General features: G+C 56.6%; 46 protein-coding genes, 1 tRNA gene and 1 riboswitch (2 of these 48 cut by a window edge). Of the genes, 19 read left to right on the top strand and 28 right to left on the bottom strand.

The window, feature by feature from the left end; translation table 11 throughout:
• Positions 1-1,253: the 3' end of a cellulose synthase complex outer membrane protein BcsC gene (gene bcsC, locus AC6I8N_RS00795; RefSeq protein WP_497829840.1), read on the top strand. The gene continues 2,239 nt to the left of window position 1, outside the view; the window shows 1,253 of its 3,492 coding nt (coding positions 2,240-3,492); its start codon lies beyond the left edge, outside the window; it ends in the stop codon at positions 1,251-1,253.
• A gap of 200 nt (positions 1,254-1,453) precedes the next feature.
• Here bcsC and AC6I8N_RS00790 read toward each other — a convergent pair whose 3' ends face one another.
• From AC6I8N_RS00790 to AC6I8N_RS00710, 17 genes are all read right to left on the bottom strand, one after another.
• Complete coding sequence (locus AC6I8N_RS00790; protein WP_036625810.1) at positions 1,454-2,461, bottom strand: family 8 glycosyl hydrolase; 1,008 nt, start codon at positions 2,459-2,461, stop codon at positions 1,454-1,456.
• 9 nt (positions 2,462-2,470) lie between these two features.
• On the bottom strand, positions 2,471-2,917 hold the full coding sequence (bcsD, locus tag AC6I8N_RS00785; protein ID WP_021183755.1) for a cellulose biosynthesis protein BcsD: 447 nt from the start codon (positions 2,915-2,917) through the stop codon (positions 2,471-2,473).
• Entirely contained in the window at positions 2,917-6,720 is a 3,804-nt protein-coding gene (locus AC6I8N_RS00780; protein ID WP_497829839.1) for a cellulose biosynthesis protein BcsC, read from the bottom strand. Before AC6I8N_RS00780 ends, bcsD begins: the two co-directional genes overlap by 1 nt.
• Positions 6,721-6,731: 11 nt before the next feature.
• Positions 6,732-9,248 (bottom strand): cellulose biosynthesis cyclic di-GMP-binding regulatory protein BcsB, encoded by a 2,517-nt coding sequence (gene bcsB, locus AC6I8N_RS00775; protein ID WP_497829838.1) that lies wholly within the window; start codon positions 9,246-9,248, stop codon positions 6,732-6,734.
• Positions 9,245-11,350: a UDP-forming cellulose synthase catalytic subunit gene (gene bcsA / locus AC6I8N_RS00770; RefSeq protein ID WP_021183752.1), complete on the bottom strand. Its 2,106-nt coding sequence runs from the start codon at positions 11,348-11,350 to the stop codon at positions 9,245-9,247. The genes bcsB and bcsA overlap by 4 nt, the downstream gene beginning before the upstream one ends.
• A 51-nt stretch (positions 11,351-11,401) precedes the next feature.
• Positions 11,402-12,202, bottom strand: a complete 801-nt coding sequence (gene bcsQ / locus AC6I8N_RS00765; RefSeq protein ID WP_497829837.1) for a cellulose biosynthesis protein BcsQ — start codon at positions 12,200-12,202, stop codon at positions 11,402-11,404.
• Positions 12,193-12,864 (bottom strand): cellulose biosynthesis protein BcsO, encoded by a 672-nt coding sequence (gene bcsO, locus AC6I8N_RS00760; RefSeq protein ID WP_497829836.1) that lies wholly within the window; start codon positions 12,862-12,864, stop codon positions 12,193-12,195. Before bcsO ends, bcsQ begins: the two co-directional genes overlap by 10 nt.
• A 475-nt stretch (positions 12,865-13,339) precedes the next feature.
• Entirely contained in the window at positions 13,340-14,659 is a 1,320-nt protein-coding gene (locus tag AC6I8N_RS00755; protein WP_497830652.1) for an MFS transporter, read from the bottom strand.
• Between the two features lie 370 nt (positions 14,660-15,029).
• Positions 15,030-16,040, bottom strand: coding sequence for a dipeptide ABC transporter ATP-binding subunit DppF (gene dppF, locus AC6I8N_RS00750; protein ID WP_021183748.1), 1,011 nt, complete (start codon positions 16,038-16,040; stop codon positions 15,030-15,032).
• A complete protein-coding gene (dppD, locus tag AC6I8N_RS00745) occupies positions 16,030-17,016 on the bottom strand; it encodes a dipeptide ABC transporter ATP-binding protein (protein ID WP_021183747.1) in 987 nt (328 codons plus the stop codon). Before dppD ends, dppF begins: the two co-directional genes overlap by 11 nt.
• Before the next feature lie 12 nt (positions 17,017-17,028).
• Entirely contained in the window at positions 17,029-17,931 is a 903-nt protein-coding gene (gene dppC / locus AC6I8N_RS00740) for a dipeptide ABC transporter permease DppC (protein WP_036625803.1), read from the bottom strand.
• A 9-nt stretch (positions 17,932-17,940) separates the two neighbouring features.
• Positions 17,941-18,960: a dipeptide ABC transporter permease DppB gene (gene dppB / locus AC6I8N_RS00735; RefSeq protein WP_021183745.1), complete on the bottom strand. Its 1,020-nt coding sequence runs from the start codon at positions 18,958-18,960 to the stop codon at positions 17,941-17,943.
• Positions 18,961-19,161: 201 nt separating this feature from the next.
• The gene (gene dppA / locus AC6I8N_RS00730; protein WP_021183744.1) at positions 19,162-20,772 is read right to left on the bottom strand and encodes a dipeptide ABC transporter periplasmic-binding protein DppA; all 1,611 of its coding nucleotides are present in this window, start codon (positions 20,770-20,772) and stop codon (positions 19,162-19,164) included.
• Between the two features lie 752 nt (positions 20,773-21,524).
• Positions 21,525-21,601 (bottom strand) — tRNA-Pro (locus tag AC6I8N_RS00725).
• Between the two features lie 123 nt (positions 21,602-21,724).
• Positions 21,725-23,419: a kdo(2)-lipid A phosphoethanolamine 7''-transferase gene (gene eptB, locus AC6I8N_RS00720; RefSeq protein WP_497829835.1), complete on the bottom strand. Its 1,695-nt coding sequence runs from the start codon at positions 23,417-23,419 to the stop codon at positions 21,725-21,727.
• A gap of 309 nt (positions 23,420-23,728) precedes the next feature.
• Positions 23,729-24,157 (bottom strand): organic hydroperoxide resistance protein, encoded by a 429-nt coding sequence (locus AC6I8N_RS00715; protein ID WP_013507301.1) that lies wholly within the window; start codon positions 24,155-24,157, stop codon positions 23,729-23,731.
• Between the two features lie 86 nt (positions 24,158-24,243).
• Complete coding sequence (locus AC6I8N_RS00710; RefSeq protein ID WP_013507300.1) at positions 24,244-24,708, bottom strand: MarR family winged helix-turn-helix transcriptional regulator; 465 nt, start codon at positions 24,706-24,708, stop codon at positions 24,244-24,246.
• A 61-nt stretch (positions 24,709-24,769) separates the two neighbouring features.
• Here AC6I8N_RS00710 and AC6I8N_RS00705 point away from each other — a divergent pair, with 61 nt between their 5' ends.
• Positions 24,770-25,378 (top strand): HD domain-containing protein, encoded by a 609-nt coding sequence (locus tag AC6I8N_RS00705; protein ID WP_497830651.1) that lies wholly within the window; start codon positions 24,770-24,772, stop codon positions 25,376-25,378.
• 68 nt (positions 25,379-25,446) lie between these two features.
• Here the strand turns inward: AC6I8N_RS00705 and AC6I8N_RS00700 are convergent, their stop codons facing one another.
• The 7 genes from AC6I8N_RS00700 to AC6I8N_RS00670 form a co-directional block, all read right to left on the bottom strand.
• Entirely contained in the window at positions 25,447-25,743 is a 297-nt protein-coding gene (locus AC6I8N_RS00700) for an HTH-type transcriptional regulator (protein WP_021183741.1), read from the bottom strand.
• A gap of 256 nt (positions 25,744-25,999) precedes the next feature.
• Complete coding sequence (uca, locus tag AC6I8N_RS00695) at positions 26,000-29,593, bottom strand: urea carboxylase (protein ID WP_497829834.1); 3,594 nt, start codon at positions 29,591-29,593, stop codon at positions 26,000-26,002.
• A gap of 79 nt (positions 29,594-29,672) precedes the next feature.
• Complete coding sequence (locus AC6I8N_RS00690) at positions 29,673-30,308, bottom strand: urea amidolyase associated protein UAAP2 (RefSeq protein WP_497829833.1); 636 nt, start codon at positions 30,306-30,308, stop codon at positions 29,673-29,675.
• Positions 30,308-31,018, bottom strand: a complete 711-nt coding sequence (locus tag AC6I8N_RS00685) for an urea amidolyase associated protein UAAP1 (RefSeq protein WP_021183738.1) — start codon at positions 31,016-31,018, stop codon at positions 30,308-30,310. Before AC6I8N_RS00685 ends, AC6I8N_RS00690 begins: the two co-directional genes overlap by 1 nt.
• A gap of 11 nt (positions 31,019-31,029) precedes the next feature.
• Entirely contained in the window at positions 31,030-31,791 is a 762-nt protein-coding gene (locus AC6I8N_RS00680) for an ABC transporter ATP-binding protein (RefSeq protein ID WP_497829832.1), read from the bottom strand.
• Positions 31,792-31,913: 122 nt separating this feature from the next.
• The gene (locus tag AC6I8N_RS00675) at positions 31,914-32,726 is read right to left on the bottom strand and encodes an ABC transporter permease (RefSeq protein WP_021183736.1); all 813 of its coding nucleotides are present in this window, start codon (positions 32,724-32,726) and stop codon (positions 31,914-31,916) included.
• Positions 32,727-32,741: 15 nt separating this feature from the next.
• On the bottom strand, positions 32,742-33,800 hold the full coding sequence (locus tag AC6I8N_RS00670; protein ID WP_208724510.1) for a putative urea ABC transporter substrate-binding protein: 1,059 nt from the start codon (positions 33,798-33,800) through the stop codon (positions 32,742-32,744).
• Positions 33,801-33,861: 61 nt separating this feature from the next.
• A riboswitch (guanidine-I (ykkC/yxkD leader) is annotated at positions 33,862-33,956 on the bottom strand.
• 459 nt (positions 33,957-34,415) lie between these two features.
• Between AC6I8N_RS00670 and AC6I8N_RS00665 the strand changes: the two genes are divergently transcribed.
• From AC6I8N_RS00665 to AC6I8N_RS00610, 12 genes are all read left to right on the top strand, one after another.
• Positions 34,416-35,138, top strand: coding sequence for a FadR/GntR family transcriptional regulator (locus tag AC6I8N_RS00665; RefSeq protein WP_021183733.1), 723 nt, complete (start codon positions 34,416-34,418; stop codon positions 35,136-35,138).
• Positions 35,135-36,130, top strand: coding sequence for an ABC transporter ATP-binding protein (locus AC6I8N_RS00660; RefSeq protein ID WP_497829831.1), 996 nt, complete (start codon positions 35,135-35,137; stop codon positions 36,128-36,130). The genes AC6I8N_RS00665 and AC6I8N_RS00660 overlap by 4 nt, the downstream gene beginning before the upstream one ends.
• Positions 36,127-37,188 (top strand): ABC transporter ATP-binding protein, encoded by a 1,062-nt coding sequence (locus AC6I8N_RS00655; RefSeq protein ID WP_208724509.1) that lies wholly within the window; start codon positions 36,127-36,129, stop codon positions 37,186-37,188. The genes AC6I8N_RS00660 and AC6I8N_RS00655 overlap by 4 nt, the downstream gene beginning before the upstream one ends.
• Before the next feature lie 53 nt (positions 37,189-37,241).
• Complete coding sequence (locus AC6I8N_RS00650; RefSeq protein ID WP_497830720.1) at positions 37,242-38,714, top strand: ABC transporter substrate-binding protein; 1,473 nt, start codon at positions 37,242-37,244, stop codon at positions 38,712-38,714.
• A gap of 17 nt (positions 38,715-38,731) precedes the next feature.
• Complete coding sequence (locus tag AC6I8N_RS00645; protein WP_208725478.1) at positions 38,732-39,673, top strand: ABC transporter permease; 942 nt, start codon at positions 38,732-38,734, stop codon at positions 39,671-39,673.
• A gap of 2 nt (positions 39,674-39,675) precedes the next feature.
• On the top strand, positions 39,676-40,557 hold the full coding sequence (locus AC6I8N_RS00640; protein ID WP_021183728.1) for an ABC transporter permease: 882 nt from the start codon (positions 39,676-39,678) through the stop codon (positions 40,555-40,557).
• Positions 40,558-40,566: 9 nt separating this feature from the next.
• Positions 40,567-42,165 carry a gamma-glutamyltransferase family protein gene (locus tag AC6I8N_RS00635; protein WP_497829830.1) on the top strand — a complete coding sequence of 533 codons (1,599 nt, stop codon included), beginning with the start codon at positions 40,567-40,569 and terminating at the stop codon, positions 42,163-42,165.
• Positions 42,166-42,347: 182 nt separating this feature from the next.
• On the top strand, positions 42,348-43,064 hold the full coding sequence (locus tag AC6I8N_RS00630; protein WP_497829829.1) for a DUF3053 domain-containing protein: 717 nt from the start codon (positions 42,348-42,350) through the stop codon (positions 43,062-43,064).
• A 442-nt stretch (positions 43,065-43,506) separates the two neighbouring features.
• Entirely contained in the window at positions 43,507-45,441 is a 1,935-nt protein-coding gene (locus AC6I8N_RS00625) for a PTS mannitol transporter subunit IICBA (protein WP_497829828.1), read from the top strand.
• Positions 45,442-45,532: 91 nt separating this feature from the next.
• Positions 45,533-46,681: a mannitol-1-phosphate 5-dehydrogenase gene (gene mtlD, locus AC6I8N_RS00620; protein WP_497829827.1), complete on the top strand. Its 1,149-nt coding sequence runs from the start codon at positions 45,533-45,535 to the stop codon at positions 46,679-46,681.
• A 45-nt stretch (positions 46,682-46,726) separates the two neighbouring features.
• A complete protein-coding gene (gene mtlR / locus AC6I8N_RS00615) occupies positions 46,727-47,272 on the top strand; it encodes a mannitol operon repressor MtlR (protein ID WP_497829826.1) in 546 nt (181 codons plus the stop codon).
• A 98-nt stretch (positions 47,273-47,370) separates the two neighbouring features.
• Positions 47,371-47,733, top strand: coding sequence for a YibL family ribosome-associated protein (locus AC6I8N_RS00610; protein ID WP_021183722.1), 363 nt, complete (start codon positions 47,371-47,373; stop codon positions 47,731-47,733).
• Positions 47,734-47,737: 4 nt separating this feature from the next.
• Here the strand turns inward: AC6I8N_RS00610 and AC6I8N_RS00605 are convergent, their stop codons facing one another.
• From AC6I8N_RS00605 to AC6I8N_RS00595, 3 genes are all read right to left on the bottom strand, one after another.
• The gene (locus AC6I8N_RS00605; RefSeq protein WP_021183721.1) at positions 47,738-48,706 is read right to left on the bottom strand and encodes a VirK/YbjX family protein; all 969 of its coding nucleotides are present in this window, start codon (positions 48,704-48,706) and stop codon (positions 47,738-47,740) included.
• Between the two features lie 176 nt (positions 48,707-48,882).
• Entirely contained in the window at positions 48,883-49,509 is a 627-nt protein-coding gene (gene sodA, locus AC6I8N_RS00600; protein WP_021183720.1) for a superoxide dismutase [Mn], read from the bottom strand.
• 181 nt (positions 49,510-49,690) lie between these two features.
• Positions 49,691-51,031 (bottom strand): aspartate aminotransferase family protein, encoded by a 1,341-nt coding sequence (locus AC6I8N_RS00595; RefSeq protein ID WP_021183719.1) that lies wholly within the window; start codon positions 51,029-51,031, stop codon positions 49,691-49,693.
• A gap of 173 nt (positions 51,032-51,204) precedes the next feature.
• Here AC6I8N_RS00595 and AC6I8N_RS00590 point away from each other — a divergent pair, with 173 nt between their 5' ends.
• Positions 51,205-51,981, top strand: coding sequence for a DeoR/GlpR family DNA-binding transcription regulator (locus AC6I8N_RS00590; protein ID WP_021183718.1), 777 nt, complete (start codon positions 51,205-51,207; stop codon positions 51,979-51,981).
• On the opposite strand, the gene fdhD is transcribed toward AC6I8N_RS00590, so the two are convergent.
• The gene (gene fdhD / locus AC6I8N_RS00585; protein WP_208724504.1) at positions 51,978-52,793 is read right to left on the bottom strand and encodes a formate dehydrogenase accessory sulfurtransferase FdhD; all 816 of its coding nucleotides are present in this window, start codon (positions 52,791-52,793) and stop codon (positions 51,978-51,980) included. The genes AC6I8N_RS00590 and fdhD overlap by 4 nt on opposite strands.
• 147 nt (positions 52,794-52,940) lie before the next feature.
• Here fdhD and fdnG point away from each other — a divergent pair, with 147 nt between their 5' ends.
• The 4 genes in view from fdnG to fdhE are tightly spaced (at most 11 nt apart) and all read left to right on the top strand, a layout consistent with a single transcriptional unit that may run on beyond the window.
• Positions 52,941-55,988 (top strand): formate dehydrogenase-N subunit alpha, encoded by a 3,048-nt coding sequence (fdnG, locus tag AC6I8N_RS00580; RefSeq protein WP_497829825.1) that lies wholly within the window; start codon positions 52,941-52,943, stop codon positions 55,986-55,988.
• 11 nt (positions 55,989-55,999) lie between these two features.
• A complete protein-coding gene (gene fdxH / locus AC6I8N_RS00575; RefSeq protein WP_021183716.1) occupies positions 56,000-56,875 on the top strand; it encodes a formate dehydrogenase subunit beta in 876 nt (291 codons plus the stop codon).
• Positions 56,875-57,516, top strand: coding sequence for a formate dehydrogenase cytochrome b556 subunit (gene fdoI, locus AC6I8N_RS00570; RefSeq protein WP_036625907.1), 642 nt, complete (start codon positions 56,875-56,877; stop codon positions 57,514-57,516). Before fdxH ends, fdoI begins: the two co-directional genes overlap by 1 nt.
• Positions 57,516-57,671 carry the start of a formate dehydrogenase accessory protein FdhE gene (fdhE, locus tag AC6I8N_RS00565; RefSeq protein WP_021183714.1) on the top strand. The gene runs 774 nt beyond the window's last position, so the window shows 156 of its 930 coding nt (coding positions 1-156); the start codon lies at positions 57,516-57,518; its stop codon lies beyond the right edge, outside the window. Before fdoI ends, fdhE begins: the two co-directional genes overlap by 1 nt.

Here is a 57,671-nt window from a genome sequence, read left to right as displayed (position 1 = left end):
CTGCCAGCGGCATCAGCGCAACCGTGCCAGAGGATAACGACAGCTACACCTGGCTGACCCGTAATCAACCACAGGATGACTGGCTGAAGCGCGGTATTCGCAGCGATGCCGCCGATCTTTATCGCCAGCAGGACACCACCGTCACGCTGGAACAGGATTACTCGCGCGACAAGGGCACCGGTGGCCGCTCAGATTTTACTGCGCACACCACCATGTTGCAGGCGGAGACGCCGCTGGCCGATGGTCGTAGTTTTGTCCGCGTCGATCATGTGCTGGTGTCGGCGGGCACCTTTGCCACCGAAAACAACAACCACAACGATCGCTTCGGTAGTTGTAACGATGACAATTCCGGCGGCTGTAGCCGCGATTTCACCCAGCGCGATGAAGGTACGGCGATTGGCGTCGGCTGGCATAACGACCGCTGGTCTGGCGATATCGGTACCACGCCGCTCGGCTTTGAAGTCACCAACTGGGTAGGCGGTCTGAGCTGGAAAACCGATGTGGACGATATTGGCGTCACCCTGACGGCCTCCCGTCGCCCGATCTCCAGCTCGCTGCTGGCTTATGCGGGCGCACGCGATCCCGCCACTAACGGCGGCAAAACCTGGGGGGGCGTGGTCGCCACTGGCGGTTCGCTCGGGTTGAGTTATGACCAGGGGGGCGCACATGGCGTCTGGGCAGATCTCAGCGCGCATCAACTGACCGGGGAAAATGTCGCAGACAACACCCGCGAACGTATGATGGCGGGTTACTACTACAAGTTGATTAACGAGGACAACCGCCGCGCCACCGTTGGCCTGAACAGTATGCTGTGGCATTACCAGAAGGATTTAAGCGATTACACCTTCGGTCAGGGTGGCTACTACAGCCCGCAGCAATATCTGTCGTTCTCGGTGCCGGTGACATATCGCCAGCGTACCGAGAACTGGTCATTTGATCTCGGCGGCTCGGTATCCTGGTCGCATTCCAAAACCGATGCGCAGCAGCGTTATCCGGTCAATCCGGGGTTTGAACTGGCGTCGAATCCGTACTCAGACAGCAGTTCCGGCAGCGGCGTGGGTTATACCCTACAGGCGATTGTGGAGCGGCGCTTAACCCCGCATTGGTTTGTCGGGGTGGCGATGGATATTCAGCAGGCGAAAGATTACACCCCAAGCCACGGCTTGCTGTATGTGCGTTATTCGATGGCGGGCTGGAACGGTGATATGGATATGCCGCCACAACCGTTGGTTCCGTATGCGGATTTTAAATGATGGGTTCGCCTGGCAGCGGGCTGGCTCTGAGAAGGTTCAGCCCGCCAGGCATTAAGTAGTTTCAGCCGCAACGTGCAGGCAGGTCCGAGGGCGCGGCCAGGCGCCTTTTGCTCGGTCGCCGCACCGGCGAACTGAAACTACATCAGTCTGTGGCGAACGAAATCACGCCAGTGCGAACGCCAACAAAACGCCTCGCTAAATCAGCGCCTTTCCTGATATGCCATCCAGGTCAGCAACTGCAAACTGGCAGAAAAGTAGTTCTGATCCGGTGCCAGCCGGTCACTGAGATAACCCGTCTCGCTCAGCGTCAAATCCCTAATCGCCAGCAAGCCGCCGTCGAGGTTATAAGGCGCGGGCGTGTTCGCCAGCACATCAAACCACGCCGGGGTGGTTAAGCGCCCATAGGCCTGCCAGACACGCTGGTAGGGCACCAGACGCAGGCTTTGCGGATCGTACCACCAGATATTCAGTGGGATACGAATCGCGTCATAGCTAAAGCGGTTGGAATACCCGACCGCTGGCGCAACCGAACCATCCGCATTCAGCGCCACCCAATCGAGCGGCAAACCACTTTTGCCGAAATGCATATCGCCCAGCAGGTCCATGCCATCATCAATCAACTGATTCCAGACGCGCAAATGGCTGTGCTCAGCAAACTCACGCCATGCCGGGAACAGGAAATAGGACGGATTGAGTACGATAAAACTGGTTTTATTGAAACCCTGCACACCCGGCAGCATCACGGTATGCCCGGCATAGGTGATCACGTTGTGCTTCACAATCGCCCGCTGGATACGATCGGACGCCTGCTGGTAACTGGCAGAGGACCACTTCTGCGCCCCACGCTGCAAGGCCCAGGCAATCAGGACATCACCATCCGACGCGTTATTTTTGTCAGCGACGGGATCGGTCGCACCTGGGGTATAACGCCAGTAAAACAGATCGTTTTGCGGATTGCGCAGATGGGTCTGCGTCCACTGCCACAGCTTATCAAAGGTCGGGCGATCGTCATTGGCTACCGCAAGCAACATGCCGTAGCCCTGGCCTTCGGTATGGCTGACGTTGTTATTGGCGGTATCGCTGATACGACCATCGTTGCTCATAAAGCGACTTTTAAAGGTACTCCAGCCATCTGCGGCCGCCTGGGCACTAAAAAACATCACCATGAAACAGAGTATCCATTGACGCCAGAACGGCTTAACACTCATCTCAGCTTCCTATTGATATCGGTAGTGCAGCGTACTGCCATCGAGCTTTTCAAGGGTAAGAGGAACCTTGACGCTGCCGCCCTGGTCCTGAAGCCAGCGGGCATACACCCCGGCCAGCACGGCGCTAAATGCCAACTGCCAGCGTTCGCTATTCACCCGGTTGTCTCCCGCCGGTAACGCATGGTGCTGAATCAGAATGGCGTTCTCCATCGGCTGTAATTGGGCAAAGCCCCAGCTAAAGCGCGCCAGCTGCAAATTCATTTCACGCTCAAGATCCTGAACGGTGCGCGCCTCCGCCAAAGGATAGCGCGCCGCCAGCGATTCGCCCACCTGGTTGAGGAAACCTTCGGCTTCCTCTCCGGCATTATCCAGCATGCCTTCAATCATCACGCTGACCAGATCAAACCAGCCCGGCTGATGCGGGTGATTGACGCGGGCTGCCAATTGCTCACTCATTAGTTGTCTCCGAACATGTAGCGGAAGTACAGATTCGCGGTAGTCTCGTTGTAATCACCGAAGGTGTCATAGCCTAACTGACCACCCAGAGTGAGATCTTTGTTGATCTTATAGTCAGCCCCGGCATGCAGGTTATAACCAATGCCGTTTTTGCTATCGCCTTCGTAGTAGGCGCTCTTGACGTAACCCGCATCCGCCATTGCCTGCAACTGAGATTGCAATGAAGGATCATTCGGGAAGTAAGCGCTTCTGTCCTGGCTGTAGGACTGATAACCGATCGAACCACCGATATTCACCTTCAGGTCATCAAACGTACGCGAGAAGTCGACAGGGAACGAGATCGATGCGTAGTTCTGCGGGCTGAAATAACCGCCCTGACCATAGCTGAAGTAGCTGAGGTTTTTCGAGAAGTCCATCCACGACAGGCTCATACCCACCTTCAGTTCGCGGTCGTCGTAATGGAACGGACGTACATAGGCGCCTGCGGTGGCCTGCACGCTGTTGTTGCTGGCGACGTTCTCGCCAATATAGCTGTAGGCACCACCACCAACATAGAAACCGGCGTCACCGTTGTCGTAGCTCAGCAGCGCGTTGCCGCCGTTTTTCGTCACCTGGCCCCATTTCTTACCGCTGGCGGTATCTTCTGCGCCAACATACGAAAGCAGGCTGTCCGTTACCGCACGACGCTCACCTGTCAGGATCAGCGTCAGGAAGTCAGTCAGCTTCGGCGACCACTGGATGCCACCCACCATAGTGCTGAGATCCTGGCCGAGCGGCGTACTGCCAAGGTCGATTTTATAGCTATCGCCACGCAGCGCCATATTCAGCTCAACCCCGTTGCCTTTCTGCGAATTGGTCGAAGAAGAAGGCACATCGGTGACTTCAGCATCACCCGCCGCAACCACGCCGCCCTGAATCAGCGCGTTAGTACCGAAACGACGCCAGGCATCGCCCGCGGCACTGCCCGCCGAAAGGGAAATCGGCGTCATGGTAAAGTCGAAGCGCGAATCACCAAACGGCACGGTGGAGAAGGTCAGCGGTGCTTTGGCTTCGGTCAACTTACTCAGCCCCGATTCGCCATCACGTCCACGTACCTGCAACTGGCCCTGAGTCCAGGTGCCGGTTTTCTCCTGCAAATCGTCCATCATATCGTCGATCTGCTTCAGTGTACGGCTCTGCTGCACCGCCGGGGTATTGCTCGCCAGCGTTACGCCACTGGCGCTGCTGGTGGCATCCGGCGAGGATTGCCACGGCATCACCGTACCGTAGCTGGAAGGCGTGCGCCCTACCGGTGAGGTGCTGCGGTTGATAAACGGGTTATCCGCCAACGCCAGACCACCCACGGTCGGTACGCTGCCGGTTTGTGCACCCTGCAAGCCAATCAACTGGCCGCGGGCGGTACGCAGATAACTCATCGCCTGGCTGTGCTCACCGTTGGCTTCCGCCACTCGCGCCAGCAACAGCAGGCGGTCCGGCGTTTGCTCATTACGCAGGCCACGCGTCAGGGTATTGGCTTTCTGCACATCGTTCTGTGCCAGCGCCACATTGATCGCCCCTTCACGCGCATCCTGGGTCGGGGTGTCCTGGGTCATCAGGTAGTCATACACCACGCCCGCTTCTTTGTTCATCTTGCCGGATTGGTACAGACGCGCCATCGCGAACATCAGATCGCGGTTCTGCGGATCGTGTTGCAGCGCCCCCACCAGTTTGTCATAAGCGGCGGCGTATTGTTTCTGCTCACGCAGGCGATCCACTTCGTTGATAACGTAGCCGTTGCGAATACCGGCCAACTGCGTCGGCGTACTGCGAGCCTGCAATTCCGGGCTGCTGAGGAAGCTCTGCGCTTCGGTGGTCAAACCGGCCTGATTGAGGACCGCCACCTGCGCAGCGTAATCGCCGGCGTTGCCCTGCACGCCGCGCTGCATATTGCTACGCACCACGGACACCGCGGTGGTGAGGTCACCCGCTTTCGCCAGTTTCTGCGCCAGATTACCCGCGTCCACCGGATTCGCTGGCGGATTCGACGCCAGCGCGCGCAACGTATTCGCTGCTGCGGCATTCGAACCCTGTGCCAGATACTGATCGGCGGTGTTCATTTGCAGGTTAAAGTTCACGCGTTGCGCCAGTTCGCGCATGTCGCTGCTTTTGCTGCTGTTGGGAATGCGCGCCAGCAGCAGGCTGGCCTGTTGCCAGGCACCGCTTTCGCTGGCATTCAACGCACCGGCGTAGAGTTCATTGGTGCTGGCACCGGTACGCATGGTCGGCTGCATAATATTCGCCGCCATCATGCTATCGCCCTGACCACGATAGATGCGCGCCAGATCGAGACGCAGCCAGCCATCGTTAGGGTTACGCGCGATGCCCTGTTGCAGGGTGGCAATCGCCGCAGCATTGTTACCTGCCGCCAGCTCACGCTTCGCCTGCTGGCGGATTGGATCGGTGCTGCTGCCGCGCGGTGCCACGCTCTGACGCACGCTGTCCGGCAGCGAGGCCAACAACGTATTGGCTTCGGCGCTACGATTCTGCTGACGCAGCACGTAAAACAACCCTTCTTTCGCGTTACGGTTATCCGGCTCGCTTTGCAGGATCGAACGGTAAGTTTGCTCCGCCTGCGGTAACTGATTGGTACGACGCAGCACATCCGCGCGGAACAATTTGGCTGAAGTGCCTTTCTCGCCTTCAGCCTGAGTCAGTGGCTCGCTCAACGCCAGCGCCTGAGCGCTGTCGCCATTCTTCAGTGCCTGCTGGGCCGTTGCCAGTTGCGCATAGAAACGGGCATCAGCCGCCTGTTTCTGGCGCTGTTCGCTCTGATCCCCGCCCAACTGCGCAGCGCGCGTCAGGTAATCAGCCGCTTCAGAATAACGTCCGGCGCGCTGCGCCACGTAACCCATACCGGCCAGAGCATCGGCATCCTGCGGGTTGGCCTGCAACACTTTCTGGAAGTTGTTCTGGGCGCTGCTGACATCGCCGCTGTTCAGGGCCGTAAAGCCAGCCCCTTTCTCCGCGCCGCCGACATTTTTACGGTAATAATCCATCACCGCGTTGTCCTGCGGATGGCGTTGCTGCCAGGTCTGATACAACGACGCATCAGAAGCCTGCGGGCCAAGCCACAGCAGCGCCTGGCGCAGCGAACGGTCAGCATCTTTGTTGCCATCGGCCATCGTCGCCAGCAGATCGATACCTTCGCGACGTGTCGATTCCTGGTACGTCATTGCCTTACCCAGCGCCAGTTTGGCCCCGGTATCCTGCGGATGTTCGGCGGAGAATTGACGCAACGCTTCGACCGCCTGCGGTAGCATCGATCGGTCACCGGCCATCGTCAGATAATATTCGGCAGCGACACTCGGCGGCGGCTCATTGCCGCTAAAGGTATTGCGCCAGGTTTGCAAAGCTGCGGCGATGTTGCCGCTGCGCGCCTGCTGACGCGCCAGTGACAACTGTGACTGCGGGATACTTTGCAGCTGGCGGGCGTTATCAAGCTCCGTCAGCTGCGCATCGTTGGGCGACACCTGGTTCAGGCGGGCGCGCCATTGCGCGGCGCCCACGTTATCGCCACTTTGCTGGGCATATAACGCCAGCAGGTACAGCGCCTGGGTGTTATTGGGTTCCACCATCAGCACTTTTTGCAGCGAGGCCTGGGCTAAATCGTCATGCGCTTTCTGGTGCCAGTAAGCCGCCTGATCGAACAGCGCTTGTAACGCAGGGTTGGTGCTCTCCGCCGCCAGCAGCGGCTGAGAGAGAGTCAGTGCCCCACCCAGAATCAGGGCATGGCGAATACCGGCGCTTATCAGATGTTTTTTCATTATTTTTATCCTTACTTCTTGCCGGGCTTGCTATCACCTTGCGGGTTAAGACGTCGCCATGCATGACGTCTCAGCATCACCCAGGCACCACTGCCCACCAGCGCTGAAACCAGCAATGCGGCCAGCGCCATCAGCACGGAGTGCTGGTTGGCATACCACACCACCATCATGTACCAGGGCATTTCACCGCTCGGGAACTGCGGCCCGACGCGGAAGCTGCGGATACCGTTTTCATCGGTGATGATGGCGGTATCGCCACGAATACCGGCGTTGATACGCGCCGAGTTCAAATCGTTGTGCAGACGCAGTAACTGGTCATCGCTGGTCGCCACCGTCATCACCACCAGGCGATCGGGGTTCCACGGCGAGCGATAGCTGACAAAACCGCGCCACGCCTCGTTGGAGGAGAAGTAGCGATCGGCATCCAGTTGTTGACGATACCAGTCGCCCATCAACCAGCCGCGCAGCTTGTCCCAGGTGGTGGGATCTTTCACGCCCAGCGTATTGCCGCTGGTTTCATACGGCGTTCCCGCCAGCATCGCCTGGTTAAAGGTGGTGTTTTGCGTGGTACTGACCGCCAGCAGGTCGCTCTGCTCCAGACGCGACAGGTTGGTGCCGCCATTCGGCATCCCGAATAACACCTGGTTCTGCGCCAGCGGCACGCCTGTGGCGTTACCGGCACGCGCTGCCATATCCAGCAGCGTGGAGACCTCGGCATCGCTTGGTTTTTCCGGCAGCAACAGCGCCGTCTGCGAGAAGTCAGCCAGACGTGTGAACGGGAAGGCAGCACCGACGAAGTACGACAGATTCGGCAGCATGGTGAAGTGGCGTGTATGGCTCAGGTCTATCGACGAGTCATCCTCAATGCGGCTCTTGATGTTGTTGTTCAGCAACACGCCGCAAGGGGCATCCGCTTTCGGCTTGATGTTGAAGTAAAGCGACAGTTGGTTGTCACCGTAAATCAGATAAGGATCGAGCTTGAGCGCATAGTTTTCCTGACGCGCATCGCCACCGAGACGATGCCAGGCACTCTCCAGCAGGCCGACTTTATTGACTGTCAGGTTGCGCAGGAAGGTGCCATTCAGCATCACGTTAAGGAACGAATTGTTCTCGTCAATCCAGCTTTCGGACGGGAAACGATAATGCAGGTTGACCGGAATGGTGTCGCCATCCCACATAAACAGATCCGGCGCGGCGCGGAAGTTCACGCTCAACGCATCGTGCCAGATACCGGTGGTGGTCAGGCTTTGATCTTTACGCAGCAGCTCACTCAAACGTACCGGACGGCTGGTATTGATCCAGCGCGGGGCGTCATACGGCTTACGCAGCGCAATCGGCTGCGGCTGCACATTCAGGTTGCTGGCATCGGTGGTCAGCGGCTGGGTCGTCAGACGATTGGCCGCCTGACGCAGTTGCGTATCATCGGCGCCGCTCACCAGCAGCAGTTTGTACACCGGGTTGAGCGGGTTATCGACCATCTGTAAGGTCGGGCCGTTGGCCGCCGGGAAAGTCAGGGGACCAATTTTATCGCCAGGATGGCCGAACAGAATGCCGTTGTGCTCCGGCAAATCACCGCGTACCACCGGGAAGCGGATGCCACGGTAATCCGACTGAATGCCCATCCAGGACGCTACCAGCGCAGCGGCGCTGACGGTATCCGGCGTCACGTTTGAGGCAAAGCCAATGGTGACGCTGGCAGGCGTCATGCGCAGCGGATCGATAAACGGACGCGGGAAGTTACGCAGGCTGGTGCCGATGTTCAACTGCTGGCCTTCCATGCTCAGCGTGGTTTTCGGCAGGATGGTCACCTGATATTGCTGCGCGCTCTCTTTCTCGCACAACAACTTGTCAGCATCGTTGATTTTGAAGCTCAGGTTGTTGCTGGACACTACCATCGCCGCCGGGATATCGAGCTGATAATCACTGGTATCGCTGTCGGTGGAACCCAGTGGCAACGTGCCCAATGGCTGGCCGTTCAACATCAGTTGCAGCGAGGTATTACGCGATGCCAGCGCAGCAGAAACACGCAGCGACAGGTTGAGGCGCGCATTGGTGATTACCTCGTCACCCGGCAGGGTAAACACGATGCCGGACTGCAACTGACCACCGGTTAACACGATGCCCTGCTTCTGGCCCATCTGTGCCACCGAAATCACGGTGCTGACCGGCTGATTCAGCGGCGCGGCGACGACCGGTGCTGGCACCGGGGCCGCAGCAGGTGTCGGCAGAACCATCTCGGGTGCCGGAGCCGGAGACTCGCTGGCGGCGGGTGCATCATTTTCTACCGCAGGCGCATTCTCGGCCGGTGCGCTGACCGCTGGCGCGGTTTCCGCCGGAGTATAAGGCGTGCTACCTGCCGCCTCTTTCAGTTGTGCATCGGCATTGTTATCAAGGCCCTGCGGTGGCGGAATTTGCCCCAGTGCAGAGCTGTCCTGCGTTACCGTGGCTGGCGTTTCCGCCCAGGCGGGCACGAGCAGCAGCGCGGTTGCCAGCGAACTCGCCAGCAACGTTTGCGTCAAATTTTTCATGCGGCGCTGTCCTCTTTGACGGCAGGCTGAGCCTCCTGCTTGCCCTTATTACGACGATCTTTCCATGTCAGCCAGAACAGCTCGAAAACGGTACGCACAATGGTGCCGAGCGACAACAACGGATTGTCCTGCTTGTACTGCGGCTGAATCCACGCATCGGCACGCGCCAGCACCACACGCACCAGTTCGCGGCGACGCGACAGCGGCATGGCTTCGAAACGCAGACGAATGGTTTCGTCATCGCCGGAGATTTTGCTCACCGGAATGGTAATGGCACCTGATTTCAGCAGCAGATCGATCTCTTCGATTTCATCGTATTCATGACGATCATCGGGCGCGTCGAGTTGTGCGCCGCCCATCGACAGGTCGCTGGTCATGGTGCGCGACGAGATACCGCTGGCGTAGTGAATAATCGCCGGGATCTGTACTTCAATACGGATGGTTTTACGCACCTGCTTGGTTTCACGCGCTACGGCAATCGCCGCCATCAGGATAATCAGGCTGAACACCGCCCAGCCGACGTTAAGGGCAATCACGTAAGGATCCACCCCGAAGTAATCATGCATGGTGGCACGCACCACACCCGCCACAATCCCTATCGTCAGCAACGCCGCCACAATCACATGCGGGCGCACGATGTGGAAATCGAAAAAGCCCTGATCCAGCACCCCGCCTTTATCGGTGACGTTGAACTTACCGTGTTTCGGCGAGAACATGGTCAAAATGGTCGGGATAACCAGGTGGAAACACATCACCGTTTCGTAAATCTCACCCCAGAAGGTGTATCGGAACCGGCCATTCATACGTGAGTTGACGTACAGCGACATCACCAGGTGCGGCAGCACGTAAGCGAAAATCAACGATGCCGACGAGTGAATGATGTTGAGGTTAAACAGCAGATACGCCAGCGGTGCCGTCAGGAACGCCACGCGCGGCAGACCAAACTGGAAGTGCAACATCGCGTTGAGGTAGCACAGGCGTTGCTGCCACTTCAGACCACGCCCGAACAGCGGGTTATCGACACGGAAAATCTGCGTCATGCCACGCGCCCAGCGGGTACGCTGAATGACGTGCAGACCCAGACGTTCGGTCGCCAGTCCGGCCGCAAGTGGAATCGACAGGAAGGCAGAACCCCAGCCAAGACGCTGCATTTTCAATGCCGTGTGGGCATCTTCGGTAACGGTTTCCACCGCAAACCCGCCAATCTCCTCCAGCGCGCTACGGCGAATCACCGCACAGGAACCGCAGAAGAAGGTCGCGTTCCAGTTATCGTTGCCTTGCTGCACCGGGCCGTAGAACAGCGAACCTTCGTTCGGGATGCTGCGCGCAGCGCGCAGGTTACGTTCGAACGGATCGGGTGAGTAGAAGTAGTGCGGCGTTTGCAACAGCGCCAGCTTCGGATCTTTCAGGAACGGCCCCACCGTCGCTTGCAGGAAAGTACGGGTGGCAACGTGGTCACAGTCAAATACGCAAATCAGCTCACCTTTCGTGATTTTCATCGCATGGTTGAGGTTACCGGCTTTCGCATGGCGGTTGTCGTCACGGGTGATATAACCGACCCCGACGTCTGCCGCAAACATGGCAAATTCACTACGTTTGCCGTCATCCAGCAAATAAATTTTCAGCTTGTCGCGCGGGTAATCAATACACTGTGCCGCCAGAACGGTATCACGTACCACATCGAGGCTTTCATTATAAGAAGGCACATACACATCGACCGTTGGCCACAGGCTGGTATCTTCCGGCAGCGGTTCAATGGTGCGTTTTAATGGCCAGGTGGTTTGCAGGAAACCCAGAATTAAGATCAGCCAGACGTACAATTCGGCAAGATATAAACCGATACCGAGAATGGCTTCAATCTCGGAATTAAAGTGCAACGTCTCCGTAGTGCGCCACCATATATAGCGGGTCGACATCAGGGCGGAGAGGATGACCATCACCACAGTTATTTTACGGCTTTTACTTAAGCCCATTAAAAACAGCATACCGATGCTGATTAAGCCAAAAATATATTGTTTCTGGCTATCCATCGGCGTGATGATGATTACCGCTGCGACCGGTGCAAGCACCAGCAGCAGCAGGTAAAACGCGAGTTTACTCATGATTCACCTGCGGAGCTGTGTTGTTATTATTCGCCTGACAATGCCAGGCTATTAATAATGACTGCGAATGGGTGCCTGAACTTCACCGTTGCCCACGGAGATATTCAGAATATTGGAGACACGCTTGGCAACCAGCTCAATATCAAACGCTGCCGCAGATGCAGGGCTGAAATCAAAAACAGATTGCTGTGACGCATTGGCTTCCGTGACGCTTTCATCCCGGTGCACCACGCCCAATAAATTGTCCCCCAGACGCTGCTGCATAAAAGCGGTGACATCACGGCTGATATTGCGGCGGTTATCGCTCTGGTTGAGCACAAAATAGTGTCCACGTTTATTATTCAGTGGCTGACCAATCATGCGGTCGTTTTCAATTTGCGGTAGCAAAGAAACGGAAGCGGTATCTGCCAGCATCACCACTAAATGCATATCGGCAAGTGCCGTCATTGCCTTTAATGCCGGACTCGGTCCTGGCGGAAAATCCGCGATAATCACCAGGCCGGGATAATTCAGTACCGTATCCAGGCCACGCTTCAGGAAATGCGGATCTTTACTCAGGTTATCTTCAAAACGTTCGCGCTGCTGCTCAGTGACATCACCGTAAGGCATGACAAAAATATTGCCGCCAGTGGTGAGAATCGACTGGCTCCAGTCGGCCTGCTCCTCCGAACGTGCCACAAAACCGCGCCCATCATGTAAAGGAACACCAAAATGCAGGCGCAGCGCATTTTGTACGTCAAAATCAATTGCCAAAACTTTGCTGCCTGCGCGGGCCAGACTCCAGGCCAGGTTGGCTGCCATTGTGGTCTTCCCTACTCCCCCTTTAGGCGAGCACACACAAACTAACGGCATAGCGCAATCTTCTCCAGTAACGGTTTCAGTAATGTCTCTTTCGACAGGTTCACAGGCTCAGCAGGCCGCGAACGGAATAATGCGCCAAAGCGTGACGGTGCCGCAGCGGGTTGCGCCGGTGCGACTGGGGTAGCAAAAACGGGGGTCGGTGCAACGGCCACCGGTGCCGGAACCACTGCCGACTCCGGCACCACAGCGGGTGCCACAGGCGCTTCAACCGGTTTGGGCGGTGGGGGCGGAAACAGCGACGTTGTTGCCTGCCGCTCAACATGAGTGGCTTTCGGTGCCACAGGTGTGGCTGAAGGCGAGGGTTTAGCCGGGGCTGGCGGGAACAATGATGACACCGCTGTCGGGGCCTCCCCCGCTGCTGGCGTCGCTGCCAGGCTATCCAGAATCGAACCCCGTACGCTACTGGCGAGCGGCGCGACCTGCGGTTGTTGTGGTGGTGCATCGAATTCGTTGCCGCGAATCGGCTGTGGCTGCGGCAGATCGATACGCTGGCCGCCGCCTAACGTTTCCTGATCTTCATCAGCAGCCAGCTGACGGATAATCGCCCACTGACTCTGGTCGGCTTCCTGCGTTTGCCCGGACATATCCTTAAAAGCGATATCCAGCGTCTGCGTTTTTTCCTTAAAACGCTGCAAATCGTCGTAGTTCTTCATGACCAGGGGCCTGTAAAAGGAGGGGGGGAATTTTTCGCGAATATATCACATACATTAAAACACAGTGAGAGAAATCTGATTATTAAAACGCCGAATTCAATAAAAGAGTTTTATCTTTGTGATTGAAAAAAGGTAGCAAAATAACTCTCCTTCTGCTTATGACCTGAAATTAATTAATATCGGTTAACTGAAATAATCACGCAGCTCATCTTTTCGTAACTCACTGAAATATCTCTAAGCCTCTGCAAGTTACGGATTTTTCACCTGTGTGATTAATCTCACACGAATTTGACAAAATTCAGAATTTGTCTTAACGGTCGAAACAATTTTTAATGCCAGCGCATCACAGATGAAAGGCGGTAATGGATTTTGTTAATGTTAAGTGAACAAGACAATTGGCGTTAATTTTTCTGAAGTATAGGCGGGAATTTGGATAGGAGTGAACAATCGGCCAGAAAGGCTGGCCGATTGATAATTAGAGTTGTTGCGTCTGTGCCTGAATCACGGCTTCACGTTTTACCCGACTGGCGCAGAATATCGCCAACAGCGAAATCACCACGGTAACCGCCAGATACCAGGCCACCGGAACCCAGTCCCCGTTATATTTTGCCAACAGGCCAGTCGCGATAAGCGGTGCGGTGCCACCCGCCAGCGCTGCGCCAAGCTGGTAGCCAAGGGTAATCCCGGTATAACGAACATTGGCGCTGAAGATTTCGGAACAGAGCGTACCAAGCACTGCCGTTACTGGCGCCCAAAGCACACCAAAGGCGATGACCGTCGCCAGCACGATACCCCAGGTCGTTTTGGTATCCAGCAGCATAAACCAGGGCACGATAAACAACCCGAGCATGAAAACGCTCACCGCATACATGCGCTGACGACCGATTTTGTCGGATAGCAGCCCCATTAATGGAATCATCAGAGTGGCGACCAGCGCACCCAATGTCACCGCTTCCAGCGCTTGCGATTTTTGGTAGCTCAGTGTCGTTGTGGCATAGCTCACCACAAAGGTTGAGAAAATATAGAAAGGTGCGGTTTCCACCACTTTAAGCCCGGCGGCAATCAGCACTTCACGCCAGTGATGCTTCAACGTCTCGCGTAAAGGCGCTTTGGCAACCTGGCCTGCTTGTTTGACGCGTTTGAAGTCGGGCGTTTCGTCGATATCTTTCCTGATCCACAGCCCCAGGAATACCAGGATAGAACTTAATAAAAACGGAATGCGCCATCCCCAGGAGAGAAACGCGTCTTCACTGAAAAGCGTCATCAGTGAGACAATAAAGGTCGCCATCAACATCCCGATGGTGACACCGGCCTGGGGAATGCTGCCAAAAAAGCCTTTGCGTTTCGCCGGTGCATACTCATAGGCCAGCAGCAGCGCGCCACCCCATTCGCCTCCAATGCCCATGCCCTGAATGATGCGCATCAGAATAAGCAACACCGGTGCCCAAATGCCGATCATGTCATAGGTGGGCAACAATCCGATCATCACGGTAGCACCGCCCATCAGCGACAACGTTAACACCAGCGTTTTTTTCCGGCCGATACGATCGCCAATATGGGCGAACAACACACCGCCAATCGGACGGATAAAGAAGGTGAGGGAAAAGGAAAGATAAGAAAGGATTAAGCCAATAACCGGATCGACCATTGGAAAAAAAATCTTGTTAAACACCAGCGCCGCCGCCGTGCCGTAGAGGAAGTAATCGAACCACTCGATTGAACTCCCTGTCAGGCTGGCGATTAACACCTTCTTGTTTTTTCGTAAAACCGCCGTGCTGCTTTCATGTTGTGTCATAACCAGTAACCCCGCCAAATGGATGATTTGCACAGGTGTCACCTGGCGCGCTTCAGGTGCAACCCGCAGGACGAAAAAGGTTGTCAAAGTGTGAAGCAAATTAGGTTGTCTGGTTACATTTGACAAGCCAGCAGGCGTTGAAACTGGTCAGATCTCGGATAAGCCTACAGTACATACATCCTTTAAATTAATAATTTAAAGCCTAAGATTCTGCTAAAAAATTTAACAATAGCGGGCTATGCAGGTGCAACCCGTTTGTTTTTGGTTGTTTCTGGTTATTTCAAAATAATGACAAAATCGGCTTCGTGAAGCGCAACCCGCACACAAGAAAAAGGCCCCGTCTGGGGCCTTTGTCACTCGCTGTCACAGGTTACGCGCCAGCGATGGGCTGGTTCTCATCCTGGTCTACGGCAAAGCAGGCAATTTGTTGCTCACCGTATGTTTTCAACTTGGGCTGCAACTGTACACAGGTGCCAAAACGGCGACGACAGCGTGCGTTAAAGGCGCAACCTGGCGGCGGGTTAAGCGGGCTGGGCAGCTCGCCGGTCAGTTTGATACGTTCACGACGTTCATCCGGATTGAGGCGTGGCGTGGCCGACAACAACGCCTGAGTGTAGGGATGGCGCGGATTGCTGAAAATCGCCTCTTTGCTCCCCTTCTCTACGCAGCGGCCAAGGTACATCACCATCACTTCATCGGCGATATGTTCCACCACCGACAAATCATGAGAGATGAACACATAGGAAAGACCGAGATCCTGTTGCAGGTCCATCATCAGGTTCAGTACCTGCGCACGCACCGAGACGTCGAGCGCCGATACCGGTTCATCGGCGATCAGCACATCCGGGTCCAGCATCAGGCCGCGGGCAATGGCGATACGCTGACGCTGACCGCCGGAAAACATATGCGGGTAGCGATCGTAATGTTCGGTTTTCAGACCAACCTTCGCCATCATCTCCAGCGTTTTTTCCCGACGTTCCGCTTTGGTCAACGTGGTGTTGATTACCAGCGGCTCTTCCAGAATCTGGCTGATTTTTTTGCGCGGATTCAGCGAACCATAGGGGTTCTGGAACACAATCTGGATTTTCTGGCGACGCAGTTTCTGCGCCTGCGGGTCATGCTTCAGCAAATCCTGACCATGCCAGTACAACTCGCCTTCGGTTGGGGTTTCAATCATGGTCAGCAGACGGCCCAGCGTGGATTTACCACAGCCCGACTCCCCGACCACCGCCAGCGTTTTGCCGCGTTCCAGATTGAACGATACGCCATCCAATGCTTTGACCAGACGCTCCTGGCCGAACAACCCTTTCTTCACCGGGTAGTGTTTTTTCAGGTCAATCGCCTGTAGCAGGTAATCCTGCTGTGTTTTCTCATGACTCATAAGTCGGTCTCCCGGCATCATCCAGTGGGAAGTGACATTTGGACTGACGGCCCGGAATGTCGCGCAGTTCAGGCTCTTCGCTACGGCAACGATCGGTCACGTAGGGGCAGCGCGGATTCAACAGGCAGCCGGTTGGCCGGTCGTATTTACCCGGCACCACGCCCGGCAGCGAGGCCAGACGCGCTTTATCCGCCGCAAATTCCGGCAGCGCACGCAGCAGCGCCTGGGTATAAGGATGACGCGGGGCTTTGAAGATATCCGCCGCTTTGCCGCTTTCCACCACTTGTCCGGCATACATAACGATGATGTGCTGCGCCGCTTCCGCCACCAGCGCCAGGTCATGGGTGATCAGGATCAGCGCCATGTTCTCCTGCTTTTGCAGCTCCAGCAGCAGTTCAATGATCTGCGCCTGGATGGTCACATCGAGCGCGGTGGTGGGTTCATCGGCGATCAGCAGCTTAGGTTTGCAGGCGATCGCCATGGCGATCATCACACGCTGGCTCATCCCGCCCGACAGCTGATGCGGATACACATCCAGACGTGAAGCCGGATCGGGAATCCCCACCTGCTCCAGCAGATCAATCGCGCGCTGACGACGGGTGCTACGGCTACCGCCCTGATGCACCTTCAGCGCTTCCATAATCTGGAAACCCACGGTGTAACACGGGTTAAGGCTGGTCATCGGGTCCTGGAAGATCATCGCCACTTCCGCACCCACCAGCTGGCGGCGCTCTTTTTCGGAGATGCGTTGCAGGTCGCGCTGGTTGAATTCCAGCTTCTCTGCCATCACCCGACCGGGATAATCAATCAGGCCCATAATCGCCAGCGAGCTAACCGATTTACCGGAACCAGACTCACCGACAATGCCGACCACCTGGCCCTGCTCAACCTGATAGCTGATACGGTCAACCGCACGGAACGGTGTTTTTTCGTCGCCGAAATGCACCGACAGTTTTTCTACATTTAATAACGCCATCTCGGTGCCTCTTTACTGCTTGAGTTTCGGGTCGAGTGCATCACGCAAACCATCGCCCATGAGGTTGAATGCCAGAACCGTGAGCAGGATGACCACTCCAGGGAAGGTCACGACCCACCAGGCACTTTGCGCATACTGCAACACGTCGGAGAGCATGGTGCCCCACTCCGGTGTCGGCGGCTGCGCCCCCATACCGAGAAAGCCCAACGCCGCCATATCGAGGATGGCGTTGGAGAAACCTAACGACGCCTGCACAATCAACGGTGCCAAGCAGTTAGGCAGAATATTGACGAACATCTGGCGCAGCGTACCCGCACCCGCCACGCTGGAAGCGGTGACGTAATCGCGGTTCACTTCCACCAGCACCGCAGCACGCGTCAGACGGATATAGTGCGGCAATGCCACAAAGGTCAGCGCCAGCCCGGCGTTCACAATCGACGGACCAAAAATCGCCACCAGCACCAACGCCAGCAGCAGACTCGGCAGCGCCAGCATAATATCGACCAGGCGCATGATGATGGCGTCAACCACACCACCGAGGTAACCGGCCATCAAACCGAAAACCACCCCGAGGATCAGCGACAGTACCACCACCAGGCAGCCCACCAGCAGCGACAGGCGTGCGCCATACATCAGGCGCGACAGAATATCGCGGCCAACATCATCGGTACCGAGGATAAACTTCCAGGTGCCGCCTTCCTGCCACACTGGCGGATGCAGCAACGCATCGCGGAACTGTTCCGCAGGGGCATGAGGCGCCAGGAATTCAGCAAAGATGGCGATCAGCAGCATCAGGATGATGAAGACCAGGCCAATAACCGCGCCTTTATTACGTTTGAAGTAGTGCCAGAATTCCTGAATCGGGGTCATCGGCTTGGGTGCAGCGCTTACGCTTGCGGGATCAACAGCAGACATGATGCCCCCTTATTTCTTATGACGGATACGTGGGTTAACCACGCCGTACAACAGATCAACCAACAGGTTGACCAGGATGATCAGAATCGCCACCAGCAGCACGCCGCCCTGCACCACCGGATAATCGCGGCGTTGCAGCGCTTCAATCAGCCAGCGCCCAAGGCCCGGCCAGGAGAAGATGGTTTCTGTCAGGATGGCCCCGGCCAGCAGCGTACCGACCTGTAAACCGATAACCGTCACCACCGGCAGCATGGCGTTACGCAGGGCGTGCACCACGATCACCCGCATACGCGTCAGCCCTTTGGCACGCGCGGTGCGGATGTAGTCTTCGCCCAGCACTTCCAGCATGGAGGAACGAGTCATACGCACAATCACCGCCAGCGGGATAGTCCCCAGCACGATGGCAGGCAGGATCATATGCATCACCGCATCTTTGAAGTCGCCCGGCTCGCCCCAGATCAGGGTATCGATCAGCATAAAGCCGGTAAGCGGATGGCTATCATCAAGGAAGATGGTGTCACTGACACGCCCGGAGACCGGCGTCAGGTTGAGCTGCACCGACACCAGCATGATCAGCATGATGCCCCACCAGAAAATCGGCATCGAGTAGCCGGTCAGGGAGATGCCCACGGCGGTGTGATCAAAGACAGAACCGCGTTTGACCGCCGCCAGTACGCCGACCGGAATGCCGACGGCAATGGCGAAGATCATTGCGCAGATGCCCAGCTCCAGCGTGGCTTTAAAGCGCGGTACGAATTCGTCCCACACCGGAATGCGGCTTTTCAGCGAGATACCTAAATCACCGTGCAACACGCCGTTGATGTAGGTGAGATATTGTTTCCACAGGGGTTGGTCAAGACCAAACATCGCCATCAACTGAGCATGACGCTCGGGCGAAATACCACGCTCACCCGCCATGATCAGTACCGGGTCACCGGGGATCAGATGAACAAATGCAAAGGTCAACAGGGTAATACCGATAAACGTTGGGATGACAAGGCCCAGACGTCGGAGTATGAACTGCAGCATAAGCCGTACTCTCAGTCATTTCCCGCAGCGTTGCCGCCGGGGACTACATTGCTCAAAACATGCATCCGGCACATAGCCGAACGCGACGCCAGAAGCGCTTCAATAAAAAGAAATTAGCCGGAAAAAAAGTGCGGAGTGCGGGCGGCGAAGAAGCCGCCCGAGGGCCGACGGCGTCGGCCCTGACCGCCATAATCCGAAAGGTTATTCCTGGATATCGACGTTTTCGAAGTGATGTTTACCTAACGGGTCAACCACATAGCCGGTCACTTTCTTGCTGACTGGCTCATACACAGTCGAGTGCGCAATGATCAGCGCCGGAGCCTGGTCATGCATAATCACCTGTGCCTGTTTGTAGTACTCAATACGTTTGTTGTGATCGGCTTCAGCACGGGCTGGCTGAATCTGATCTTCAAACGGCTTGTAGCACCAACGTGAGTAGTTAGAACCGTCTTTCGCCGCTGCACAGCTGAACAGGGTGGCGAAGAAGTTGTCCGGATCCCCGTTATCACCGGTCCAGCCCATCATCACGCTCTGATGTTCACCCGCTTTGGCACGCTTCAGGTACTCGCCCCACTCGTAGGTAACGATGTTGGCTTTGACACCGATTTTCGCCCAGTCAGCCTGAACCATTTCCGCCATACGACGGGCGTTCGGGTTGTACGGACGCTGTACCGGCATCGCCCACAGGTCGATGGTGAAGCCATCTGGCAGACCCGCTTCTTTCAGCAGCGCTTTGGCTTTAGCCGGATCATACGGGTAATCCTGCACCGCGTCGTTGTAACCCCACATGGTTGGCGGGATCAGGTTTTTCGCGGCCTGGCCAGCACCCTGATAAACCGCATCAATGATGGCTTTCTTGTTCACCGCCATAGTCAGTGCCTGACGCACTTTCACGTTATCCAGCGGTTTTTTCTCGGTATTGAACGACAGGTAGCCGACGTTCAGACCCGGTTGTTCCATCAGATTGATGTTTTTGTCTTTCTTCATGCTGGCGATATCAGCCGGGTTCGGGTACGGCATCACCTGGCACTCGCCTTTCTGCAACTTGGCGTAACGCACGGAAGCATCTGGCGTGATGGAGAAGACTAAGCGATCGATCTTCGGTTTGGTGCCCCAGTAATCCGGGTTCGCTTTGTAGAGGATGCGCGAGTCTTTCTGGTATTGCAGCAGCTGGAACGGACCGGTACCTACCGGGTTCAGGTCCACTTTTTCCGGCGTACCGGCTTTCAGCATGTTATCCGCGTACTCTTTCGACAGGATAGAGGCGAAGTCCATCCCGAGGTCGGCCAGGAACGGAGATTCCGGACGGGTCAGCACGAAGCGAACGGTGTGATCGTCCACTTTCTCGATTTTGCTGATCAAGTTCGGCATGTCCATGCCTTCGAAGTACTCGTAGCTGCCGCCAGAAACGCCGTGGTACTTGTTGTTTTTATCGAGCTGACGCTCGAAGGAGAAAATCACGTCATCAGCGTTGAAGTTACGCGTCGGTTTGAAGTCTTTGGTGGTTTGCCACTTCACGCCTTGGCGCAGATGGAAGGTATAGGTTTTGCCGTCAGCGCTCACATCCCACTTTTCAGCCAGGCCCGGTTCCACTTCTGTGGTGCCGATTTTGAATTCAACCAGACGGTTGTAGATCGGTACGGAGCTGGCATCGTAGGTGGTACCAGAGGTGAACAGCTGAGGGTTAAAGCCTTCCGGCGAACCTTCTGAACAGTAAACGAGGGTTTTCGCCTGGACACCCGCGGCAACGGTCATAGCAATCAGGCTCAGACCGACCTTCAGCATCCTGGATTTAGCCAGGGAGTTGATCATGTTTTGCTCCATTGTGATGTGATGTTGTGTGCGTTGCGCCTGACCTCTGATTTTTTTATGCGGTTCAGGCAAGTCACTTTTGTGACCAAAATGCGAATCGTTGTTTTTGTTGCGCTGGCACCGTGGAATCTGCCAGACGCGTCGGACTCTGCATCTATTGACGCATCAATTTGTCAACAGTTGCAAAGAACGTCAATACAAGGTGGGGTTATTTACAGAGAGTGTGAGTAACCGCAAGCAACGATAAAAAACACCCTTCAACCGGTAAGCCAATATTTAAAAAGGTGATAAAGCGCGCTATGCCGAGTGATTATCTGGTAAAACCACCAAATGACAGTGATTATCACCGCTAAAAAACATACAAATATTACCGGTAAATGTTGAATATATGAACGATTCCCCGTGCGTTATGACGTTCAGGCAGAGAAATATGCTGTACTAATGGCATAAGAAATCAGCAAAAAGCAAAAAGCGGTCATAAGAAGAATGTGTCGCGAATTAAGCGGCAGGCTGAGAAGTGGCAAGGGATTGATAGCCGTGAACAGGAATAATGACGACTAATGGACGATTGTCAGACGTAAGGGGTGAAAGATTAACTTTTAAAACTTAATCCGGGGCCACACCAGGCCGTAACGGCGCGATTTATCGCGCAATTTTGTGTACGACGCCGGAAAAAACCGCGCGATAAATCGCGCCGCTTCGGATGATACAGACGAAAAAAAACCCGCTTTTACAAGCAGGTTTCTTAAATTTGGTCGGTGAGAGAGGATTCGAACCTCCGACCCCTTCGTCCCGAACGAAGTGCGCTACCAGGCTGCGCCACTCACCGATGGGGGCGCATCTTACTGCGCCACTCCGGGAGCGTCAATCCCTTTTTGTGCAATTCCATGCGATCGCCTGGAAAGCAGGCAGCGGAGAAAAAGCCCCCGCTGCTCAATAAGTTCAGACAAAATTACAGCGGTTTGGCCTCAGAGGTAACCGCCGGTGCCTGACACCAGTTGTTCGCCGCTTTAATACCGCCGTCCGGTGAGGTATAGCCCAGACAGCCGAGAATGGTATCAAACAACTCGACGTGACGATGCGTCTTGCCAACACGCTGCTGCGCCTGTAAACGCTCAAAATTGCTGCGATTGTTGGGGTCGGCCAAATACTTATCCGAGGCCCAGACGATCATCGGTACCCGGAACTGCTCCGGTGGTGCCATCTCACGCGGTGTACCGTGCAGATGCATATTCTCGCTGATCGACTCACCGTGGTCAGCGGCATAAAACACAATCGCCTTCTTATCACGCAGCTGATCAAACACGCTATCGAGCATCGTATCGACGTATAAAATCGAGTTGTCATAAGCGTTAATCAACTGCGCTTTACTACAGGTTTCATCCACCCCCATACACTCCGGTTGGTAGCGGGCGAAGCTGCGCGGATAACGCTGCGAATACAGGTAATGTGAACCTTTGGTATGCAGCACCACCAGATGCTTACCTTGTGGATAACGTTCCAGCGATGCCTGCAATTCTGGCACCAGCAGCATATCATCCACCGGTTTTCCCTGATTACGCTTCTCAGAGCCAATTTGTTCGCGGAAAGAGAAGTTATTCACATCGGCGTTATCGTAAAACCACACTTCACTTTGCATGGCGAACAACTCGGAGGTGAAACCCAGTTCTTTCAGTACCGCGAAAATGTTCTGCTCTTTCAGGGTACGACCGGGATTATCCATCGTGCCACCTTCGCGTACGAACATGCAGCGCAGCGACAGCTTAGTGGCGGTATCACAAGACTCGCCGCGGAACGCCACCAGGTTTTTCTCTTTCGAGAGCTTCGGCGTGGTATCGCGCTGATAGCCCAACAACCCCATATGGTCCCAGCGCGTGGTTTCACCAATCACAAACACCACGTAGGTATCATCAATTCCTGCCGGGGCCACATAAGTAAACTTTTTCGCCGGGTCCAGCAGCGCCTGACTGTCCACCTCTTCATCCAGTTTGGTCCAGGCAAACAGCCCCAGCGCGGCAATCCAGTTTGAAGGCAGATAGGAGTGCGCCACCACACCGCCGTAGCTGGGCAGATCGATATTGGTGATCTCTTCGTTGGCTTTTTGCAGCTTGTCAAAATAGCGAATCGGCAGCCACACCAGCGCCACGCTCAGCAACAGAATCAGGATTGGTTTGATGCGCTGGCCTGGGGTTTTCAGCTGCTCAATCAGCGTCTTACTCAGGTTATTGCGCCAAATCATCAGCAGCGGCAGGGCACTCACCAGCACCATCCACAGCACGAAATGCAGGCCGATAACTTCTTTTGATAGATCCACATCGGTGGTCATTACCGAGGCGACAATGCCATAGCCAATCACCACGTTAAAAAACGCCATGTAATAGGCAGCAGCAACCGAAATCACCACCAGCAGGCTGGCAAGCACGCGGTAAGCCCATTTACCGCCGAGCGACAAGAGTCGCATCAGGAAGAAGGTCAGCAGCACGGCGGCGACCACTTCAACCAGCGCCGAAGCCCAATTTGTCAGTGAGGATTTCGTCAGAAAGCCGTCAAATCGGCGATAAAAAATCGGCAAATTCAACAGAATGCCGATATACAGCGCGAGCATTAATGACAGCTTCTGCTGCGTTAAGGTCTTAATATAATTCATGAATTTATTTATTCCCGGCTGGTGTCGGAGCGGTAACCCTAAAGTGGGACTATGTAAAGGCAATAGAGTTCGCTTTTACCGCAGAAAAGCGTGATGCAAGGAACTGTTCGGGAGGAATCTGAACCGAGGGCATAGCAATTTTGCGAAGTGGCTAAGTAAAACATGCGTTAAGAGGTGTGACCAGACAAATCTTGTTATCGGCCCAGGCTGAGCATTTTTTGCACACATCAAAAAGTGACATATCTCGTAGCGACGCGATTTACCGCGCTGTTTTTAAAAGCGCGCCGCTACGTATCAACACGTTCTGCCTTAGTTGATGATATTCAGCGTCACATCGATATTGCCACGGGTGGCATTAGAGTAAGGGCAGACGATATGCGCAGCATCGACCAGTTTCTGCGCTTCAGCGGCATCCATCCCCGGCAGATGAATATTCAGTTTGGCTTCAATACCAAAACCGTTGGGGATCGGGCCGATACCGACTTCACCTTCAATCCACGCATCTTTCGCAATGGCGAATTTATCGCGCGCCGCGACAAACTTCATCGCACCGAGGAAACAGGCAGAATAACCAGCAGCAAACAGTTGCTCCGGGTTAGTCACTTCACCGCCTGCACCGCCCATCTCTTTTGGCACGCCCAGTTTCACATCCAGCACGCCATCAGAAGAGGTAGCGCGGCCATCACGACCACCGGTGGCTTTGGCTTTTGCGGTATAAACAACTTTTTCTAAAGACATGATAACCTCACTGATTCGCTATTTTATCGCGCGCTACTTACATAGCGCAGCCTGATATGACACGGGTGCAGCGCACCCGCACTGAATTACTTCGCGCGATTCAGATTATCGCGCAGATCATCCAACTGGTTTTTCAGCGCCAGCAGCGTCTCATCATCACAAGCCGCAGCGCATTTGATCGCTTCCGGAATGGATTCCGCTTTCTGGCGTAATGCCCTTCCCTCGTCGGTCAGGGTCACGACAACCTGACGTTCATCCTGACGCGAACGCGCGCGGCGCAACAGCCCGGCGCTTTCCAGCCGTTTCAACAACGGCGTCAACGTGGCGGAGTCGAGAAACAACTGCTCGCCGATCTCCGACACCGTCACATCATCCTGCGTCCACAGCACCAGCATCACCAGATATTGCGGATAGGTGATTTCCAGCTGCCCCAGCAGCTGACGATAGACCTTGTGCATCGCCAGGTTCGCCGAATAGAGGGCGAAACAGAGATGCTGATCCAGCTTGAGTGGCGTCTGCGACACTTTTTTGTCATCTTGATTACTGTTCATGCGATTTAATATAGATAGCGCGCTAGACAATTGCAAGCTACTTTTTACGGAGCAGACCATGATGCGGGATTCACTGGAAGATCAGGCGCGTCACTATGCCACCCAGGCTCATGCCGAAGCCGGACAGCGGCGCAAATATACCGATGAACCCTATATCGTCCACCCGGCGGCGGTGGTCGAGCTGGTGCGTAGCGTGACCAATGACGAAGCAATGTTGGCAGCGGCCTGGCTGCACGACACGGTGGAAGACACCGCCAGCACTTTGGCAGACATCACCCGCCTCTTCGGCCCACGCGTGGCTGAACTGGTGGATATGCTCACCGACAGCGCGCAGCCACAGGCGAAAAACCGCGCGGCACGCAAGCTGGCCCACTTTCGCCATACCGCGCAGGCGTCACCCGAGGCGCAAACTATCAAACTGGCTGACATCATCGATAACACCCGTGCCATTGTGCAATTCGATGCCGACTTCGCCCGGGTTTATCTGGTGGAAAAACAGATACAAATTCAGTTGTTAGATGAAGGGGATAAACATCTCTGGCAGCAGGCGGATAACATTATTCGCCAGGGGCTAACCCAGCTGGCGCAGCCGCCGCACAGCGTGCCGGAGAGTTGGTTTGTGAAGCAGGCGGCCAAATATGGGGTGATGCTGACCAACCCTGACACATAACGTAGCGGTGCTCATGACAAACAAAAAAAACCCGCCATCAAGGCGGGTCAGAACCGAATAGTCGGTGTTTACTCAAGTAGTTGTCGACCCAGATAGGGATTAGCCTGCAACAGCTTCATCAATTTACGCGCCGTAGCGGAAGGGCGCGTACGTTGCGCCTCCCAGCTTTTCACTGAAGAGACGCTCACCCCCATCACGCGGGCAAATTCATCAACCTGCATGCCGGTCATCTCTCGTAAACGCTGTGGCTCGGGAACTGACGCCTTTTGAAGGGCGATTTCAGATACAGAAGGCTGTGCATCACGTGTCAAAACAATCTGCTCAAGACTACTAAGTAACTCGACCATTGGATCTTTTATTTCCATAGAGAACTCCTTAAAACTCACTATGAATCACGTGAAAGTAGAGAGGTAAAGCGTCCGCAAACGCTGAAACCGACCGGTTCAGGCTGCATCCCGCAACGGTTTAAGAAGATTTATTATGAAACCGTTACGGGACACAGCCTGTTGCACACTGCGATAAAGATGCCAGAACAATGCAACAATTGGCCGGGTTTTAAGTATGGGTCAGATCCCCGGCTTTGCTGCTTTTTTAATGATGATTTATTGATCTAAATTATGCTCAGACCGGATCGATCACCATAAGTAACTGACCCGCCTGTACTTGCTGCCCGACCTGTCGTTGCAGGCTATGGATTTTTCCGCTAACCGGCGCGACGATCGGGATTTCCATCTTCATTGACTCGAGAATACCAACGGTAGCCCCCGCTTCAATGTCACTGCCTGGTGCCACCAGCCACTGCCAGACACTGCCTGCCACCTGACTCTCCACGCCACAACAATCGGCGGGAATACGGGTCTCTTCATCGGCCGACTCCGGCAACTGGCTATCAAAGGTAAACTGCCCTTCAGCGCGCCAGCGCGCCAGCTCGCTGTCGAACGCCTGCTGACGCTGCTGCTGAAAGCGGTCAATGTCCATCGCCTGCTGTGCCAGCAACGCCTGATAATCGTCGAGGCGGAATTCTCCCTCCTCCATCCGCAGTGGATAATCCCCCCACGGAAAACGCTCACGAATCTCCAGCAGCTCGTCAGCGCTCACTGGATAGAAACGGATCTGGTCGAAGAAGCGAAGCAGCCAGGGTTGGCTAAACGCTGACGTTTGGCGGTCACGGTTCCACATCTGCAAGGTGCGCCCGACAAACTGATAACCCCCTGGTCCTTCCATGCCGTATACGCACAGATAGGCACCACCGATACCCACCGAGTTCTCCGCCGTCCAGGTGCGCGCCGGATTGTATTTGGTGGTCACTAAGCGATGACGCGGATCAAGCGGAGTCGCTACCGGTGCGCCGAGATACACATCGCCCAGCCCCATCACCAGATACGCGGCGCTGAACAGAATCTCTTTCACCGCCTCAACGCTCTCCAGACCGTTGATACGACGGATAAATTCGATGTTGCTCGGACACCAGGGCGCATTGGGTCGGACAGACTGGCTATAGCGTTGGATCGCGATACGGCAGGCTTCATCATCCCAGCTGAGCGGCAGCCACACGGTGCGCGAAGGCACGGCGGCATCAGCTAAGGTTCCCAGTACATTATCTGCGTGCAAGATGTGCGCCAGAAGCTCACTTCTTGAACAAAGCTGCGCGTCGTAATGAACCTGTAAGGAACGGATGCCTGGCGTCAATTCCAGCTGACCCGGCAGCGGATGGGCCTCCAGCCACTGCATCAACGCATGGACACGAAAACGCAGCGCGATATCTAACAGAAGATCGCCATACTCCACCAACAGAAAACGGTCACCGGCGGCGCGTACACAAAGCGATGGCAGCGCACCGGTTGCTGCATGTTGGTGCAGCACTGGATCAATCAGGGGCAGCGCTGCGCTTACCGTTAACGGTTGAGGTTGCAGGCTGGCGATCTCCTCACGTTGCGCTTGCGCCAGTTGATCGGCGCTCGCCAGATCGATCGGCAGAAACTGCACCCGATCCCCGGCTTTCAACTGACCGAGCTTCCACAGATCGGCCTCAACCACCGTGGCCGGACACACAAACCCGCCGAGTGACGGGCCATCCGGGCCGAGGATCACCGGCATATCGCCGGTAAAATCGACGGTGCCAAAAGCATAAGCATTGTCGTGAATATTGGAGGGATGCATCCCCGCTTCGCCACCATCACTACGCGCCCAGGTGGGTTTCGGCCCGATAAGACGGATGCCGGTGCGGCTGGAGTTGTAGTGCACCTGCCACTCAGCGGCGAAAAACTCACGGATATCGTCGTCGGTAAAGAAAGTCGGTGCGCCATGCGGCCCATAAATCACCCGCAACTGCCAGTGGCCGCTCAGCTCAGGCAACAACGCCTGCGGCAGCTGCGCCTCGGGCAATTCGGCCGGTGCCGCCAGATGCAGTACATCCCCCGCCCGTAGCGCGCGCCCGGCATGACCACCAAATTTGCCCAGCGTAAAAGTGCTGCGGCTGCCCAGATAACGCGGTGTATCCAATCCACCGGCCAGCAGCAGATAACTGCGGCTACCGTCACGCACGTCGCCCAGCGTCAAAGTTTGTCCGGCCTGCGCGCAGATAATCTGGTTCATTGCCAGCGAGTGTTGATCAAGCTGCGCCGCCAGGAGGGCGCCAGTCAGGACAAAACTACAGCGTTGGTTGAAACGTAAGGTTGGTCCACGCAGGGTGATTTCCAGCCCGGCAGCCTGGGGATCATTGCCCAACAAGCGGTTACCCAACTGAAAGGCACGGCTGTCGAACGGGCCGGAGGGCGGGACGCCAACATGCCAGTAGCCGACACGGCCCGGCGCATCTTGTACCGTGGTCAGAGTACCGCCGCTGATAATATCCAGCGTCGGCGGCTGCCACTGCACGCCGCCAAGGGTGGCGGTAATGATGCGTCCCTGCTGCACCTCCACGAGGGTCAGCAGATGGCGCAGCCATAACAGGTTGGTTTCGATGCCATACAGTTCCGTCGCGTTCAGCGCCTGCGCCAGTCCGGTCAACGCCTGATCGCGATCTGCACCCTGCACAATCACCTTTGCCAGCATCGGATCGTAGAACGGCGAAACCTCCATGCCACCTTCGACGCTGCTGTCGACGCGCAATGTGACGTTTTCCACCTCAGCAGGAAACGCCACATGGCTCAGCAGACCGGCGCTGGGCTGGAACTGCTTCGCCGGGTCTTCGGCGTACAACCGCACCTGAATGGCGTGGCCGTTTGCCACTGGCTGCAAACTGGCGAGCGGCGCTAGCGTCTGCTGTGCCAACTCAACCATCCAGCGCACCAAATCCACGCCGTACACCATCTCAGTGACGCCATGTTCCACCTGTAAACGGGTGTTCACTTCCAGGAACCAGAACTGCTGGCTGCCCTCGTCATAAACATATTCCACCGTCCCGGCGCTGCGGTAGTTCACCGCACGTCCCAGCCGGACTGCGGTAGCCTGTAACTCCGCACGTACCGCGTCACTCAGGCCCGGTGCCGGGGTTTCTTCCATCACTTTCTGATTACGGCGTTGTGCCGAGCAATCACGCTCGCCCAGCGCAATCACCTCGCCTGCGCCGTCGCCAAAGATCTGCACTTCGATATGACGCGCACGGGCGATAAATTTCTCTAAAAATACGCCATCGTCGGCGAAATTGTTGCCTGCCAGACGCTTTACGCGGGTAAAGGCATCAGCCAGTTGCTGCGCATCATCGCAACGCTGCATACCAATGCCGCCACCACCCGCGGTGCTTTTCAGCATCACCGGATAGCCGATTTCCGTTGCGGCAGCCTGTGCCTGCTCCAGCGAAGTCAGCAGTCCACTGCCCGACAGCAACGGCACATTATTTTCTTGCGCCAGTGCGCGGGCGCGATGCTTCAGACCAAAGGCCGCCATCTGCTGCGCGTTCGGTCCGAGAAAATGCAGGCCCGCGGCCTCGCAGCGGTTAACAAATTCGGGGTTTTCACTCAGGAAACCGTAACCAGGGTGCAGCGCCTGCGCGCCGCTCTCGGCGGCAATCGCCAGCAGCTTGTCCTGGTTCAGATAGGTATCGCGCACCTGGCCTGCGCCCAGCGACCAGGCTTCATCGGCCAGCCGCACATGGCGCGCATGACGATCGGCTTCGGCATACACCGCAATCGCCTTAATGTTCATCGCTTGTAAGGTGCGGATAATGCGCACCGCAATCGCGCCACGGTTGGCAATCAATACACGCTCAATCATGACTTCTACTCTCTTTCCGGCAGGTCGTCCTGCGCTGGCATTGACGGCAGATAACGGGTCGTCCCGTTGCGTCAGATGATCACCACACGTTGACTAAAATCGGCGTGGGGTTGTAACCGTTGCAGGGGTTGTTGAGCTGCGGGCAGTTGGAAATCAGCACCAGGATATTCATCTGCGCCACCAACTCGACATATTTACCCGGCGCGGAGATACCGTCAGCAAAGGTCAGCCCACCTTCGTGCGTCACCGGCACGTTCATGAAAAAGTTGATGTTGTGGGTGATATCGCGGCGCGTCAGGCCGTACTCCGGGTGCTCCGCTACTGCCAGCATCCAACTGTCGCGGCAGGCGTGCATATGACGCTTTTCGAGGTCATAACGCACCGTGTTGCTTTCCGTGGCACAGGCACCGCCAAGGGTGTCGTGGCGGCCACAGGTATCGGCGACGATGGTCAACATCGGGCGATCGTCATTGGAACGCAGCACGCTGCCTGCGGTAAGGAACACGTTGTGCTGGCCGCGCAGCGTGTCGCTCATGCTGTAGCGCTCGGCAGTATCGTCGGCATTGAAAAACAGCGTGTCCGCCGCCTGATTGCCTTCCAGATCGGTAATACGCAGCGTCTGACCTTTTTCGACGCGATGCAGCCAGTAATCCCCGGCACCAATCTGCTGCTGAACATGCGCCTCAGCCGGATTAAGTAAACTTTCTTTGATCATCACAACTCTCCCTGCAATTGATAAAGGGCGTTATTGCGCAGACCGCGCTGGTTTTCCGCGCGTTGCAGGCAAATCTCCGGCAGCGGCGCGCGTTGCGCGTCAATCTGCAATCCCAGCGGCGCGCGCGGATAGTCACCCGCTGGCGTCAGTGGATGCGGGCAGGTATGCAGCAGCACCAGCGTATCCATCGCGAAACGCAGCCGTACTTCGGCACCCTGCGCGCCCTGCTGCTCACGTTGCAACGTACCGTTGTCGTCGGCGCGTACCTGAGCGAAGAAGTTGATGCAGGCCGCCATATCCCGCTTACCGAGGCCATATTTCGCCAGCTCGACAAGGAAACTGTCGTAGCCGTTTTGATGGCGTTGGTTACGCGCCTGCTGATAATCGCTGGAGCCAAATAACGCGGCGGTCTGCTGCGCATTCAGCGTGCCGCACACGCTCTCGTGCCAGCCGAAGCTGTCGGCTTCAATGCCACAGAAGATGCGCCCCATGTCGGAGTAGAGGCAGTGCCCGGCAGTCAGGCGAAAGGTGTGCTGGCACTTGAGGGTGTCCGGCGCGTTGTAACGCTCCAGCAAGTTTTCCGGGTTGTAAAACAACATGCCAACATTGGCTCCGCCTGCCACATCAGTGAGGGTCAGCGCGCTGCCGCTGCGCATCACAAATGACCAGTGCGAGCCAGCCGGTAATTGGGTTTGATACGAAGTCGTCATCATTCTCTCCTTCAGGCAACCTGCGATTCCGGCAGCGCTGCATCGGCAGGTCGCTGCCGATCGAGCGGCAGGTCGTAGGTAATGGTTGCGCCCCAGGCTTCCGGCGCGTGCGGATCGTGGCGCAGTTTGTCGAACACCAGCAGACGCGAGGCGAGGCTGAAACCCTCTTTCAGATCGTGGGTGATCATAAAGATGGTCAGACCGTGCTGCTGCCAAAGCTGGGTGATCAGCTGGTGCATTTCACTACGGATGCCCGGATCGAGCGCACCAAAGGGTTCATCCAGCAGCAAAATACGCGGCTGCTTCATCAATGCCTGCGCCAGCGCCAGACGCTGCTGCATCCCGCCGGACAGTTGGTGCGGATACTTACTTTGCGCATGTTCAAGACCCACCTGCGCCAGCATCGCCTGCGCACGCTGACGAATCGCCTGACGCTTACGTCCCCAGACGCGCCCCAGCCAACGGGCGGTGCTGAACTCTTCCGCCAGCATCACGTTGCCCAGCACCGTCAGATGCGGGAACACCGAATAGCGTTGAAACACCACGCCGCGATGGGCATCGGGTTCATCGGGGATCGGTTCGCCATCCAGCAGCAATTGACCTTTGGTGGGGGCTTCGGTGCCGAGCAGCATATTGAGGAAGGTGGTTTTGCCGCAGCCGGACGCCCCGACAATCGCCACAAACTCCCCCTCTTCCACGCTGATGTTCAGTCGTTCCAGCACCACTTGCTGACCGTAGTGCTTCTCAAGATTTTTCAGTTGCAATAGAGACATGCTGCGCTCCTTATTTGACCTTTCAGGCACTTATGCGTAGCGGCGCGATTTATCGCGCTGTTTTGCTGCGGTCATGACATGCGCGCGATAAATCGCGCCACTACCGACCGCCCTATTACGCTTTACTTGGCGTAATACCACGGCCAGCAGCGACGACTAATCAGCCGCAGCAGCAGGTCGAGGGCAAAGGCCAGCAGGGTGATCCAGGCGACGTAAGGCAAAATCACGTCCATCGCCAGATAGCGACGCATCAGGAAGATGCGATAACCGAGTCCTTCGGTGGCAACAATCGCTTCTGCGGCGATCAGGAACAGCCACGCCGAACTGAGCGACAGACGCACCGCATCGAACAGGCGCGGCATCAGTTGTGGCAGGATCACCCGCCACAAAATCTGTGCGCTGTGGCCGCCCAGCGTCTGTGCTTTCACCAGTTGCTCGCGCGGGATTTTCTCCACCTGGAGTTGCAAATCACGCGCAATCAGCGGGGTGATGCCAATCACAATCAGCACCACTTTCGACACTTCGCCAAGGCCAAAGCAGATAAACAGAATCGGCAGAATCGCCAGCGGTGGCACCAGCGCGAACAGCGTCACCAGCGGGGCCAGCACCGCGCGTACCACCGGCAGCGCGCCGGTGAACAGGCCAATCGCCAGCGCCAGCATCGCGCTGATCAGTACGCCACTCAGCAAACGCATCAGGCTGGCGGCGGTGTCGGTCCACAGCAGATATTCACCGGTGCGCGGGCTGGGCTGAAACGCCATCCGGTTGATGGCGTCGCCCATCGCGTTAAAACCCGGCAGCAGCTTATCCGCCGCATTGAGGCTTAAACGCGCATCCGACGCGAACAGATAGACCAGCAGCACCGCCAGCAGCGGCAGCACACCGAGCAACAGGCGGCCCATCGGCAGCGGTTGGTAGTTGATCAGTTTACGCATCGGATTTGCCTCCGCTTACAGCTGGCCTGCGGCCGCCAGTTTGGTGAACTCATCGGTGAAACGCAGTTTGATGTTACCTGCGTTGCCCCAGTTACCGGCTGGTGTCTCCACGCCAACCACATCTGCGCTCGGCGCCGCCTCACCCAACAAACCGTGTTTGAAGGAGAACTCGGCGACCAACTGCATCGTGGCTTTCAACTGGGGACTGTCGACGAAATCGAGGGTGGTTTTGGCATCGCTGAACAGATGCGTTGCCGCCAGTTGCTGGTCAAAACCCGCAAGATCGGTGCCTGACTCCTGCGCCATAAAGGTGCGGGCTTTTTTCGCCGTCGCCCCTTCACCTGCCATCGTTTGCAGGGTTTCATACCAGGCACCGGTCAGCGCTTTGCCCAGCTGAGGGTATTTCTTCAGGGTGTTGGTGTTGACCACCAGCAGGTCAAGAATTTCGCCCGGGATCTGCGCCGAGGAGAAAACCAGATGGCTGTTCGGCACCTTCTTCGCTTCCGCCAGCAGCGGGTTCCAGGTGACGATGGAGCTGACGTCCGGCGTGCCAAACGCCGCCACCAGATCGGCATCGGCGGTGTTCACTACCTTGACGTCTTTCTCGCTCATACCGGATTTCTCCAGTGCGCGAGCCAGCAGGTAATGTGATACCGACAATTGCACCAGGTTGATCGGTTTGCCCTTCAGCGCCGCCACGCTATCCGCGCCTTTCAGCAGGATACCGTCGTTACCGTTGGAGTAGTCGCCGACAATCAGCGCGGTGCTATCAACGCCGCCGGTGGCCGGAATGGTCAGGGCATCCATGTTGGTCATGGTGCAGCCATCAAAGCCGCCTGCGGTGTATTGGTTGACCGACTCGATATAGTCGTTGACCTGTACAAACTGGATGTCGATGCCGTATTTATCGGCCCATTTTTTCACGATGCCGTTCTGTTGGGCGTAATCCCACGGCATCCAGCCTGCATAGATGGACCAGCAAATCTTGAAGGAAGGTTTCGCGGCGGCCAGCGTGTTAACGCTGAACAGCGCGATGGTGCAAAGCAACAGCAAACGAAGGCAGGCTTTGATCATGGTGGTTCCTCTGACGTTAGCGGACGAATAAAGCAGGAGGCGGCGAGTAACGATCTCGCTTTCCTCCCGGGCTTTTATCCCGCCGTGTAACCGTCAGAGGACGGTCGGTCACTCTCGGACCAGCATCTCGCGATCGGAACCCTAGTGACCCATTGCAAATTGTCTGGCGACATCGGTTACCCGCTATCGCTCCTGCATCTGCTAATAGTCAGGCAAAAAAAGTGCCAATATTATATATAATTGAAATATATGGATTATTTATAAAAAACCGCGCCAGGACGGCATAAAGATGCACAGCGATGCAGCAACCACGCACCAGGATGTTGCAGGCAAACAGGCTGGAAGTTGACGCCCTTCTCACTTTTCATCTGGCACGAAAAAACTTTTTCTTAACGATCATAGGGTTATTTATTCATTACCGAACCAATTAAAAATTGGTTCACTTCTTGCCTAAGCTGATAACAGCAACCCTCCCGTAGCGGCGCGGTTTATCGCGCAGCTAGGTCAGGCCGGCATCCCTCACCCCAGCCCTCTCCCGCAAGACGGGAGAGGGAGATGTGCCATAGCGGGATCCCGTGCAGATATATTTCTGATGAATAACCAGGCGAACCAATTATGAATGACACGCCAAAACCTGCCATCAACTCCAGTTCCGCACTGGAGCAATTGCGCCAGCTGATTCAACAGCAGGAGCACACGCCCGATCGCGCACTGCCGACCGAACGTGAACTGGCCGAACGCTTTGGCGTGGGTCGTCGTGAAATCCGTCGCGCGCTGGATGTGCTGGAAGAAGAAGGCCGCATTTGGCGTAAGCAGGGCAAAGGCACCTTCGTTGGCCCGGCCGCACCGGTGCAGCCACTGGCGCTGCATGATTTGCCACAGCAGTCGAATCTGCTGGAAGTGATGGAAGCGCGGCTACAGCTGGAGCCAGGTTTGGCGCGTCTTGCTGCGCTGCGCGCCAGTAAAGAACAGATCGCCCTGATGAAGCGCCTGATTGAACGCATGCAGGGCATTGTCGCGCCGGAAGATGGCGACCAGCACGAGCTGTGGGACAGCGCCTTTCACCGCGCCATTGCCGAAGCCGCCGGTAACCGCCTGATGCTGGGACTGTTCGATGCCATCGATGCGGTGCGCCGCGATCCTGGCTGGCAGCATCTGCGGGTGCAGGCGCGTACCCCGGCGCGCCTTGATAACTACGACAACCACCATCAGCGCCTGCTGAACCATATCGCCAACCGCCAACCCCATGAGGCGGCCGCAGCGATGCGTGAACACCTGCTGGCGCTGCAACAGGCGCTGATGGAAACCCTGTACACCGGCCATGAGGAGACGCCATGAGCGCCCAACCTGTGTTATCGGTCAACAACCTGCGCGTGCAGTTTCGCGGCTCGCCGGTCACGGTGCTGGACGACATCTCCCTGACGCTGCACGCCGGGGAAACGCTGGCGCTGGTCGGCGAATCCGGCTGCGGCAAAAGCATCACCTCGCTGACGCTCATGGGCCTGCAACCCGGCAGCGCACAAATTTTACAGGGTGAGATGCGCTTTGATGGCCGCGACCTGCGCGCACTCAGCAGCAGCGACTACGCCAGTCTGCGCGGCAATCAGTTGGCGATGATTTTTCAGGAGCCGATGACCTCGCTGAACCCGGCCTTTACGCTGGGCGACCAACTGAGCGAAGCAGTGATACGCCACCGTAAGGTTGATCGTCGTACCGCGATGGCGACCGCGTTATCGATTCTGCAAAAGGTGCAGATTCCGGCGGCAGAAATGCGTCTCAAGGCTTATCCGCATCAGCTTTCCGGCGGGATGCGCCAGCGCGTAATGATTGCCATGGCATTGATCAACCAGCCGAAACTGCTGATCGCCGATGAACCGACCACCGCGCTCGACGTCACCATTCAGGCGCAAATCCTCGACCTGCTCAACACCCTGAAACAAGAAACCGGCACGGCGGTGCTGATGATCACCCACGACCTCGGCGTCGTGGCAGAAGTGGCACAGCGCGTGGCGGTGATGTACGCCGGTCAGGTGGTGGAGAGCGGCACGGTGGAGGCGATTTTCAACGATCCGCAACATCCCTACACCATCGGGCTGATGGGATCGATCCCCAGCCTCAGCGCGCGCAGTGGCGCGCTGGCGACCATTCCCGGTGCCGTACCGCTACCGGAGAACATGCCCGCAGGCTGCCGTTTCGCTACCCGCTGTCCGTTTGCAGAGCAGCGCTGCCATCACAACCGTCCGACGCTGCGCGCGCTGGCAACCGATCATCAGGTGGCCTGTTTTCGTGCCCCACTGGAACAGCACGTTACGCTGGGAGAGATCGCATGAAACCGATTTTAGAATGTCGCGACTTAAGCAAAACCTTCGCCGGACCGCATCGTCTGTTTAAACGCAATCACGGCGTCACCGCAGTGGATCGCGTGTCATTACAGGTGATGCCAGGCGAAACCCTGGCGATTGTCGGTGAGTCCGGCTCCGGTAAATCGACGCTGGGACGTCTGTTGCTGCGCCTGCTCGGTGCCAGTAGCGGCGAGGTGATGTACGAGGGCGAGAGCATCACCCACGCCAGTGGGGCGCGCCTTAACCAATTGCGTCGCGAATTACAGATTATCTTCCAGGACCCGTTCGCCTCGCTCAATCCCCGCATGACGGTACAAGAGATTGTCGGTGAGCCGTTATGGTTGCACGACAAACTGAACCGTGAGGCGCGCCATGCGCGCGTGGCGGAGCTGTTGCGCACCGTCGGTCTGCCCTCAGCCTGGGCGGAGCGTTATCCGCACGAGTTTTCCGGTGGTCAGCGCCAGCGCATCGGCATTGCGCGCGCCCTCGCCTCGCGGCCGAAATTATTACTGGGCGATGAGCCGGTATCGGCGCTGGATGTCTCAGTGCAGGCCCAGGTGGTGAACCTGCTGGAGAGTCTGAAGCAGCAATTTGGTTTGACAATGATCATCGTGGCGCACGGTCTGGCGGTGATTCGTCATATGAGCGACCGCGTGGCGGTGATGTACCTTGGCCAGATTGTCGAGCTGGCAACCGTCGATGAAATTTTCGATGCGCCGCTCCATCCCTATACCCAGGCGTTAATCGCTTCTGCGCCGCAGATGCAGCCCGGAGCCAGCCGTTCCATCCCGATGTTGCAGGGCGATCTGCCGAATCCGGCCAATCCCCCCACCGGATGCCGTTTCCATACCCGCTGCCCGTGGGCCACCGCCGAATGCCGCCAGTTTGAACCGATCAACCAGGTACTGAGTGGTGGGCGACAGATCGCCTGCCACCGCTGGCAGGAGATTAACCGTGACCGCAGCGCGATTGTGATTGCGCCACCCTCCGCCGCCTTTTTACGTCGCCGTGCGCTGTTCGAGCAGGCGGTCAATCAGCAAGCCTAACCCTCTGGAGATAAGCCGTGAAGAAAGCGTTATTAACTGCCCTTAGTGGTCTGATGTTGCTGGGTGCCAGTGCGCACAGCCATGCTGAAAGCGTGATTCGTATCGGGTTGGGTGCTGACCCGGACATGCTCGATCCGCATCTGGCGCGTACCTACTATGGGCGTTTTGTGTTTGCGGCCATGTGCGACCGTCTGGTCGATGTCGATGAGAACCTGAAAGTGATTCCTGGCCTCGCCACCGATTGGGCGTGGAGCGACGACGGCAAAACCCTGACCATGAACCTGCGCGACGGTGTGACCTTCCACGATGGTGAGAAATTCGATGCCAACGCGGTGAAATTCAACATCGAACGTGCACTGACCCTGCCGGGTTCACTGCGTAAGAGCGAAATTTCCTCGATTCAGAGCGTCGAAGTGACCGGGCCGTTGCAGGTGAAATTCCACCTGAAAACCCCGGATGCCGCGCTGCTCAGCCAGTTGACCGACCGTGCCGGTGCAATGTTAGCGCCAGAAGCCGCGAAGAAACCCGACTTCGCCACCCATCCGGTCTGCTCCGGTCCGTACCAGTTTGAAAGCCGCGTGCAGCAGGACCGCATCGTACTGAAACGCTTTGATCATTACTGGAACAAAGGCGCGTACCACTTCGATAAAGTGATTTTCCTGCCGATTCCTGATGCCTCCGTGCGCCTCGCCAACCTGCGCGCGGGCGATCTCGACCTGACCGAAGGCGTGGCGGCCAGCGATGTGAAAACTGTCGAAGGCGACAGCAAGCTGGCGCTGGCGAAAGTTACCGGTCTTGGCTATCAGGGCATCACCTTCAACATTAACAACGGCAAAGTCGATGCCAACAGCCCGCTGAAAGATCCGCGCGTGCGGGAAGCCTTCTCGCTGGCGATTGATCGCGATGCGCTGAATCAGGTGGCATTCGAAGGTTTGTACACCCCGGCTAATCAGGCGTTTTCCCCGGTCAGCCCGTATCACGTCAACCTTCCAACTCCAGCGCGTGATGTGGAGAAAGCCAAAGCGCTGCTGAAGGCGGCGGGCGTCACCACCCCACTGAATCTGACGTTGCTGGTCACCAACAACCCGACCGCGCAACAGGTCGGTCAGGTGCTTCAGGCGATGGTGAGCGAAGCAGGTTTCAACCTCAATCTGCAAATGAGCGAGTTCGCGACCCTGCTGGATCGTCAGCAGCGCGGTGATTATCAGCTCAGCCTGTCCGGCTGGTCTGGCCGTCCTGATCCCGATGGCAGCATCTATTCGTTTATTAACAGCAAAGGCACCCTCAACGATGGTCGCTACAGCAACCCGCAGGTGGATGAATGGCTGAACGCGGCGCGTTTAACCAACGATCAGGCAAAACGCCAGGCGCTTTACACCAAGGTAGTGAACCAACTGCAAACCGATATGCCGATTGCTTACCTCTACTTTGAGCCACGTATTTTTGGCATGACGAAAAAATTGCAGGGCTTTAAAGCCTGGCCGGACGGGCTGGTGCGCCTGGCAGGCGTGAGCATGGCGCAGTAAGCCGCTAAGGAGCGATGATGCTGGAACTGATTGTTAAACGGCTGCTGCTGGCCATCCCGACCCTGCTGTTGGTGAGCATGATGGTGTTCGCGCTGCAAAAGCTGCTGCCGGGCGACCCGGTGCTGGCGATGGCCGGTGAGGAGCGCGATCCGGCGGTCATCGCTCAGCTACGCGCCGAATACCATCTCGATGACCCGATTCCCACGCAATATTTCGCATGGATCGGCAATGCGCTGAAGGGCGACCTCGGTATGTCACTGCGCACCAAAGAGCCGGTGACCGCATTGATTGCCAGCAAGCTGCCGGTGACGCTGGAGCTGTCGCTACTGGCGATGCTGATTGCGCTGCTGATCGGCATCAGCATGGGGATTATCGCGGCGGTACGTAAAGACAGTTGGGTGGATCACACCACCAATTTTGTCGCGCTCTCGGGGATTTCGGTGCCGCACTTCTGGCTGGGGATTCTGCTGATCCTGTTGTTCTCGGTGCATCTGCAATGGCTGCCGGCGTCCGGTTTTGTGCCGGTGAGCGAAGACATGGCGCAGAACCTGAAAACCCTGCTGCTACCCGCGCTGGTGCTCGGCACCGGCCTTGCCGCCACCCTGATGCGCCATACCCGCGCCTCCATGATTGCGGTGCTGAAAGCCGACTATATCCGTACCGCGCGCGCCAAAGGCCTGCTGGCACCGAAAGTGGTGCTGAAGCACGCCTTTCGCAACGCGTTGATGCCGATCGTCACCCTCACCACCCTGCTGTTTGGCGAGTTGTTGGGTGGCGCGGTGCTGACCGAGCAGGTTTTTACCCTGCCCGGCTTCGGCAAGATGATTGTCGATGCGGTGTTTAACCGTGATTACGCCGTGGTGCAGGGCGTGGTGTTGGTGGTTGCCATCGGCTTTCTGCTGCTCAACCTGCTGGCCGATGTGCTGTATCTGTTAATTAACCCGAAAATGCGAGGCTAACCATGAGCGAGGTCTTAACCGCTGGCGCTGTGCCTGCCGTAGCAAAGCCGAATCGCCGGGTGCTGAAGAAGTTTCTGCGTAATAAAAGTGCGCTGATCGGCGCGGTGATTGTGGTGCTGTTTGTCGCGGTGGCGTTGCTGGCCCCCTGGCTGGCCCCCGCCGATCCGATCAAAGCCAACTTTCTCGCGGTGCGCAAAGCACCCTCGGTGCTGCACTGGTTCGGCACCGACGAACTGGGACGCGATATTTTGTCGCGGCTGATTTGGGGCGCACGTACTTCGCTGCTGGCGGGCTGCATCTCGGTGCTGATCGCCATTCTGATTGGCGTCCCGCTTGGACTGATCGCCGGATACTGGCAGGGCTGGTGTGACGGCATTATCTCGCGCTTTATCGAAGCGCTGCTCGCCTGCCCGTTTCTGATTCTGGCGATTGCGCTCGGCGCGTTCCTCGGTCCGAGCCTGTCCAACGCGATGATCGCGATTGGCCTGTCGGCGATGCCGATTTTCGCCCGCCTGACGCGCGGCCAGGTGATCGCCATTCGCCATGAAGAGTATATCGATGGCGCACGCGCCATCGGCCTGCCGGATCGCTGGATCATCCTGCGCTACGTGCTGCCGAATGTGCTGTCGCCGATTCTGGTGCAGGCCACGCTGGCGATTGCTTCGGCAATTATCACCGAAGCCAGCCTGTCGTTTCTCGGTCTGGGCCAGCAACCGCCATCGCCCTCGTGGGGCGCGATGCTGAACACCGCCAAAGGCTATCTGGAACAGGCTCCGTGGATGTCGATCTTCCCCGGTCTGGCCATTTTTCTCACCGTGCAGGGCTTCAACTTGCTGGGTGACGGACTGCGCGACGCGCTCGATCCGCGCAATGACTCACATTAAGGAAAGGTTATGAGTGAACTGGATTTTAACGTTAGCTACGCCTCACACCGTGCCCCGATGATGGGACGCAATGCGGTCGCCACCTCGCAGCCGCTGGCGGCGCAGGCCGGTATCCGTATGTTGCAATTGGGCGGTAACGCCGTAGATGCCGCGGTTGCCACCGCTATGGCGCTGACGGTGCTGGAACCTACCGGTAACGGCATTGGCAGCGATGCCTTTGCCATTATCTGGGACGGCAAAGCGCTGCACGGCCTGAATGCCTCTGGTCGCGCCCCGGCGGCATGGAACCCGGAACGCTTCGCCGGGCAAAAAACTATGCCGGAAATTGGCTGGGAAGCCGTCACCGTTCCGGGCGCAGTCTCGGCCTGGGTCGCGCTGGCGGAACGCTTCGGCACCCTGCCACTCACCACCCTCGCTCAACCGGCGATTGAATACGCGCGCGATGGCTTTCCGGTTTCGCCGCTGATTGGTCAACTGTGGCAGCGCGGCTACAACAAACTGAAAGGTCAACCCGGCTTCAGCGCCTGCTTTGCGCCGGACGGCCGCCCGCCGCGTGCCGGAGAAGTGTTCCGCAATCCGGCACAGGCTGCCACCCTGCAAAAAATTGCTGAAACCCAGGGTGAAGCCTTCTATCGCGGGGAGCTGGCGCAGCAAATGGCCGCCTTCGCTGCCGAGCATGGCGCGGCGCTGACGCTGGAAGACCTCAACCAACATCGTGCCGATTGGGTGACGCTGCTGTCGCAGCCCTTCGCCGGGGGATCGGTGCAGGAACTGCCGCCCAACGGCCAGGGCATCGCCACGCTGATCGCCCTCGGCATTCTGGAGCATTGTGATATTGGTCGTTACACGCCGGACAGCGTGCCGTGGCTGCATCTGTCAATTGAGGCGATGAAGCTGGCGCTGGCTGACCTCGAACGTTACGTCGCCGATGAGGACCATCTGGAGTTCCCGGCGGAGTTGTTGCTGAGCGACGACTACCTGAAGCAGCGTGCCGCCTTGATCGACCCGGAGCGCGCCTCTGATTTTACCTACGGCTCACCACAGCAGAGCGGCACGGTGTATCTCTCCACCGCCGATGCCAGCGGCATGATGGTGTCCTTTATTCAGTCTAACTTTATGGGCTTCGGTTCTGGCGTTGTGGTCCCCGGCACCGGCATCAGCCTGCAAAACCGTGGCGCAGGCTTCTCGCTCGATCCAGAGCACCCCAATGTGGTGGCCGGGGGCAAACGTCCGTTCCATACCATCATTCCGGCATTTGCGCTGGACGGTGACGGCCAGCCGCTGATGTCGTTTGGCGTGATGGGCGGTCCGATGCAGGCGCAGGGCCATTTGCAAATGGCGCTACGCATCATGCTGCATAAACAGAACCCACAGGCGGCAATTGATGCCCCGCGCTGGCGCGTGGTACAGGGGCGCGAAGTGGTGGTTGAAGCCGGGATGGATCGTAATGCGATTGCGGCGCTACGTAGCATGGGTCATCAGATTGTGGTGGAGGACCCGCTTCAGGGCTACAACTTCGGCGGTGCCCAGGCGATTGTGCGCGACCCGCAAGGGTTCTATATCGCTGCCACTGAAAGCCGCAAAGATGGACAAGCATTGGTGTATTGACGCCAGCCAGTGATTCCCCGCGCAATAAATTGCGCCGCTACGTGCACTGAAGCGTCGCGGCGCGATTTATCGCGCAGTTTTTACCTCACCCCGCCGTTGTGCGCACCAGGCCATTGTTCTATCCTTTAGGACCTTTCCCATCGAATTGAAATCTGCCATTAGGTGACTTACAGGAGTTGAATATGGCGTCAGGAATTTCCCGCATCTGGATGCGTAGCGGCATGCTGGTCATCACGCTGCTCGCAGTGCTGCAACTTACCGCCTGTGGCGACAAAGAGGGCGATCAGCGTAAAGCCTTTACTGATTTTCTCCAGAACACGGTCATGCGCAGCGGCGAGCATCTGCCCAGCCTGAGCGAAAACCAGAAGCAAACGTTCGGCAACTACGCGAGTGATTACGCCATTCTTTATGGTTTCTCGCAGCAGGTGAATCAGGCCGTTGAACAGGGCATGCGTCCGGTGGTCGATGAGCTGGCGGCCATTCGCGTACCGCAGGATTACCTGACGCGTCGTGACACGCTGCGCCAGGCCAGCGGCAATCTGAGCGTGCTGACACAGCAAATTCAGAGCGCCAAAATGCAGGCCGACAGCAGCCATGCTGCGCTGAAACAGCCAGATGACCTGAAAAAAGTGTATGACAGCGTCTATACCAAAGTAGTCACCCAACCGGCCAGCACCCTGATCCCGTTGCTGCCACAGTTGCAGGCGCTGAGCCAGGCGGCGGTACAGACCGGTGATTACCTGCAATCGCAGGGTACACGCGTGACTTTCAATGATGGCGGCGTGCAATTCCCGACCCAGGATCAGGCCACCCAATACAACACGCTGATGAGCACCCTCTCCAGCAATGCCCAGGCTCTGACCCAGGCGCAGAATACTGTTCAAAGCGGTTTTCAGTAATTCTTCAGGCGGGTAATCATGGATTACCCGCTTTTCAGACTTTTGTCACTTCCTTACATTCTGCTTTTCTGATTCTTCCTGCTGCGACAGAGTGTGATCTGGCGCATTTTCGACCAAATATTGTTTGTGATCCTCATCACATTTATGAAACAAACCCCATAAGTAAAAAAGTGATAAATGTCACATTTAGCCCCCTGATTTGTCTAAATATTCAGCATCGTACTTTTCTTACACGGCATTTTTGTGATCAATATCACCTAATAGCACCCTTCTCACCCCAACTTAGCGTGATCTACATCACACTTTAGCCACGCTCTACGCAGCGTCATAAACTAGTGCTAGAGTCCGCCTGCATACAGTAATGCCACGGCCCCCGCCGTAACGTCTTAACAAAAACAAACGCGCTCTCTTATTGCAGCGCGTCTCAATAAGGGGTGGGTTTATGTCCTCATCAGTGAAGGTCAAAGTTCAGAGCTTTGGTCGCTTTCTGAGTAACATGGTGATGCCTAACATCGGTGCGTTTATCGCCTGGGGTATCATCACTGCACTGTTCATTCCAACCGGATGGATTCCAAACGCGACGCTGGCGAAACTCGTTGGCCCGATGATTACCTACCTGCTGCCGCTGTTGATCGGTTTCACCGGTGGTCGTCTGGTGGGTGGCGATCGTGGTGGCGTGGTCGGCGCAATCACCACTATGGGTGTGATTGTCGGTGCGGATATGCCGATGTTCCTCGGCTCCATGATTGCCGGTCCGCTGGGCGGCTGGGCGATCAAACACTTTGACCGTGCCGTTGATGGCAAGATCAAAAGCGGCTTCGAGATGCTGGTGAACAACTTCTCCGCCGGTATCATCGGTATGCTGCTGGCACTGCTGGCGTTTATCGGTATCGGTCCGTTGGTGGAAGGTCTGTCCCATATTCTCGCCGCAGGCGTAAACCTGATGGTGCAGAATAACCTGCTGCCGTTGACCTCCATCTTTGTTGAACCGGCGAAAATCCTGTTCCTCAACAACGCCATCAACCACGGTATCTTCTCTCCGCTGGGTATCCAGCAGGCGAGCGAAGTGGGCAAATCGATCTTCTTCCTGATCGAAGCCAACCCAGGTCCGGGTATGGGCGTACTGGTGGCGTATATGATTTTTGGTCGCGGTAGCGCCAAACAATCAGCCGGTGGTGCTGCCATCATCCACTTCCTGGGTGGTATCCACGAAATTTACTTCCCGTACGTACTGATGGCACCGCGTCTGCTGCTGGCGGTAATCCTCGGTGGTATGACTGGCGTGTTCACCCTGACCGTACTGCACGGCGGCCTGGTTTCTCCGGCTTCTCCGGGTTCCATCCTGGCAGTGCTGGCGATGACGCCAAAAGGCACTTACTTTGCTAACGTGACCGCGATTATCGCTGCGTTCGCCGTCTCCTTTGTCATCTCTTCTATCCTGCTGAAAACCAGCAAAGTAAAAGATGAAGACGACATCGAAGCCGCCACCAAGCGTATGCAGGACATGAAAGCCCAGTCTAAAGGCCAGAGCGTTGCAGGTGCGCCGGTTGCCGGTGATGCGATGAGCGTTGACCTGAACCACGTACGTAAAATCATCGTGGCTTGTGATGCCGGCATGGGTTCCAGTGCAATGGGTGCAGGCGTACTGCGTAAGAAAGTGCAGGATGCCGGTCTGAGCAACATTTCGGTGACCAACAGCGCCATTAACGCCCTGCCGGGTGATGTGGACCTGGTGATCACCCACCGCGATCTGACCGAGCGTGCGATGCGTCAGGCACCGCAGGCCCAGCATATTTCGCTGAACAACTTCCTCGACAGTGCCTTGTACACCAATTTGACCGAGCGTCTGGTGGCGGCCAATCGTAGCGAAGCCCATCGCGAAACCGTGCAGACCACGCTGGCTGACAGCTTCGATGCCGGTAACGCGCATCTGTTCAAACTGGGTGCAAACAACGTGTTCCTTGGCCTGAGCGCCAGCAACAAAGAGCAGGCGATTCTCTTTGCCGGTGAGCAACTGGTAAAAGGCGGCTACGTGCAGCCGGAATACGTGGATGCGATGCTGGAGCGTGAAAAGCTGACCCCGACTTATCTCGGTGAGTCGATTGCCGTACCGCACGGCACGGTGGAAGCTAAAGATCGCGTGTTGAAAACCGGCGTAGTGTTCTGCCAGTATCCGGCGGGCGTGCAGTTCGGTGAAGAGTCTGACGAAGTGGCTCGCCTGGTGATCGGTATTGCTGCGCGCAATAACGAACACATCCAGGTCATCACCAGCCTGACTAACGCGCTGGACGACGAAAGCGTGATTGAGAAGCTGGCGAACACCACCAACGTGCAAGACGTGCTGGATTTGCTGTCTGGTAGCAAAACCACCGCCTGAACAAATCGTTAAATCCCTGGGGCGGGTATGCCCGTCCCCACTTTCCGGGGCGGACATGCCCGCCCCATCGTCATTTGATATGGGTCAAATTATGAAAGCGTTACATTTTGGAGCAGGTAACATCGGCCGTGGTTTTATCGGTAAGCTGCTGGCTGATGCCGGTATCGAACTGGTATTTGCGGATGTGAATCAGGTGGTTCTTGATGCCCTTAACGCCCGTCATGAGTATCCGGTTCATGTGGTTGGCGAGCAGGCGAAAGTTGAGATTGTCAAAGGCGTCAGCGCGGTGAACAGCACCAGCGATGCTATCGTCACGCTGATTGCTGAGGTTGATATCGTTACCACGGCGGTTGGCCCGCAGATTCTGGAGCGCATCGCCGGTGGCGTTGCCAAAGGTCTGGCCAACCGCTGCGATAACGGTAATGTCCGTCCACTGAACATTATTGCCTGTGAAAACATGGTGCGTGGCACCAGCCAGCTCAAACAACACGTCCTGAAAGCGCTGCCAGAGCAATATCACGCCTGGGTTGAAGCGCACGTCGGCTTTGTTGATTCCGCCGTGGACCGTATCGTGCCGCCGTCAGAAGCAGGCAGCAACGACCCGCTGGAAGTCACCGTTGAAACCTTTAGCGAGTGGATTGTCGATAAAACCCAGTTCAAAGGCGAGTTGCCGAACATCCCAGGTATGGAACTGACCGATAACCTGATGGCGTTTGTCGAGCGTAAGCTGTTTACCCTCAACACCGGCCACGCCATCACCGCCTATCTCGGCCAACTGGCCGGTCACGCCACCATTCGCGATGCCATTCTTGACCAGAAAATCCGTACCGTGGTGCAGGGTGCGATGGAAGAGAGCGGCGCAGTGCTGATCAAACGTTACGGTTTCGAGGCAGATAAACACGCCGCCTATATTCAGAAAATCCTCAGCCGTTTTGAGAACCCGTATCTGAAAGATGACGTGGAGCGCGTGGGTCGTCAGCCACTGCGTAAGCTGAGCGCGGGCGATCGCCTGATCAAACCGACGCTGGGCACGCTGGAATATCAGTTGCCGCACGCCAACCTGGTGCAGGGCATTGCCGCCGCGATGCATTATCGCAGCGCGCAGGACCCGCAAGCGCAGGAGCTGGAAGCCCTGTTGGCGGAAAAAGGCCCACAGGCCACGCTGGCACAGATCTCCGGGCTGGATGCCAACAGCGAAGTAGTCACCTCAGTGGTGAGCGCTTACAACGCTATGGCATAATGCGCGCCACTTAGACTCATCACGCCAGACGGCGGTAGCTGAACGATGCAGGCAATAATGGAAGAGAAGCAAGCTTTTGAAAACCGGGTGCTTGAGCGCCTGAACGCCGGTCGTTCGGTGAGAAGCTTCCTGATCGCCGCCGTTGAGCTGTTGACCGAAGCGGTTAACCTGCTGGTTTTGCAGGTTTTCCGTAAGGATGATTACGCCGTCAAATACGCCGTGGAGCCGTTGCTGCTGGGCAACGGCCCGCTCGGCGAGATGTCGGTTCGGCTGAAACTGATCTACGGTCTTGGCGTGATCAATCGCCATGAATATGAAGATTGTGAGCTGTTGCTGGCACTGCGTGAAGAGTTGAACCACGACACCTTTGAATACCGGTTCACCGACGATGAGATTCTCGGCCCTTTTCGCGAGTTGCACTGCGTCGCCGCCTGGCCGCCAAAACCCGACTTTACCCGTGACGACGACGAACTGCGCGCCATGCAACAACAGCGTTATTTGCAGATGGTACGTTCGACGATGGTACTGTCGCTCACTGAACTGATTTCCCGCATTTCTCACAAGCAGGCATTTAAAAAGCCCGCCGTCTGAGCTAAAACCTTGCGCGATTTATCGCGCACAGTCAGCGCGGTGCACAGCCGTGCTGATTTGGTGTATCCTTTCCCTGTTTTCCTTAACGAGTTTCCCCGATGAAAGAACAAGAAAAAGCTGAGATCAAACGCCTGAGCGATCAGCTGGATGCCCTGAACCGCAAAGAACCTCAGCTGCTGGAAGCCGGTGATGCCGAAAAACTCGGCGTACTGCTGAAAGAGAAAGAGGCACTGGTGGTGGAGATTGAACGTCTGCGCAATGTGCGTGACGAGAAGCTGAGTAAAGAGGCGCAACAGCTGCAAAAGCTGCCGTTCAGCCGTGAGATCACCAAAAAAGAGCAGGCGAATATGGGTGCGCTGAAGAAAAGCGTGCGCGGCCTGGTGGTGGTACACCCAATGACCGCGCTGGGACGTGAAATGGGTCTGACGGTGATGACCGGCTACGCGAAGCAGCCGTTCTGATTCCTTACGCGGCGTGCGATACGTCGCGTACCTCTGTCACACCTGCCGCCTGTAACACCTGCTGCGCCAGATTATCCAGCAATTCATAGCGACGGCGATACTCCGCACGCTTCTTGCTGGCAATCTCATCCAGTGATTTACGCGCCATCTGTAACGGCAACGTAAATACGCCATCCGCCCGCGCTTCTCCGCCTAAGGACTGCCAGAATTCACTGTAGCTGGCAAAGAAGTGGTCGCCTTTACTGTGTCGGTAGCGCAGGCTGCGAAATACGTGGGTGGTATCTCCCACCGCGCTAATCGCCTGCACGCCGCATTGTTGCGCCAGAATAAATACCACTTCCATCAACAGACGTTTTGGAAATAAACCCTGGGCAGATTTAGTAGCATCACGAATTACATCATTAGAAATATGTTTTCGTGGCCCCTGCAACCCGCCAATTAATAAGCTTCTTTGTTGATTCTCATTAAAAATAGAGAAAGACAATGAGGCGATTAATTTCTCTTCATAGCGTAATTCCAGCGTAATCTCGCCTTCACGGTCAAAACGGCCCGGACAGCAGTGAATCACGAATGATTCGTCATTTTTACCTTTAAAGCTGGCCAGCAAATTATCACCCGGACTTTGCAGCAACTGACGCAGGGTGGTATTTTCCAGCGCAGCCATCAGGTGGTAATGGTCAAGAATTGCTTGGGCGCGCTGCGCCACGCTAAAACCAGCCCGCAGATAAGGGCGATGCAGTTTGGCAGGCAGCAAGCCTTGTACCGTCAACATTTGCGGCAGCTGTGGCAGCGCGGCCAGTTGATTCAGGTAACGGTGAGTCGTAACAGGATAAACAAGCGATCTTAAAGCAAATTTAAACCGGAAACTTTTGCTGTGCCACAATTTATTTGGCACAAACTTTCCAGTGACTAACTGAAAAAACAGCGATGTAGACGAATCATTATTCGCCGCAGAAGTGGTTATCATGGACATAATTATTATTTCGTCGAGAAAAACTGACGCGACTATATGCCCCAAATTATCAACGACAGGTTAATAAGTTAGTGGCTGAGGGTTTAGCTGGCGGGAATAGGTGGTTTGTTTAGAAATGGTTTAAAAAAACCGGTGGAACCTGTCCACCGGTTGATGTCATTCAGAATGGCGATGACTTACTTAGCAGAGGCGAAACGCGCAGCAGCTTCGTCCCAGTTCACAACGTTCCAGAATGCTTTGATGTAATCAGGACGTTTGTTCTGATACTTCAGGTAGTAAGCGTGTTCCCACACATCCAGACCAATGATCGGGAAGCCAGAAGCGCCAGAGATCGCTTCGCCCATCAGCGGGCTGTCCTGGTTAGCGGTAGAAACCACCGCCAGTTTGTCACCTTTTTTCACCAGCCACGCCCAGCCAGAGCCAAAACGGGTGGTAGCGGCTTTCTCAAACTCTTCCTGGAATTTTTCAACGCTGCCGAAATCTTTCTCAATTGCAGCTTTCAGTTCACCCTGGAGGGTGGTGCCGATTTTCAGACCTTTCCAGAACAGGCTGTGGTTCGCGTGACCACCGGCGTTGTTACGCAGTGGGCCTTTTTTGTCTGCTGGCAGTTTGTCCAGTTTAGCGATCAGCTCTTCAACCGGAATACCGTCGAATTCTGTACCTTTCAGTGATTCCAGCGCCGCATTGGCGTTGTTCACGTAGGCCTGGTGGTGTTTAGAGTGATGGATTTCCATCGTCTGCTTGTCGAAATGCGGTTCCAGTGCGTCGTAATCGTAAGGCAGGGATGGCAGTGAATAACTCATGTTCTTCCTCTCCATTAGTGTTTGAGCAGCACGACCTCGCTGGCGTGCCGCGTAAGCAGTTGGATCATTATAGTTAAATTCATGATCCGGAAAAGGGTTATCAATGCCTTAGTAATGATAAGGATTTGAGGAATTTGGCGTAGCGGCGCGATAAATCGCACCGCTACAAAGGGAGAACTTTTTACCGGCCCAACTCGGTCAGCGATTTATCCAGCGCACCGACCAGCCAGTCGATATCACTTTCCTGGAACGCCAACGGCGGACGCAATTTCAATACGTTACCGTACGGGCCAGCCACCGAGGTCAGCACATGGTGATCACGCAACTTCTCGATTAAATCCAGTGCCAGCGCTTTATCCGGCGTTTTGCTGCTGCGATCGGAGACCAGTTCAAAACCAATAAACAGACCCGCACCACGCACATCGCCAATCGCCTCGTGCCTTGCCATCAGTTTCGCCAGCTCGGCCTGCAATTTCGCCCCCACCACGCGGCTGTGTTCCTGCAAGCCCTCTTCTTTGATCACCTTGAGCACCGCCTGCGCGGCCGCCATCGCTACCGGGTTGCCACCGAAGGTGTTGAAGTAAGGGATCTCGTCGCTGAACGCTGCCAGCACATCGCTTTTCGCCAGGAGGCCAGAGACCGGAATTCCGTTACCCATCGGCTTGCCGGTGGTGACCACATCCGGTACCACCCCATGACGGGCGAAGCCCCAGAAAGCATCCCCGGTACGAGCGAAGCCCGGCTGCACTTCGTCAGCAATAAAGATACCGCCGTTGGCATGCACCACATCCACCGCTTTTTGCAGGAAGCCCGGCGGGTTCGGCAGTACGCCATCAGAGGAGAAAATCGAGTCGGCGAGGAAACCGGCGAACTTGATACCGTGCGCCTTCATGTCATCGATCTGCTTCTGGATTTCATTGGCAAACCACTCGCCCAGATCCGGCGCATTAACGCGGTAATGATCCGGTGGCGGCACCAGACGCGTCGTCGGTGCCAGCGGCTGGCCGGTGCCCAATGCCGGAGAAGCGCCAGACGTCAGGTCGCTGGTGCCGTGGTAAGCCTCCTGCGACACGATAATACCGGTACCGCCGCTGAAGGCGCGCGCCACGCGAATCGCCAGGTCATTGGCCTCAGAACCGGTACACATATACATCGCACGGTCGATGGCATCCGGTGTGGTCGCCAGCAGTTCTTCGCTGTAATCCAGAATACGTTCGTGCAGATAACGGGTATGGGTGTTCAGCATCTTCATCTGCTGATTCACCGCTTCAATCACCGCCGGATGACAATGACCGATACTCGCCACGTTGTTATACACGTCCAGATATTTGTTACCTGCGGCATCCCACAGATACTGCCCTTCACCGCGCACCAGATGCACCGGCTTACGGTAGAACAGGCGATACGACTCGCCCAGCACTTTGCTGCGTTTATCGGTCAGTTTGCGCGTATCGGCGTCCAGACCGTCGGCGTGCTCAGCACGAAAACTGTTGGTATCCATGATGGTGGAACGTGTAGCCATGATAACTCCCGTTGCGAGGTGAAAGGGGTGCATGCGTAATAACCGTCTGCTGATATCATGCCGGTTTTTACGACAAATGCAACCAAATACACAAATACAACCAAATACACATGACGGAATGATGAAGCTCAGGTAATCTTAGGCCCACGCTGAACTCGCTACAGGGAAATGTCATGTTGCAGGAAACCCGTTTACATCGCATTCGCGCGCTGCTGACGACACATCATCAGGTCAGTACCGAACGCGTCATCAAAGAGCTGGGCATTTCGCGGGAAACGGCGCGGCGAGATATTATCGAGCTGGAAGCGCAGGGTGTGGCACGGCGTGTCCACGGTGGTTTAGTCGCGGTCGACAGCCAGCCGGAAGCGCCGCTACGCGTACGTCGCAGCGCACAGGCGAAGGAGAAACGCGCCATTGCCGTGGCTGCGGCACAACATCTGCAACCCGGCCAGACGTTATTCCTCGATTCTGGCACCACCACCACCCTGCTGGCCGAAGAGCTGCGCACCATGTCCGGGCTGACTATCATCACCAACAGCCTGCAAGCCGCGCTGGCACTCAGCGCATCGGAAGAACATGAGCCGCTGAATAATCAGGTGATTTTGCTGGGCGGCATGATGTCTGCCGGGGCACAACAGACGCGCGGGGAAATAACGGTGGGCGAGATTTATCGCTATCGGGCCGATGTGGCGCTGTTGTCACCGGTGGGCATTGAGGCCAAACACGGAGCCACCAGCTTTCACCCGCATGAAGCCGCGATTGCGCGCGCCATGGTGCAGCAGGCCAGCCGCACCATCCTGCTGGCGGATCACAGCAAACTGGGCGTGGTGAGCCGTAGCCAATACGCCCCGATTGCCGGGATTGATCTGCTGATTTGCGATGCGGGTCAGGCGAAACCCGGTGCGCTCAGCGCGCTGCAACAGGCGCTGGCACAGGTTCAGGTGGTTTAGCGCAACCGCTGGGGGTGGGTATAGATGGTGGCGCGGCCCGGTTTACTGAAACCGACCAGCGTCAGGTTGCTGCGTTGCGCCACCTCCACCGCCAACTGCGTTGCCGCCGACACCGCGAACAGAATTTCAACGCCGCACATCGCCGACTTCTGCACCATCTCATAACTGGCGCGACTGGAAACCAGCACCGCGCCCTGCTGCCAGTCGGCCTTGCTGCGATAACCCAGCAGCTTATCCAGCGCCACATGACGCCCCACATCTTCACAGCCGCCGCGCAGCTCACCTTGCGGCGACATCCAGGCCGCAGCGTGAGTGCAGCCGGTCAATTCACCCACCGGCTGGAAGTCGCGCAGACGCGCTAATCCGGCATCGAGATGCTCAAGGGCAAAGGTTTGGGTAAAAGGCAGCGGTGTAATCGGTTTGCCTATCTGATCCAGCTGCTCCACACCACATACGCCACAGCCGGTACGGCCTGCCATCGCCCGGCGTTGTTCCTTCAGCGCCATAAAGCGACGGCTGGAGAGTTCGATTTGCACTTCAATGCCGTTGCAGCCGGGCACCACATCAAGACCAAAAATATCCTGTGGCGTGTCGATGATGCCTTCAGAGAGCGAAAAGCCAAGGGCAAACGCCTCCAGGTCATTGGGCGTCGCCATCATCACCACATGGGAAATGCCGTTGTAGACCAACGCCACCGGAACTTCCTGCGCCAGCCAGTCCGGCTCCGCGTGAGTGATATCACGCCGCTGCCACACCTGCGCCTGACGCGCGCCTGAGATCTCACTCACATTAGCCTGATCTTTCTGTGTCACTTTGTTCGCCTCGCACAACAACCTTACAAAAGCAGTGGTAATATTTAGCCGCTATACTCGCTTTTTTAGTTGGGTCATTTTGAACCCTTAGCCAGTGCACCGCAAAAATAATAAACGTGAGTAATGTCGAACCAAGGATTATCTCCCATGAACGTCAGCAGAAGAAAATTCTTCAAAATCTGCGCGGGCGGTATGGCGGGGACCACGGCAGCCCTTCTCGGTTTTACCCCCGAGGTGGCGCTGGCGGAAACGCGACAGTACAAGCTGTTGCGCGCCCGCGAAACCCGTAATACCTGCACCTACTGCTCCGTCGGCTGTGGCCTGTTGATGTACAGCCTCGGCGATGGCGCAAAAAATGCTAAAGAAACTATCTTCCACATTGAGGGCGATCCGGATCATCCGGTCAGCCGCGGGGCGTTGTGCCCGAAAGGCGCAGGTCTGCTGGATTTTGTTCACAGCGACAGTCGCCTGCACTACCCGGAATATCGCGCGCCAGGTTCGGATAAATGGCAGCGTATCAGCTGGGACGACGCTTTTGACCGTATCGCGAAGTTGATGAAAGCCGACCGTGATGCCCACTTTGTGGCGCAAAACGCCGCCGGTGTCACCGTCAACCGCTGGCTGACCACGGGCATGCTGTGTGCCTCGGCTTCCAGCAATGAAACCGGCTATCTCACCCAGAAAATGACCCGATCGCTCGGTATGCTGGCGGTCGACAACCAGGCACGCGTCTGACACGGACCAACGGTAGCAAGTCTTGCTCCAACATTTGGTCGCGGTGCGATGACCAATCACTGGGTCGACATCCGTAATGCCAACCTGATTGTGGTAATGGGCGGTAATGCGGCTGAAGCGCATCCGGTCGGTTTCCGCTGGGCGATGGAAGCCAAAATCTTCAACAAAGCCAAACTGATTGTCATCGATCCGCGCTTTACGCGCACCGCATCGGTGGCGGATTTCTATACGCCAATTCGCTCCGGCTCCGACATCGCTTTTCTGTCGGGCGTGCTGCGCTGGCTGATGGAAAACGACAAAATTCAGCATGAATATGTGCAGGCGTACACCAACGCCAGCCTGATTGTGCGCGAAGATTTTCACTTCGAGGATGGCCTGTTCAGCGGCTATGACGCTGACAACCGTAAATACGACAAAACCAGCTGGAACTACGAGTTGGGTGAGGACGGCTTCGCCAAACGCGACGACAGCCTGAGCCATCCGCGCTGCGTGTGGAACCTGCTGAAACAGCATGTCAGCCGCTATACGCCGGAGATGGTCGAACGCATTTGCGGCACGCCAAAAGCGGATTTCCTGCACGTCTGCGAACTGATCGGCGAAACCAGCGCGCGCGATCGCACCACCTCGTTCCTGTATGCCCTTGGCTGGACCCAGCATTCCATCGGGGCACAGAACATCCGCACCATGGCGATGATTCAGCTACTGCTTGGCAACATGGGGATGGCAGGTGGCGGCGTTAATGCGCTGCGCGGCCACTCCAATATTCAGGGGCTGACCGATCTTGGCCTGCTGTCACAAAGCCTGCCGGGCTATATGACGCTGCCGTCGGAGAAGCAGACCGATCTGCAAACCTATCTCAACGCCAACACGCCAAAACCGGCGCTGCCCGGCCAGGTCAACTACTGGGGCAACTACCCGAAATTCTTCGTGAGCCAAATGAAAGCCTTCTTTGGCGACAAAGCGCAGGCGGAGAATAGCTGGGGCTTTGACTGGCTGCCGAAGTGGGACAAAGGCTACGACGTGTTGCAGTACTTCGAGATGATGTCGCAGGGCAAAGTGAACGGCTACCTGTGCCAGGGCTTCAACCCGGTGGCGTCGTTCCCCAACAAACGCAAAGTGATTGATTCGCTGTCGAAGCTGAAATTCCTCGTCACTATCGACCCGCTCAACACCGAAACCTCGACCTTCTGGCAGCATCACGGCGAGTTTAACGATGTTGATCCGACACAGATTCAGACCGAGGTATTCCGCCTGCCCTCCACCTGTTTTGCCGAGGAGAATGGCTCAATCGTCAATTCCGGTCGCTGGTTGCAGTGGCACTGGAAAGGTCAGGATGGACCGGGTGAAGCGCGCAACGACGGTGAAATCCTCGCGGGCATCTACCTGCGGCTGCGCGAGATGTATGCGCGCGAAGGCGGTGCCGCGCCGGAACCGGTGCTGAACATGACCTGGAACTACCTGACGCCAGAAAACCCGGCGTCGGAAGAGGTGGCAATGGAGAGCAACGGCAAGGCGCTGGCGGATATCATGGATGACAAAGGCACCCTGCTGGTGAAAAAAGGCCAGCAGCTCAGTACCTTTGCGCATCTTAAAGATGACGGCAGCACCAGTAGCGGCTGCTGGATCTTTGCCGGGAGCTGGACGCCGGAAGGCAACCAGATGGCGCGACGCGATAACGCCGACCCATCCGGTCTTGGCAACACGCTGAACTGGAGCTGGGCGTGGCCGCTCAACCGTCGCATCCTCTACAACCGTGCCTCCGCCGACCCACAAGGCAACCCGTGGGATGCCAAACGTCAGTTGCTGAAATGGGATGGCAGCAAGTGGGCCGGGATGGATATCCCGGACTACAGCACCGCCGCCCCGGGCAGCAACGTCGGGCCGTTTATCATGCAGCCCGATGGCATGGGCCGCCTGTTCGCGCTCGACAAAATGGCGGAAGGCCCGTTCCCGGAACACTATGAACCGTTTGAGACGCCGATTGGCACCAACCCGCTGCACCCCAATGTGGTGTCGAATCCGGCGGCACGCGTGTTCAAAGACGACCTGGCGGCGATGGGCAACGCCGGACAGTTCCCGTACGTCGGCACCACCTATCGCCTCACCGAGCATTTCCACTTCTGGACCAAACACGCGCGACTCAACGCCATCGCGCAACCGGAACAGTTTGTTGAGATTGGTGAAGTACTGGCGAACAAGCTCGGCATCGCCCAGGGCGACACGGTGAAAGTCAGCTCGAATCGCGGCTATATCAAGGCCAAAGCGGTGGTCACCAAACGTCTGCGTCCGTTGCAGGTAGATGGCAAAACCGTGGATACCATCGGTATCCCGATTCACTGGGGTTATCAGGGCGTGGCGAAAAAAGGCTTTATCGCTAATACCCTGACGCCGTTTGTCGGTGACGCCAACACACAAACGCCGGAGTTTAAGGCGTTTCTGGTTAACGTCGAGAAGGTGTAAGGAGAACGAAGATGGCTTATCAATCGCAAGACATTATCCGCCGCTCCGCCACCAACGGCGTGACGCCGCCACCGCAGGCGCGCAACCATCAGCAGGAGGTGGCGAAGTTAATCGACGTCACGACCTGTATCGGTTGCAAAGCCTGTCAGGTCGCCTGTTCGGAATGGAACGACATCCGCGACGAGATCGGTCATAACGTCGGGGTGTATGACAACCCGGCGGATTTGACCGCCAAGTCCTGGACGGTGATGCGTTTTTCTGAGGTTGAAGAGAACGGCAAGCTGGAGTGGTTGATCCGCAAAGATGGCTGCATGCACTGCGCCGATCCTGGCTGTCTGAAGGCCTGTCCTTCAGAAGGGGCGATCATTCAGTACGCCAACGGCATTGTTGATTTTCAGTCTGAGCAATGTATCGGCTGCGGTTACTGCATCGCCGGTTGTCCGTTCGACGTGCCGCGCCTCAATAAAGAGGACAACCGCGTGTATAAATGCACGCTGTGCGTCGATCGTGTCACCGTCGGTCAGGAACCGGCCTGCGTGAAAACCTGCCCGACCGGGGCAATTCATTTTGGCAGCAAAGTGGATATGCAGACCCTGGCCGGAGAACGGGTGGAGGAGCTGAAAACACGCGGCTACGCCCATGCCGGGCTGTACGACCCGGCAGGCGTTGGCGGTACGCATGTGATGTATGTGCTGCACCACGCTAACAAACCACAGCTTTACCACGGCCTGCCGGAAAACCCGAGCATCAGCTCCGCCGTCACCTTCTGGAAAGGCATCTGGAAACCGCTGGCGGCGGTGGGTTTTGCTGCCACCTTTGCGGCGGCGGTGTTCCACTACGTCGGCGTCGGGCCGAACCGGGTGGATGAGGACGAGGAGGAAAAATGATGAAAAAGCGCGATCGCCTGGTACGCTACAGCGCGCCGGAACGCATCAATCACTGGATTGTGGCGTTATGCTTTGTCTTCGCTGCGCTCAGCGGTTTAGGTTTCTTTTTTCCGTCGTTTAACTGGCTGATGCATGTTTTGGGTACGCCGCAGCTGGCGCGTATTCTGCATCCTTTTGTTGGCGTGGTGATGTTTGCTGCCTTTTTAATCATGTTCTTACGTTACTGGCGGCAGAATTTGATTAACCGTGAGGACATCATATGGGCGAAAAACATCCACAAAATCGTGCGCAATGAGGAGGTCGGTGATACCGGCAAATACAACTTCGGGCAGAAGTGTGTGTTCTGGGCTGCTATCATCAGCTTAGTCATGCTGCTGGTGAGTGGAATTGTGATTTGGCGGCCATACTTCGCCGGTGCCTTCTCCATTCCGCTAATTCGCGCCGCGCTGGTGGTGCATTCGGTCTCAGCCGTGGCGCTGATTATCGTGATTATGGTGCATATCTACGCTGCCTTGTGGGTTAAGGGCACCATTACCGCGATGGTTGAAGGTTGGGTCCCTGCCGCGTGGGCGAAGAAACATCACCCACGCTGGTATCGCGAGCAGCGCCAACGCCAAACACAACAGGAAAAACGCCCCTGATGAGTATTCGCATTATCCCGCAGGACCAGCTGGAGAAAAGCGATAAGAAAACGGCGGATAACATTCCGCCGTTACTTTTCCCCCGGCTGAAAAACTTGTATAGCCGACGGGCCGCCCGTTTGCGCGAGCTGGCAGCGAAAAATCCGCTCGGTGAT

The sequence above is a fragment of the Pantoea sp. X-Soil-TKNS-1279 genome, assembly GCF_059730565.1.
This window is presented reverse-complemented; position numbering and strand designations above follow the sequence as displayed.

Coding starts and splice junctions, on each gene's coding strand:
- AC6I8N_RS00790 (WP_036625810.1), bottom strand. CDS start 2,461: ATGAGTGTTAAGCCGTTCTGGCGTCAATGGATACTCTGTTTCATGGTG.
- bcsD (WP_021183755.1), bottom strand. CDS start 2,917: ATGAGTGAGCAATTGGCAGCCCGCGTCAATCACCCGCATCAGCCGGGC.
- AC6I8N_RS00780 (WP_497829839.1), bottom strand. CDS start 6,720: ATGAAAAAACATCTGATAAGCGCCGGTATTCGCCATGCCCTGATTCTG.
- bcsB (WP_497829838.1), bottom strand. CDS start 9,248: ATGAAAAATTTGACGCAAACGTTGCTGGCGAGTTCGCTGGCAACCGCG.
- bcsA (WP_021183752.1), bottom strand. CDS start 11,350: ATGAGTAAACTCGCGTTTTACCTGCTGCTGCTGGTGCTTGCACCGGTC.
- bcsQ (WP_497829837.1), bottom strand. CDS start 12,202: ATGCCGTTAGTTTGTGTGTGCTCGCCTAAAGGGGGAGTAGGGAAGACC.
- bcsO (WP_497829836.1), bottom strand. CDS start 12,864: ATGAAGAACTACGACGATTTGCAGCGTTTTAAGGAAAAAACGCAGACG.
- AC6I8N_RS00755 (WP_497830652.1), bottom strand. CDS start 14,659: ATGACACAACATGAAAGCAGCACGGCGGTTTTACGAAAAAACAAGAAG.
- dppF (WP_021183748.1), bottom strand. CDS start 16,040: ATGAGTCATGAGAAAACACAGCAGGATTACCTGCTACAGGCGATTGAC.
- dppD (WP_021183747.1), bottom strand. CDS start 17,016: ATGGCGTTATTAAATGTAGAAAAACTGTCGGTGCATTTCGGCGACGAA.
- dppC (WP_036625803.1), bottom strand. CDS start 17,931: ATGTCTGCTGTTGATCCCGCAAGCGTAAGCGCTGCACCCAAGCCGATG.
- dppB (WP_021183745.1), bottom strand. CDS start 18,960: ATGCTGCAGTTCATACTCCGACGTCTGGGCCTTGTCATCCCAACGTTT.
- dppA (WP_021183744.1), bottom strand. CDS start 20,772: ATGATCAACTCCCTGGCTAAATCCAGGATGCTGAAGGTCGGTCTGAGC.
- eptB (WP_497829835.1), bottom strand. CDS start 23,419: ATGAATTATATTAAGACCTTAACGCAGCAGAAGCTGTCATTAATGCTC.
- AC6I8N_RS00715 (WP_013507301.1), bottom strand. CDS start 24,157: ATGTCTTTAGAAAAAGTTGTTTATACCGCAAAAGCCAAAGCCACCGGT.
- AC6I8N_RS00710 (WP_013507300.1), bottom strand. CDS start 24,708: ATGAACAGTAATCAAGATGACAAAAAAGTGTCGCAGACGCCACTCAAG.
- AC6I8N_RS00705 (WP_497830651.1), top strand. CDS start 24,770: ATGCGGGATTCACTGGAAGATCAGGCGCGTCACTATGCCACCCAGGCT.
- AC6I8N_RS00700 (WP_021183741.1), bottom strand. CDS start 25,743: ATGGAAATAAAAGATCCAATGGTCGAGTTACTTAGTAGTCTTGAGCAG.
- uca (WP_497829834.1), bottom strand. CDS start 29,593: ATGATTGAGCGTGTATTGATTGCCAACCGTGGCGCGATTGCGGTGCGC.
- AC6I8N_RS00690 (WP_497829833.1), bottom strand. CDS start 30,308: ATGATCAAAGAAAGTTTACTTAATCCGGCTGAGGCGCATGTTCAGCAG.
- AC6I8N_RS00685 (WP_021183738.1), bottom strand. CDS start 31,018: ATGACGACTTCGTATCAAACCCAATTACCGGCTGGCTCGCACTGGTCA.
- AC6I8N_RS00680 (WP_497829832.1), bottom strand. CDS start 31,791: ATGTCTCTATTGCAACTGAAAAATCTTGAGAAGCACTACGGTCAGCAA.
- AC6I8N_RS00675 (WP_021183736.1), bottom strand. CDS start 32,726: ATGCGTAAACTGATCAACTACCAACCGCTGCCGATGGGCCGCCTGTTG.
- AC6I8N_RS00670 (WP_208724510.1), bottom strand. CDS start 33,800: ATGATCAAAGCCTGCCTTCGTTTGCTGTTGCTTTGCACCATCGCGCTG.
- AC6I8N_RS00665 (WP_021183733.1), top strand. CDS start 34,416: ATGAATGACACGCCAAAACCTGCCATCAACTCCAGTTCCGCACTGGAG.
- AC6I8N_RS00660 (WP_497829831.1), top strand. CDS start 35,135: ATGAGCGCCCAACCTGTGTTATCGGTCAACAACCTGCGCGTGCAGTTT.
- AC6I8N_RS00655 (WP_208724509.1), top strand. CDS start 36,127: ATGAAACCGATTTTAGAATGTCGCGACTTAAGCAAAACCTTCGCCGGA.
- AC6I8N_RS00650 (WP_497830720.1), top strand. CDS start 37,242: ATGTTGCTGGGTGCCAGTGCGCACAGCCATGCTGAAAGCGTGATTCGT.
- AC6I8N_RS00645 (WP_208725478.1), top strand. CDS start 38,732: ATGCTGGAACTGATTGTTAAACGGCTGCTGCTGGCCATCCCGACCCTG.
- AC6I8N_RS00640 (WP_021183728.1), top strand. CDS start 39,676: ATGAGCGAGGTCTTAACCGCTGGCGCTGTGCCTGCCGTAGCAAAGCCG.
- AC6I8N_RS00635 (WP_497829830.1), top strand. CDS start 40,567: ATGAGTGAACTGGATTTTAACGTTAGCTACGCCTCACACCGTGCCCCG.
- AC6I8N_RS00630 (WP_497829829.1), top strand. CDS start 42,348: ATGGCGTCAGGAATTTCCCGCATCTGGATGCGTAGCGGCATGCTGGTC.
- AC6I8N_RS00625 (WP_497829828.1), top strand. CDS start 43,507: ATGTCCTCATCAGTGAAGGTCAAAGTTCAGAGCTTTGGTCGCTTTCTG.
- mtlD (WP_497829827.1), top strand. CDS start 45,533: ATGAAAGCGTTACATTTTGGAGCAGGTAACATCGGCCGTGGTTTTATC.
- mtlR (WP_497829826.1), top strand. CDS start 46,727: ATGCAGGCAATAATGGAAGAGAAGCAAGCTTTTGAAAACCGGGTGCTT.
- AC6I8N_RS00610 (WP_021183722.1), top strand. CDS start 47,371: ATGAAAGAACAAGAAAAAGCTGAGATCAAACGCCTGAGCGATCAGCTG.
- AC6I8N_RS00605 (WP_021183721.1), bottom strand. CDS start 48,706: ATGTCCATGATAACCACTTCTGCGGCGAATAATGATTCGTCTACATCG.
- sodA (WP_021183720.1), bottom strand. CDS start 49,509: ATGAGTTATTCACTGCCATCCCTGCCTTACGATTACGACGCACTGGAA.
- AC6I8N_RS00595 (WP_021183719.1), bottom strand. CDS start 51,031: ATGGCTACACGTTCCACCATCATGGATACCAACAGTTTTCGTGCTGAG.
- AC6I8N_RS00590 (WP_021183718.1), top strand. CDS start 51,205: ATGTTGCAGGAAACCCGTTTACATCGCATTCGCGCGCTGCTGACGACA.
- fdxH (WP_021183716.1), top strand. CDS start 56,000: ATGGCTTATCAATCGCAAGACATTATCCGCCGCTCCGCCACCAACGGC.
- fdoI (WP_036625907.1), top strand. CDS start 56,875: ATGAAAAAGCGCGATCGCCTGGTACGCTACAGCGCGCCGGAACGCATC.